Source organism: Stenotrophomonas sp. YJH_SMC_120 (assembly GCF_059368675.1).
This window is the reverse complement of record NZ_JCAFRY010000020.1, coordinates 1-55,106: the sequence shown is the minus strand read 5'-3', so window position 1 is coordinate 55,106 and position 55,106 is coordinate 1. Positions and strand designations below refer to the sequence as shown.

At 67.5% G+C, this 55,106-nt stretch carries 54 protein-coding genes (1 of these 54 running past the window's edge); 32 read left to right on the top strand and 22 right to left on the bottom strand.

Features of this window, described 5'->3' with window-relative positions:
• From aqpZ to AC5P60_RS18195, 3 genes are all read right to left on the bottom strand, one after another.
• A protein-coding gene (gene aqpZ / locus AC5P60_RS18205; protein WP_005414195.1) for an aquaporin Z crosses the window boundary here: on the bottom strand, positions 1 to 645 show its 5' portion. The gene continues 75 nt to the left of window position 1, outside the view; 645 of the gene's 720 nt are visible here — the first part of the coding sequence; its start codon is at positions 643 to 645; its stop codon lies beyond the left edge, outside the window.
• 121 nt (positions 646 to 766) lie between these two features.
• Complete coding sequence (locus AC5P60_RS18200; RefSeq protein WP_495201796.1) at positions 767 to 1,630, bottom strand: pirin family protein; 864 nt, start codon at positions 1,628 to 1,630, stop codon at positions 767 to 769.
• 624 nt (positions 1,631 to 2,254) lie between these two features.
• The gene (locus AC5P60_RS18195) at positions 2,255 to 4,318 is read right to left on the bottom strand and encodes a 3-hydroxyacyl-CoA dehydrogenase NAD-binding domain-containing protein (RefSeq protein ID WP_483693755.1); all 2,064 of its coding nucleotides are present in this window, start codon (positions 4,316 to 4,318) and stop codon (positions 2,255 to 2,257) included.
• A 235-nt stretch (positions 4,319 to 4,553) separates the two neighbouring features.
• Here AC5P60_RS18195 and rpoE point away from each other — a divergent pair, with 235 nt between their 5' ends.
• The 9 genes from rpoE (at position 4,554) to recO (ending at position 13,222) form a co-directional block, all read left to right on the top strand.
• The gene (gene rpoE / locus AC5P60_RS18190) at positions 4,554 to 5,174 is read left to right on the top strand and encodes an RNA polymerase sigma factor RpoE (protein ID WP_005414197.1); all 621 of its coding nucleotides are present in this window, start codon (positions 4,554 to 4,556) and stop codon (positions 5,172 to 5,174) included.
• Positions 5,171 to 6,052 carry a sigma-E factor negative regulatory protein gene (locus tag AC5P60_RS18185; RefSeq protein WP_049402273.1) on the top strand — a complete coding sequence of 294 codons (882 nt, stop codon included), beginning with the start codon at positions 5,171 to 5,173 and terminating at the stop codon, positions 6,050 to 6,052. The genes rpoE and AC5P60_RS18185 overlap by 4 nt, the downstream gene beginning before the upstream one ends.
• 74 nt (positions 6,053 to 6,126) lie before the next feature.
• Complete coding sequence (locus AC5P60_RS18180; RefSeq protein ID WP_033834355.1) at positions 6,127 to 7,662, top strand: DegQ family serine endoprotease; 1,536 nt, start codon at positions 6,127 to 6,129, stop codon at positions 7,660 to 7,662.
• A gap of 180 nt (positions 7,663 to 7,842) precedes the next feature.
• Positions 7,843 to 9,636 carry a translation elongation factor 4 gene (lepA, locus tag AC5P60_RS18175; protein ID WP_005410603.1) on the top strand — a complete coding sequence of 598 codons (1,794 nt, stop codon included), beginning with the start codon at positions 7,843 to 7,845 and terminating at the stop codon, positions 9,634 to 9,636.
• A gap of 54 nt (positions 9,637 to 9,690) precedes the next feature.
• Positions 9,691 to 10,485: a signal peptidase I gene (gene lepB / locus AC5P60_RS18170; RefSeq protein ID WP_005410602.1), complete on the top strand. Its 795-nt coding sequence runs from the start codon at positions 9,691 to 9,693 to the stop codon at positions 10,483 to 10,485.
• Between the two features lie 52 nt (positions 10,486 to 10,537).
• The gene (locus AC5P60_RS18165) at positions 10,538 to 10,921 is read left to right on the top strand and encodes a DUF4845 domain-containing protein (protein WP_005410601.1); all 384 of its coding nucleotides are present in this window, start codon (positions 10,538 to 10,540) and stop codon (positions 10,919 to 10,921) included.
• Entirely contained in the window at positions 10,911 to 11,591 is a 681-nt protein-coding gene (gene rnc / locus AC5P60_RS18160; protein WP_033834352.1) for a ribonuclease III, read from the top strand. The genes AC5P60_RS18165 and rnc overlap by 11 nt, the downstream gene beginning before the upstream one ends.
• Positions 11,588 to 12,484 carry a GTPase Era gene (gene era / locus AC5P60_RS18155; RefSeq protein ID WP_005410599.1) on the top strand — a complete coding sequence of 299 codons (897 nt, stop codon included), beginning with the start codon at positions 11,588 to 11,590 and terminating at the stop codon, positions 12,482 to 12,484. The genes rnc and era overlap by 4 nt, the downstream gene beginning before the upstream one ends.
• Positions 12,485 to 12,502: 18 nt before the next feature.
• Entirely contained in the window at positions 12,503 to 13,222 is a 720-nt protein-coding gene (gene recO, locus AC5P60_RS18150; RefSeq protein ID WP_005410598.1) for a DNA repair protein RecO, read from the top strand.
• A 530-nt stretch (positions 13,223 to 13,752) separates the two neighbouring features.
• Here the strand turns inward: recO and AC5P60_RS18145 are convergent.
• A complete protein-coding gene (locus AC5P60_RS18145) occupies positions 13,753 to 14,481 on the bottom strand; it encodes a response regulator (RefSeq protein ID WP_005410597.1) in 729 nt (242 codons plus the stop codon).
• Between the two features lie 127 nt (positions 14,482 to 14,608).
• On the opposite strand from AC5P60_RS18145, the gene rlmD reads away from it, so the two are divergent.
• The 9 genes from rlmD (at position 14,609) to AC5P60_RS18100 (ending at position 21,928) form a co-directional block, all read left to right on the top strand.
• Positions 14,609 to 15,943 (top strand): 23S rRNA (uracil(1939)-C(5))-methyltransferase RlmD, encoded by a 1,335-nt coding sequence (gene rlmD, locus AC5P60_RS18140; protein WP_005414201.1) that lies wholly within the window; start codon positions 14,609 to 14,611, stop codon positions 15,941 to 15,943.
• A 34-nt stretch (positions 15,944 to 15,977) separates the two neighbouring features.
• Positions 15,978 to 16,463: a CYTH domain-containing protein gene (locus AC5P60_RS18135; RefSeq protein WP_012480971.1), complete on the top strand. Its 486-nt coding sequence runs from the start codon at positions 15,978 to 15,980 to the stop codon at positions 16,461 to 16,463.
• A gap of 113 nt (positions 16,464 to 16,576) precedes the next feature.
• Complete coding sequence (locus AC5P60_RS18130) at positions 16,577 to 17,272, top strand: DsbA family oxidoreductase (protein ID WP_033834348.1); 696 nt, start codon at positions 16,577 to 16,579, stop codon at positions 17,270 to 17,272.
• 148 nt (positions 17,273 to 17,420) lie between these two features.
• On the top strand, positions 17,421 to 18,428 hold the full coding sequence (gene nagZ / locus AC5P60_RS18125; protein WP_005414204.1) for a beta-N-acetylhexosaminidase: 1,008 nt from the start codon (positions 17,421 to 17,423) through the stop codon (positions 18,426 to 18,428).
• Positions 18,428 to 18,982: a hypoxanthine-guanine phosphoribosyltransferase gene (locus tag AC5P60_RS18120; protein ID WP_005410592.1), complete on the top strand. Its 555-nt coding sequence runs from the start codon at positions 18,428 to 18,430 to the stop codon at positions 18,980 to 18,982. Before nagZ ends, AC5P60_RS18120 begins: the two co-directional genes overlap by 1 nt.
• An 82-nt stretch (positions 18,983 to 19,064) precedes the next feature.
• Positions 19,065 to 19,811, top strand: a complete 747-nt coding sequence (locus AC5P60_RS18115; protein WP_005410591.1) for an S-methyl-5'-thioinosine phosphorylase — start codon at positions 19,065 to 19,067, stop codon at positions 19,809 to 19,811.
• Positions 19,812 to 19,899: 88 nt separating this feature from the next.
• A complete protein-coding gene (locus tag AC5P60_RS18110) occupies positions 19,900 to 20,106 on the top strand; it encodes a cold-shock protein (RefSeq protein ID WP_005410590.1) in 207 nt (68 codons plus the stop codon).
• Positions 20,107 to 20,209: 103 nt separating this feature from the next.
• Positions 20,210 to 21,478 carry an FAD-dependent oxidoreductase gene (locus tag AC5P60_RS18105; RefSeq protein WP_187757333.1) on the top strand — a complete coding sequence of 423 codons (1,269 nt, stop codon included), beginning with the start codon at positions 20,210 to 20,212 and terminating at the stop codon, positions 21,476 to 21,478.
• 180 nt (positions 21,479 to 21,658) lie between these two features.
• On the top strand, positions 21,659 to 21,928 hold the full coding sequence (locus AC5P60_RS18100) for a hypothetical protein (RefSeq protein ID WP_024958257.1): 270 nt from the start codon (positions 21,659 to 21,661) through the stop codon (positions 21,926 to 21,928).
• A gap of 1 nt (position 21,929) precedes the next feature.
• Here the strand turns inward: AC5P60_RS18100 and pdeM are convergent, their stop codons facing one another.
• From pdeM to AC5P60_RS18080, 4 genes are read right to left on the bottom strand one after another with little or no spacing between them, the layout of a single operon-like run.
• Complete coding sequence (gene pdeM, locus AC5P60_RS18095) at positions 21,930 to 22,571, bottom strand: ligase-associated DNA damage response endonuclease PdeM (RefSeq protein WP_012480965.1); 642 nt, start codon at positions 22,569 to 22,571, stop codon at positions 21,930 to 21,932.
• A complete protein-coding gene (locus AC5P60_RS18090; protein ID WP_495201795.1) occupies positions 22,561 to 25,020 on the bottom strand; it encodes a ligase-associated DNA damage response DEXH box helicase in 2,460 nt (819 codons plus the stop codon). The genes pdeM and AC5P60_RS18090 overlap by 11 nt, the downstream gene beginning before the upstream one ends.
• Entirely contained in the window at positions 25,017 to 26,624 is a 1,608-nt protein-coding gene (locus AC5P60_RS18085) for an ATP-dependent DNA ligase (RefSeq protein ID WP_483693756.1), read from the bottom strand. The genes AC5P60_RS18090 and AC5P60_RS18085 overlap by 4 nt, the downstream gene beginning before the upstream one ends.
• On the bottom strand, positions 26,621 to 27,619 hold the full coding sequence (locus tag AC5P60_RS18080) for a ligase-associated DNA damage response exonuclease (RefSeq protein WP_005414211.1): 999 nt from the start codon (positions 27,617 to 27,619) through the stop codon (positions 26,621 to 26,623). The genes AC5P60_RS18085 and AC5P60_RS18080 overlap by 4 nt, the downstream gene beginning before the upstream one ends.
• A 113-nt stretch (positions 27,620 to 27,732) precedes the next feature.
• On the opposite strand from AC5P60_RS18080, the gene AC5P60_RS18075 reads away from it, so the two are divergent.
• A complete protein-coding gene (locus AC5P60_RS18075; protein ID WP_483693757.1) occupies positions 27,733 to 29,370 on the top strand; it encodes an acyl-CoA dehydrogenase family protein in 1,638 nt (545 codons plus the stop codon).
• 236 nt (positions 29,371 to 29,606) lie between these two features.
• Here AC5P60_RS18075 and AC5P60_RS18070 read toward each other — a convergent pair whose 3' ends face one another.
• The 3 genes from AC5P60_RS18070 to AC5P60_RS18060 form a co-directional block, all read right to left on the bottom strand.
• Positions 29,607 to 30,017, bottom strand: a complete 411-nt coding sequence (locus AC5P60_RS18070; protein ID WP_005410582.1) for a hypothetical protein — start codon at positions 30,015 to 30,017, stop codon at positions 29,607 to 29,609.
• 157 nt (positions 30,018 to 30,174) lie between these two features.
• Positions 30,175 to 30,516 (bottom strand): hypothetical protein, encoded by a 342-nt coding sequence (locus AC5P60_RS18065; protein WP_005410581.1) that lies wholly within the window; start codon positions 30,514 to 30,516, stop codon positions 30,175 to 30,177.
• Positions 30,517 to 30,640: 124 nt separating this feature from the next.
• A complete protein-coding gene (locus AC5P60_RS18060; protein ID WP_033834339.1) occupies positions 30,641 to 31,816 on the bottom strand; it encodes a thiolase family protein in 1,176 nt (391 codons plus the stop codon).
• Positions 31,817 to 31,999: 183 nt separating this feature from the next.
• Between AC5P60_RS18060 and AC5P60_RS18055 the strand changes: the two genes are divergently transcribed.
• Entirely contained in the window at positions 32,000 to 34,846 is a 2,847-nt protein-coding gene (locus AC5P60_RS18055) for a S8 family serine peptidase (RefSeq protein ID WP_483693758.1), read from the top strand.
• A 44-nt stretch (positions 34,847 to 34,890) separates the two neighbouring features.
• Here AC5P60_RS18055 and AC5P60_RS18050 read toward each other — a convergent pair whose 3' ends face one another.
• Positions 34,891 to 35,988, bottom strand: a complete 1,098-nt coding sequence (locus AC5P60_RS18050) for a Glu/Leu/Phe/Val dehydrogenase dimerization domain-containing protein (RefSeq protein ID WP_005410578.1) — start codon at positions 35,986 to 35,988, stop codon at positions 34,891 to 34,893.
• 278 nt (positions 35,989 to 36,266) lie between these two features.
• Between AC5P60_RS18050 and AC5P60_RS18045 the strand changes: the two genes are divergently transcribed.
• Complete coding sequence (locus AC5P60_RS18045; protein ID WP_483693759.1) at positions 36,267 to 37,343, top strand: HDOD domain-containing protein; 1,077 nt, start codon at positions 36,267 to 36,269, stop codon at positions 37,341 to 37,343.
• 3 nt (positions 37,344 to 37,346) lie between these two features.
• Here AC5P60_RS18045 and AC5P60_RS18040 read toward each other — a convergent pair whose 3' ends face one another.
• The 3 genes from AC5P60_RS18040 to AC5P60_RS18030 all read right to left on the bottom strand — a co-directional run bounded on the left by AC5P60_RS18040 (position 37,347) and on the right by AC5P60_RS18030 (position 40,316).
• Positions 37,347 to 38,939 (bottom strand): phospholipase D family protein, encoded by a 1,593-nt coding sequence (locus tag AC5P60_RS18040; protein ID WP_033834337.1) that lies wholly within the window; start codon positions 38,937 to 38,939, stop codon positions 37,347 to 37,349.
• A gap of 130 nt (positions 38,940 to 39,069) precedes the next feature.
• Positions 39,070 to 39,768: an RNA pseudouridine synthase gene (locus tag AC5P60_RS18035; RefSeq protein WP_033834386.1), complete on the bottom strand. Its 699-nt coding sequence runs from the start codon at positions 39,766 to 39,768 to the stop codon at positions 39,070 to 39,072.
• A 47-nt stretch (positions 39,769 to 39,815) separates the two neighbouring features.
• Positions 39,816 to 40,316 (bottom strand): M48 metallopeptidase family protein, encoded by a 501-nt coding sequence (locus tag AC5P60_RS18030; protein ID WP_033834335.1) that lies wholly within the window; start codon positions 40,314 to 40,316, stop codon positions 39,816 to 39,818.
• Positions 40,317 to 40,378: 62 nt separating this feature from the next.
• Between AC5P60_RS18030 and AC5P60_RS18025 the strand changes: the two genes are divergently transcribed.
• Both AC5P60_RS18025 and AC5P60_RS18020 read left to right on the top strand, forming a co-directional pair.
• Entirely contained in the window at positions 40,379 to 40,936 is a 558-nt protein-coding gene (locus tag AC5P60_RS18025) for a DUF2058 domain-containing protein (RefSeq protein WP_033834333.1), read from the top strand.
• A gap of 170 nt (positions 40,937 to 41,106) precedes the next feature.
• Positions 41,107 to 41,373, top strand: coding sequence for a DksA/TraR family C4-type zinc finger protein (locus AC5P60_RS18020; protein ID WP_005414219.1), 267 nt, complete (start codon positions 41,107 to 41,109; stop codon positions 41,371 to 41,373).
• A gap of 511 nt (positions 41,374 to 41,884) precedes the next feature.
• Here the strand turns inward: AC5P60_RS18020 and AC5P60_RS18015 are convergent.
• Positions 41,885 to 42,478, bottom strand: a complete 594-nt coding sequence (locus AC5P60_RS18015; protein WP_080353465.1) for a mechanosensitive ion channel family protein — start codon at positions 42,476 to 42,478, stop codon at positions 41,885 to 41,887.
• A 36-nt stretch (positions 42,479 to 42,514) separates the two neighbouring features.
• On the bottom strand, positions 42,515 to 42,694 hold the full coding sequence (locus tag AC5P60_RS18010) for a hypothetical protein (RefSeq protein WP_005410570.1): 180 nt from the start codon (positions 42,692 to 42,694) through the stop codon (positions 42,515 to 42,517).
• A 126-nt stretch (positions 42,695 to 42,820) separates the two neighbouring features.
• On the opposite strand from AC5P60_RS18010, the gene AC5P60_RS18005 reads away from it, so the two are divergent.
• From AC5P60_RS18005 to AC5P60_RS17995, 3 genes are read left to right on the top strand one after another with little or no spacing between them, the layout of a single operon-like run.
• Positions 42,821 to 43,399 carry an RNA polymerase sigma factor gene (locus tag AC5P60_RS18005; protein WP_033834331.1) on the top strand — a complete coding sequence of 193 codons (579 nt, stop codon included), beginning with the start codon at positions 42,821 to 42,823 and terminating at the stop codon, positions 43,397 to 43,399.
• On the top strand, positions 43,396 to 43,929 hold the full coding sequence (locus tag AC5P60_RS18000; RefSeq protein ID WP_005410568.1) for a hypothetical protein: 534 nt from the start codon (positions 43,396 to 43,398) through the stop codon (positions 43,927 to 43,929). Before AC5P60_RS18005 ends, AC5P60_RS18000 begins: the two co-directional genes overlap by 4 nt.
• 10 nt (positions 43,930 to 43,939) lie before the next feature.
• Complete coding sequence (locus AC5P60_RS17995; protein ID WP_033834330.1) at positions 43,940 to 44,821, top strand: DUF4097 family beta strand repeat-containing protein; 882 nt, start codon at positions 43,940 to 43,942, stop codon at positions 44,819 to 44,821.
• Positions 44,822 to 44,870: 49 nt separating this feature from the next.
• On the opposite strand, the gene AC5P60_RS17990 is transcribed toward AC5P60_RS17995, so the two are convergent.
• The 3 genes from AC5P60_RS17990 to AC5P60_RS17980 all read right to left on the bottom strand — a co-directional run bounded on the left by AC5P60_RS17990 (position 44,871) and on the right by AC5P60_RS17980 (position 46,949).
• On the bottom strand, positions 44,871 to 45,053 hold the full coding sequence (locus AC5P60_RS17990; RefSeq protein WP_005410566.1) for a hypothetical protein: 183 nt from the start codon (positions 45,051 to 45,053) through the stop codon (positions 44,871 to 44,873).
• Positions 45,054 to 45,064: 11 nt separating this feature from the next.
• Positions 45,065 to 45,358 (bottom strand): YkgJ family cysteine cluster protein, encoded by a 294-nt coding sequence (locus AC5P60_RS17985; RefSeq protein ID WP_053462562.1) that lies wholly within the window; start codon positions 45,356 to 45,358, stop codon positions 45,065 to 45,067.
• Positions 45,359 to 45,587: 229 nt separating this feature from the next.
• On the bottom strand, positions 45,588 to 46,949 hold the full coding sequence (locus AC5P60_RS17980; protein ID WP_033834328.1) for an Hsp70 family protein: 1,362 nt from the start codon (positions 46,947 to 46,949) through the stop codon (positions 45,588 to 45,590).
• A gap of 182 nt (positions 46,950 to 47,131) precedes the next feature.
• On the opposite strand from AC5P60_RS17980, the gene AC5P60_RS17975 reads away from it, so the two are divergent.
• Positions 47,132 to 47,467: a zinc ribbon domain-containing protein YjdM gene (locus tag AC5P60_RS17975; RefSeq protein WP_005414225.1), complete on the top strand. Its 336-nt coding sequence runs from the start codon at positions 47,132 to 47,134 to the stop codon at positions 47,465 to 47,467.
• Positions 47,468 to 47,473: 6 nt separating this feature from the next.
• On the opposite strand, the gene AC5P60_RS17970 is transcribed toward AC5P60_RS17975, so the two are convergent.
• Positions 47,474 to 48,625 (bottom strand): tetratricopeptide repeat protein, encoded by a 1,152-nt coding sequence (locus tag AC5P60_RS17970; RefSeq protein WP_483693760.1) that lies wholly within the window; start codon positions 48,623 to 48,625, stop codon positions 47,474 to 47,476.
• Between the two features lie 240 nt (positions 48,626 to 48,865).
• Between AC5P60_RS17970 and AC5P60_RS17965 the strand changes: the two genes are divergently transcribed.
• From AC5P60_RS17965 to AC5P60_RS17950, 4 genes are all read left to right on the top strand, one after another.
• Positions 48,866 to 49,468, top strand: coding sequence for an HD domain-containing protein (locus AC5P60_RS17965; RefSeq protein WP_495201794.1), 603 nt, complete (start codon positions 48,866 to 48,868; stop codon positions 49,466 to 49,468).
• Between the two features lie 49 nt (positions 49,469 to 49,517).
• Positions 49,518 to 49,691 carry an oxidoreductase-like domain-containing protein gene (locus AC5P60_RS17960; RefSeq protein ID WP_050550426.1) on the top strand — a complete coding sequence of 58 codons (174 nt, stop codon included), beginning with the start codon at positions 49,518 to 49,520 and terminating at the stop codon, positions 49,689 to 49,691.
• Positions 49,688 to 50,305: a DUF998 domain-containing protein gene (locus AC5P60_RS17955; RefSeq protein WP_407626578.1), complete on the top strand. Its 618-nt coding sequence runs from the start codon at positions 49,688 to 49,690 to the stop codon at positions 50,303 to 50,305. The genes AC5P60_RS17960 and AC5P60_RS17955 overlap by 4 nt, the downstream gene beginning before the upstream one ends.
• Positions 50,306 to 50,383: 78 nt before the next feature.
• A complete protein-coding gene (locus tag AC5P60_RS17950; RefSeq protein WP_032964433.1) occupies positions 50,384 to 51,730 on the top strand; it encodes a virulence factor family protein in 1,347 nt (448 codons plus the stop codon).
• A gap of 98 nt (positions 51,731 to 51,828) precedes the next feature.
• Here AC5P60_RS17950 and mprF read toward each other — a convergent pair whose 3' ends face one another.
• Positions 51,829 to 54,393 carry a bifunctional lysylphosphatidylglycerol flippase/synthetase MprF gene (gene mprF, locus AC5P60_RS17945; RefSeq protein WP_483693761.1) on the bottom strand — a complete coding sequence of 855 codons (2,565 nt, stop codon included), beginning with the start codon at positions 54,391 to 54,393 and terminating at the stop codon, positions 51,829 to 51,831.
• Positions 54,394 to 54,585: 192 nt separating this feature from the next.
• Here mprF and AC5P60_RS17940 point away from each other — a divergent pair, with 192 nt between their 5' ends.
• The gene (locus AC5P60_RS17940) at positions 54,586 to 54,933 is read left to right on the top strand and encodes a RidA family protein (RefSeq protein ID WP_483693762.1); all 348 of its coding nucleotides are present in this window, start codon (positions 54,586 to 54,588) and stop codon (positions 54,931 to 54,933) included.
• The last annotated feature ends 173 nt before the right edge of the window (positions 54,934 to 55,106 follow it).

The window sequence follows — 55,106 nt, the reverse complement described above, 5'->3', positions numbered from 1 at the left end:
CCACAGCTGGCTGACCGCCCCGCTGCCGGCGAAGAAGGCCACGGCGGTGGAGCGGGCCGGATTCACCGAGGTGTTGGTGACCGGGATGCTGATCAGATGGATCAGGGTCAGCGACAGGCCGATCGCCAGCGGCGCGAAGCCAGCCGGTGCCTTGCCGTGGGTGGCGCCCATGATCACGATCAGGAACACGGCGGTCAGCACCACTTCGCACAGGAAGGCCGCCGCCACGCTGTAACCGCCGGGCGACAGCGCACCATAGCCATTGCTGGCGAACGCACCGGCCTGGCTGCCGTCGATGGCGAAGCCGCTGGCCCCCGAGGCGATCTGCAGCAGGATGAAGCCGGCCAACAGGCCACCAGCCACCTGGGCGATGATGTACGGCACCAGGTCCTTGGTCGGGAAGCGGCCACCGGCCCACAGGCCGACGCTGACCGCCGGATTGAAGTGCGCGCCGGAGATATGGCCGAACGCATAGGCGCCGGTCACCACGGTCAGGCCGAAGGCGAGCGCCACGCCGAGGAACCCGATGCCCAGCGGATTGCTGTCACCGCCGAACTTGGCGGCCAGCACCGCACTGCCGCAGCCACCCAGAACCAGCCAGAACGTGCCGAGGAATTCGGCGGACAAGCGTTTACCCATGCTCATGTGTTGCACTCCTTTGACGGTCGAAAGTGTGATTTATGTCACATTTCAATGATCAGCGGGTGACTGTAGCGTCAGCGCCGGGGGCAGGCATACACCTTCGGATGTGTGCAACACGCGATGTTCAGTACTGCGGCAGCGGGATGAATTCCTTGTCGTCGCCTGGAATGGTCCCGAAGCGGCCGGCCTCCCAATCGTGCTTGGCCTGCTCGATGCGTTCCTTCGAGCTGGACACGAAGTTCCACCACAGGTGACGCGGGCCATCCAGCGGCTCGCCACCGAACAGCATCGCCTTCACCGGCGTCTTCGCGCGCAGGCGGCCACGTGCGCCGGCTTCGGGAATCACCAGATGCTGTGCAGGGATGTCCACGCCATCCAGCTGTGCATCGCCTTCGAGGATGTACAGCGCGCGCTCGCGGTGGCCGTCGTCGATATCGATTTCCGCATCCGGGTCGAGATCGATTGCCACGTTGAGGGTGTCGGCGAACACCTTCACCGGCGATTCCTCGCCATAGGCGCGGCCGGCGATGACGCGCAGCCAGGCACCGTTGCGGCGCTGCTCGGGCAGGGTGGCCGCGGCGTGGTGGTAGAACGCCGGCTCGATTTCCTCGTGCGATTTCGGCAGCGCTACCCAGGTCTGCATGCCATGGATCGGGTTGTCGTGATCGCGGTCCGGCTGCGGCGTGCGCTCGGAATGGGCGATGCCGCGGCCAGCGGTCATCCAGTTGACGTCTCCGGGGCGGATCACCTGGTCCGAACCGAGTGTGTCGCGATGGCCGATGGCGCCCGACCACAGGTAGGCGACGGTGGCCAGGCCGATATGCGGATGCGGGCGCACGTCGATGGCCGTGCCGGGATGCATGAGCGCCGGGCCCATCTGGTCGACGAACACGAACGAGCCGATGCTGCGCGCCTGCAGGGTGGGGACGGCGCGACGGACTTCGAGTCCGCCGATGTCGTGCACGCGCGGGGCGATGATGGTGGTCATGCGGGCGTTCTCGCTGGCAGGGATCAGGTGATCAGCATCGCATGCGGCTGTGACGGGCACATGCCCCGTATGGGTAACAGGGTGTTCCAGCCAACGGCGCAGCCCCTCGTGGCTGTGGGGTTGGTCGCGTAAAGCAAAAGCCGCGCTTGGCCGGGCGGGGTGGGTTCGCGGGGGACGCCGTGAATCCGTCCGTGGAGGCTTGGCCGCGGCATCCATGCCGCGGACACCCCCGCGAATCCACCCCGCCCGACCTCTGACAGTTTCCGTGTGCGTCCAGCCACGGAGAAGAAAAAAGAAAATCAAAGTCAAAATCAAACGCTGGTTGCTTCGCTCCTGGTGGCGGCCCAGGTAGCCACCCACCCGTTCGTAGTGATCCACACCGGAATCGAGATTCACCGACCGTCACCGGGAAACTGTCAGGGGTGGGGCGGTGTGGGCAGGCAGGACCGTTGGCGCCATGGATGGCGCCATCGAGCCCCCATGGATGGGTTTACGGCGTGTCCTGCCTGCCCACACCGCCCCGCCCAACAAACAGAAAAGCCAGAGCCGGCTGTTGCTCTGGCTCTGGCTCTGGCTTCGGCGGTTGCCTCTGCGGGCGCCGGGCCGCAGGCCCGGCCGATGAACTCAAATCACCGGTTCGCGCAGGGTGGGGTTGTCCCAGCCCGGGCGCGGGGCGAAACGGTCGCCGTGACGCTGCTGCAGTGCCTTCAGCCGCTCGACGATCGCATCGGCACCGACCGCACGGATGTGCTGGATCGGACCACCGCGGAACGGGGCAAAGCCGGTACCGAAGATCACGCCGGCATCCAGCAGGTCCGCATCGGCCACAACGCCTTCGTGCAGGCACGCCACCGCCTCGTTCAACAGCGGCAGGATCAGGCGGTCCTCCAGATCGGCCGGGGCCTGGTAATCGCTGGCCACGTCCGGCTTCTTCGGCTTGCCGTTTTCCCAGGTGTAGATGCCCTGGCCGTCCTTCTTGCCGCGCTTGTCCGGCTCCACCGTCTCCAAGGCCGCTGGAATCTGCAGGCCCAGGAACGGCGCCAGTTCGCGGCCGACGCCGGCGGCCACGTCCAGGCCGACGGTGTCGATCAGTTCGATCGGGCCCATCGGCATGCCGAACTTCACCGCGGCCCTGTCGATCATCGGGCCCGGAATGCCTTCGGCATACGCGGTGGCGGCTTCCAACATGTACGGGAACAGCACGCGGTTGACCAGGAAGCCCGGGCTGCCGGCCACCGGTACCGGGAACTTGCCCAGCGCCTTGCAGAACGCGGCCAGGCGGCGCTCGGTCTCCGGCGCCATGCCGTCGTGGTGAATGATCTCCACCAGTGGCATCTGCGCCACCGGGTTGAAGTAGTGCAGGCCAGCGAACTGCGCCGGGCGCTGGATGTGGTCGCGCAGTTCCACCAGCGGAATCGACGAGGTGTTGGTGGTCAGCAGCGCGTCCAGCTTCATCTTCGGTTCCAGCGTCTGGTACAGCGCACGCTTGGCTTCCGGGTTCTCGATGATCGCTTCGATCACCAGGTCGGCCTCGGCCACGCCGTTGCCTTCCAGGTCGGCACGCAGGCGCGCGGCCACGGCGGGGCGCTTGCTCTCGTCGCGCACCTTCTTGGCGAACAGCGCCTGCGCGCGCTCCATGGCGGGGTCGATGAAGCGCTGCTCGCGGTCCTGGAGGGTCACTTCAAAGCCCTTGTAGGCGGCCCAGGCGGCGATGTCACCGCCCATCACGCCGGCGCCGACCACGTGCACGTGGCGGATGCCGGAATCACCACCACCGAGGCCCTTCAGGCGTTCGGTCAGGAAGAAAATGCGGATCAGGTTGCGCGCGGTCGGGGTGCTGGCCAGCTTCACCACGGCGCGGCGTTCTGCATCCAGGCGTGCCTGGATCGGCTTGCCGCCACTGCGCTGCCAGGTGCTGATCAGCGCGTAGGGCGCCGGATACTGGTCCTTCTTGGCCTTGCGCGCGACCTGCTTGACCATCTGCGGTGCCAGCAGCGTGCGTGCCAGCCAGGTGTTGGTGGCCCAGGCCGTCGCGCGCTGCTTGAACGGGCGCGTTGTGCCGGACAACGCCAGCGCCACGGCGGTGTCGAGCACCACGGCCGGTGCCACCACCTTGTCGACCAGCCCGATGCCACGCGCGGCCGAGGCCGACAGCGTACGGCCGGTCAGCATCATGTCCATTGCCGCGGGAGCGCCGACCAGCTGCGGCAGGCGCGCGCTGCCGCCCCAGCCCGGGAAGATGCCCAGCTGGGTTTCCGGCAGGCCGATGCGGGTGCTGCTGTCATTGGAGGCCACGCGATAGCGGCAGGCCAGCGCCAGCTCGGTGCCGCCGCCCAGGCAATGGCCGTGGATGGCCGCCACGGTGGGGCAGGGCAGCTCGGCCAGCTTCTGGTAGGTAGCCTGGCCGCGGCGGATGGCATCGTTGACGGTGCCGCGACGGTCGAACTCCTGGAACTCCTTCAGGTCCGCCCCGGCAATGAAGCCGGCTTTCTTCAGCGACTGGATCACCACGCCCTTGGGCGGGTCCAGTGCAATGCGCTCAAGCAGGTCACCCAGCTCCAGCAGCACATCCTGCGACATGGCATTGACGCTGCTGTCCTGGCGATCCAGGGAGAGGACCACCACGCCGTCGTCGCGGATCTCGGGGTGCCAGTGGCTGAAGCGGAGACCATCGAAGCCTGAGAGCATGGACGTTCCATCCGGTTGTGTATGGAGAAGCGGCTATGATCCAGAGGTTGTTTCCCCCGCGTCAAATCCCAATAGCAGGGGAGTGGCGACCCCGGATCCATGGCCGTGGACCGGAACGCTAACGGAACGGTGGTTAAAAGCTGGTGCGGCGCCGGGTGATCGGCGACTGAACTTTTCCCGGGATTGGCAGTCTCATTGCCCGACGTCGGTTGGGCTGACAGGAGTGCGGCCCCTCATGGCCGAGGTTGATACACCACAGGAGCTGGATCTGGAACTGGTCCGGCGCGTGCAGCACGGCGAGAGCGCCGCGTTCGATGTCCTGGTGCGCAAGTACCAGCATCGCGTGGTGGCCCTTGTCGGCCGCTACATCGCCGACTGGAGTGAATGTCAGGACGTCGCCCAGGACACTTTCATCCGCGCCTATCGCGCGATCGGAAGTTTCCGTGGCGACGCCCAGTTCTCAACCTGGTTGCATCGAATCGCCGTGAATACCGCCAAAAACTACCTGGCTTCACACAATCGACGGCCACCGACCGATGACATCGACATCGGCGACGCCGAACAGTTCGACAGTGGTACGCGCCTGCGCGACACCGACACGCCCGAACGCGAGTTGATGCGCCAGGAGCTGGAACAGACGGTGATGAAGGCCGTCAACGCGCTGCCGGAAGAGCTCCGGTCGGCGATCACCCTGCGCGAGGTGGAAGGCCTGAGCTACGAGGAAATCGCGCAGAAGATGGGGTGCCCGATCGGCACCGTGCGTTCACGGATCTTCCGGGCGCGCGAGGCGATCGACACCGAACTCCGGCCGCTGTTGGACATCGGCAGCGCCACCCGTGAGAAGAGCCGCGTATGACCAGTAATCCGTTCAACGAATCGCAGAACCATCAATCGCCCGCCGGGCAGCGCCTGGACCAGCGCCATCGCGAGCAGCTGTCGGCCCTGGTCGATGGCGAGCTGGGCGCCGATGAAGCGCGCTTCCTGCTGCGGCGGATGGAGCATGACCCCGAACTGGCCGGCTGTCAGGAGCGCTGGCAGCTGCTGGGCGACGTGATGCGTGGGCAGGCGTCGGCACTGGCCCCGGCCGGGTTCAGTTCCGCCGTGGCTGCTGCCATCGCCGCCGAGCCTGCGCCGCAGGCCGAGCCGCGCCGTCAGGTGCGTCGCAGTGGCTGGCGGGCCTGGGGCGGTGGTGCCGCACTGGCCGCTTCAGTGGCAGCGGTGGCGCTGTTCATGGGCGGTGAGAAGCTGAAGGAAGCCACCCCGGGCGAGCCGTTGGCACCTCAGGTGATCGCCAGCCAGGCGGAGCTGCCGACCGTGCCGACCGATCCTGCCCCGGTTACCGAAGCCTCTGCAGACACGGCTGCGATGGCTGTGGCGGCGGCTCCCGCCCTGGCGATGGCCACTGCCGGTCGCCGCCAGGACACCCGCCGCGCCAGTGCCACCCGCAGCCAGCAGGCCGCGCGTGCCGCCCAGCGTGAGGACGTGCCGCAACGCGCGGTGGCTGCTGCGCAGGCGCCGCTGACCCCGACCATACCGGCCAATGGCAGCCGCAACATGCCGTTTGGCGAGGTCGGTGGGCTGCAGGCGCGACCGTGGCCGCGTTCCAGCCTGGCGCCTGCCGCCGGCGGCGCGCTCAATGCCAGCTTCCCGGCCCATACCGGTGGCGCCGCCTTCTACCCGTTCGAGCCGCGCCTGCAGGACGACCTGCCGGTGCCGCCGCGCCCGCGCGACTGAGCCGGGCGCTTTCACGCCCCGCCGTCAGCGGGGCCCGTATTCCTCTTTCCATCCGATCCGGAGGTTGCCGTCCGATGACTCCCCGACTCCGCACGCAGGCCATGGGCCTGTTGGCCCTGACCCTGCCGCTGGTGGCCTGCGCGCAGGCACCGGCTCCGGCCGCCCCGACCCAGGCTGCTCCAGCCACCGCGCCAAGGGCACCGGCACAGCCGCTGGTTACCGGCCTGCCCGATTTCACCAACCTTGTTGAACAGGTCGGGCCGGGTGTGGTCAACGTCGACACCACCATTGTCCGCACCAACCGCCAGGCTTCGCGGGGCCCGATGGGCGGTGACGACGACATGCCGGAGTTCTTCCGTCGCTTCTTCGGCCCGGACTTCCCGATGCCGGGGCAGGGCCCGGGCGGCCCGGACGGTGGCCCCAGCATCAAGGGCCGCGGCATGGGCTCGGGCTTCATCATTTCGCCCGATGGCTATGTGCTGACCAACTACCACGTGGTGGCCGATGCCAGCGACGTGAAGGTCAAGCTGGGCGACAGCCGTGAGTTCAACGCCAAGGTGGTGGGCAGCGACCAGCAGTACGACGTGGCGCTGCTGAAGATCGATGGCAAGAACCTGCCGACCGTGCGCGTGGGTGATTCCAATACGCTGAAGCCCGGCCAGTGGGTTGTCGCGATCGGCTCGCCGTTCGGTCTCGACCATTCGGTCACCGCCGGTATCGTCAGTGCACTGGGGCGTAGCACGGGTGGCGCCGACCAGCGCTACGTGCCGTTCATCCAGACCGACGTGGCGATCAACCAGGGCAACTCCGGCGGTCCGTTGCTGAACACCCGCGGCGAAGTGGTCGGCATCAACTCGCAGATCTTCTCCGCCTCCGGCGGCTACATGGGCATCAGCTTCGCGATCCCGATCGACCTGGCGATGAGCGCGGTCGAGCAGATCAAGAAGAGTGGCAAGGTCACCCGTGGCCAGCTGGGTGCGGTGGTCGAGCCGATCGATGCGCTGAAGGCGCAGGGCCTGGGCCTGCCCGACAGCCGTGGCGCGCTGGTCAACCAGATCGTCGCCGGCAGTGCCGCAGAGAAGGCCGGTGTGCAGATCGGCGACGTAGTGCGTTCGGTCAACGGCAGCCCGGTCAACAGCTGGTCCGACCTGCCGCCGCTGATCGGTGCGATGGCACCGGGCAGCCGGGTCACGCTGGGGGTGATCCGCGACGGCAAGCCGCGCGACCTCAGCGCCACGCTCACGGCGCTGAGCGAAGACGGTCAGGGCAATGCCCGTGCGGCGTCTGCCGCCAGGCCCGATGCGGCACCGCAGACCGGCGCCAATGCCCTGCTGGGCCTGGACGTGAGCGACCTGACCGCACCGCAGCGCAAGCAGTTCGGCCTGGATGGCAACGAAGGCGTGCGCATCACCGGAGTCAAGGGCCAGGCGGCGCGTGATGCCGGCCTGTCCCCGGGCATGGTGATCCTGCAGGTCGGCCGCACCCCGGTCGGCAGCGTGGAGAGCCTGAACCGGGCGCTGTCCAGCTACAAGAAGGACGACGTGGTGATGCTGCTGGTGCGCACCGGCAACGGCAACAGCGCCTTCGTGGCGGTCAAGGCCGGCCAGTAAGGCCTGCCGGGGCCGCTTCGGCGGCCCCTGTGTCTCCCCTGAAGCCCCGCCCTGGCGGGGCTTCGGCCTTTCCGGGCGGGGCCCGAGCAGTCCGCTTTCGCGGTGGGGCGCCGGGCATGCGATAATCGACCGTTACCCTGACGACGCCGCGCGCCGCCGCCACCTATGTCTTCTGATTCGATGCGGAACATCCGCAACTTCTCCATCATCGCCCATGTCGACCACGGCAAGTCCACGCTGGCCGACCGCATCATCCAGCTCTGTGGTGGCCTGCAGGCCCGCGAGATGGAAGCGCAGGTGCTCGACTCCAACCCGATCGAGCGCGAGCGCGGCATCACGATCAAGGCGCAGTCGGTGTCGTTGCCGTACCTGGCCAAGGACGGGCAGACCTACCATCTGAACTTCATCGACACCCCCGGCCACGTCGACTTCTCCTATGAAGTCAGCCGCTCGCTGGCCGCCTGCGAAGGCGCGCTGCTGGTGGTCGATGCGGCCCAGGGCGTGGAAGCGCAGTCGGTGGCCAACTGCTACACCGCGGTGGAGCAGGGCCTGGAAGTGGTGCCGGTGATCAACAAGATCGACCTGCCGACCGCCGACATCGAGCGCGCCAAGGCCGAGATCGAGGCCGTGATCGGCATCGACGCCTCCGATGCCGTGCCGGTCAGTGCCAAGACCGGCCTGAACGTGCAGGACGTGCTGGAAGCGATCGTGCATCGCATCCCGCCGCCGACACCGCGCGACACCGAGAAGCTGCAGGCGCTGATCATCGACTCCTGGTTCGACAACTACCTGGGCGTGGTCTCGCTGGTACGCGTGATGCAGGGCGAGATCAAGGCCGGTGACAAGCTGCAGGTGATGTCCACCGGCCGCAACCACCAGGTCGACAACGTCGGCGTGTTCACGCCGAAGCGGAAAGTGCTGCCAGCGCTGCGTGCCGGTGAAGTGGGCTGGGTCACCGCCAGCATCAAGGACGTGCACGGTGCGCCGGTCGGCGACACCCTGACCCTGGCCGGCGACCCGGCTCCGAAGCCGCTGCCGGGCTTCCAGGAAATGCAGCCGCGCGTGTTCGCCGGTCTGTTCCCGGTCGATGCCGAAGATTACCCGGACCTGCGCGAAGCGCTGGACAAGCTGCGCCTGAACGATGCCGCGCTGCGTTTCGAGCCGGAAAGCTCCGAGGCGATGGGCTTCGGCTTCCGCTGCGGCTTCCTGGGCATGCTGCACATGGAAATCGTGCAGGAACGCCTGGAGCGCGAGTACAACCTGGACCTGATCAGCACCGCGCCGACGGTGGTATATGAAGTCCTGAAGACCGATGGCTCGATCATCAACATGGACAACCCGGCCAAGCTGCCGCCGGTGAACCAGGTCGAGGAGATCCGCGAGCCGATCATCCGTGCCAACGTGCTCACTCCCGAGGAGTACATCGGCAACATCATCAAGCTGTGCGAAGAAAAGCGCGGCAGCCAGATCGGCATCAACTACCTGGGCAGCCAGGTGCAGATCAGCTATGAGCTGCCGATGGCCGAGGTGGTGCTGGACTTCTTCGACAAGCTGAAGTCGGTCAGCCGTGGCTACGCCTCGCTGGACTACCACTTCGTGCGCTTCGACGCCGGCCCGTTCGTGCGCGTGGACGTGCTGATCAACGGCGACAAGGTCGACGCACTGTCGCTGATCGTGCACCGCAGCCATGCCGACCGTCGTGGCCGCGAGCTGTGCGAGAAGATGAAGGACCTGATTCCGCGCCAGATGTTCGACGTCGCCATCCAGGCTGCGGTCGGCTCGCAGATCATCGCCCGTACCACGGTCAAGGCCATGCGCAAGAACGTGCTGGCCAAGTGCTATGGTGGCGACGTTTCGCGCAAGAAGAAGCTTCTGGAAAAGCAGAAGGAAGGCAAGAAGCGCATGAAGCAGGTCGGCCGCGTGGAGATCCCGCAGGAAGCGTTCCTGGCCGTGCTGCAGATGGACAACAAGTAATCCCGCACCGGCCCTGCGGGGCCGGTCGTCCGGTGACGTTGCAAAGGACCCTGAATGAAACTGTTTGAGATCCTCCTGGTCGTGCTGACCCTGGCCTCGGGCCTGATCCTGCTTGCGGACAAGCTGTACCTCGCCAAGCGTCGCGCCCAGCGCGCCGGCCTGCTCGATTCCGAGCCGGTGCTGGTGGATTACTCGCGTGCGTTCTTCCCGGTGCTGGCGATCGTGCTGATCGTGCGCAGCTTCATTGCCGAACCGTACAAGATCCCGTCCAGCTCGATGATGCCGAACCTGCTGATCGGCGATTTCATCCTGGTCAACAAGTTCTCCTACGGCCTGCGCCTGCCGATCAGCAACACCAGGATCGTGCCGTTCGGCGAGCCCTCGCGTGGCGACGTGGTGGTATTCCACTTCCCCGGCCACAGCGACAACGACCCGGCCAAGGGCGAGAACTTCATCAAGCGCGTGATCGGCGTGCCGGGTGACACCGTGGTCTTCGAAGGCGACGGCGTGATCCTCAATGGCGAGCCGCTGAAGTACGACAACAAGGGCATCTACGCCGGCCACAAGGGCCAGGGCGAAGGCGCCAACCTGCTGGTCGAGCACCTGCCGGGGCGCACCCACACCGTGCTGGAGACCGACTACCCGCGCGGCCAGGGCCAGTGGACGGTGCCGGCCGGCAAGTACCTGGTGATGGGCGACAACCGCGACAACAGCGACGACGGCCGTTTCTGGGGCCTGCTGCCGGAAGAGAACCTGCGCGGCAAGGCCTTCCTGATCTGGCTGAACTGCCAGGGTTGGTTCTGCAAGGATGGCTTCGAGCCGTCGCGGATCGGCTCGAGCATCAACTGATCGGGCATCAACTGAGTACCTTCACATCCAACGCGTATCTGGGGAGAACGCAATGAAGACGATGAACACGCAGCGCGGCATGACCCTGACCTCGTTCCTGACGGTCCTGATCGTGGTCGGTTTCTTCCTCTACATCGGCATGAAGCTGTTCCCGATGTACCAGGAGTACTACGCCGTGCGCTCGGCGATGAAGAGCCTGGCCAACGAGCCGGGCGTGGGCAGCATGGAGCCGTCGCGGATCCAGGACCTGTTCTTCAAGCGCCTGTACATCAACTACTCGGACAATGTGAAGCCGGCCAACGTGAAGTTCGACCGTCGCGACAATGGCTGGACCCTCAAGGTCAACTACGAAGTGCGTCGCCAGCTGATCGGCAACCTCGATGTGGTTGGCAAATTCGATTCTTCCCAGGACCTGACACGAAGCGGTGCCCAGTAAATTCATCCAACGTGGCGACCTGATCGGTCATGCCTTCAGCGACCCGGCCCTGCTCAAGCAGGCGCTGACGCATCGCAGTGCCGGTGCGCCGCACAACGAGCGCCTGGAGTTCCTCGGCGACAGCATCGTCAACATGATGGCGGCCGAGGCGTTGTACCGACGCTGGCCCAAGGCTGACGAAGGGGCGATGACCCGTGCCCGTGCCGAACTGGTGCGCGAAGGCGCGTTGGCGGCGATCGCGCGCACCCTGCAGTTGGGCGAGCGGCTGACCCTGGGCCCGGGCGAAATGAAGTCCGGCGGTCATCGCCGCGACTCGATCCTGGCCGACGCAGTGGAAGCCGTGGTGGCTGCGATCTACCTGGATGCCGGCTTCGAGGCCTGCCGGGCGGTGGTACTGCCCTGGTTCAGCGCTTCGATCGAGGCGCTGCCGGCCTCCGGCCGTCCCGAGAAGGACCCCAAGACCCGCCTGCAGGAATGGCTGCAGGCCCGACAGAAGGCGTTGCCGCAGTATGAACTGGTGTCAGAATCCGGTGACGACCATGCCAAGCACTTCCGGGTACGCTGCAACGTAGCCGACCCGGCCGCCAGCACCGAGGGCGAAGGCGCCTCGCGGCGGCTTGCCGAACAACAGGCGGCTGCGGCCGTCCTAGAACAACTGGATTCCAAGTGAGCGAACAAACTCCTCATCATTGCGGCAGCGTGGCCGTCATCGGCCGCCCGAACGTGGGCAAGTCGACCCTGACCAATGCCCTGGTCGGTGCGAAGGTCAGCATCGTTTCCAACCGTCCGCAGACCACGCGCCATCGCCTGCTGGGCATCGCCACCTACCCGGAAGGCCAGCTGGTGCTGGTTGATACCCCCGGCCTGCACAAGGTGCAGAAGCGGGCGATGAACCGGGTGATGAACCGTGCCGCGCGCGGCTCGCTGGAGGGCGTCGATGCCGGCCTGCTGGTGATCGAGGCCGGTCGCTGGGATGAAGAAGACAGCCTGGCCTTCAATGTGCTGCGCGATGCCGGCATTCCGGTGGTGCTGGTGGTCAACAAGATCGATCGCCTGAAGGAAAAGGGCGCGCTGCTGCCGTTCCTGCAGCAGGTGACCGAAGGCCGTGATTTCGCTGCCGTGCATCCGATCTCGGCGCAGAAGCGCAATGGCCTGGAAGCGTTGGTGCGCGACGTGCTGAAGCTGCTTCCGGAAGCGCCGCCGATGTTCGGCGAGGACGAGATCACCGACCGCAGCCAGCGTTTCCTGGCCGGCGAGCTGGTACGCGAACAGTTGATGCGCCAGCTCGGCGAAGAGCTGCCGTACGCCACCACCGTTGAGATCGAGCGCTTCACCGAGGACGGCAACCTGCTGCGCATCGGCGCGGTGATCTGGGTCGAGCGCGAAGGCCAGAAGGCCATCGTGATCGGCAAGGGCGGCGCCCGCCTCAAGGAGATCGGCGCCAAGTCCCGCCTGCAGATGGAGCGTCTGTTCGGGGCCAAGGTGTTCCTTGAGACCTGGGTGCGCGTGCGTGAAGGCTGGTCCGATGACGAGGCCGCGCTGAAGGCCTTCGGTTACGAGTAAGCCGTTGCGGTCGCTTCGATGATGATCGAGGACGACACCGGCTTCGTGCTGCATGCGCGGGCCTACCGCGAGACCAGCCTGCTGGTCGAGGTGTTGAGCGCGCAGCATGGCCGCGTCGGCCTGCTCGCGCGTGGTGTGTCAACCGCCAAGGGCCAGGTGCTGCGCGCTGCCCTGCAGCCATTGCAGTGGATCCGCTTCAGCGCCCAGCAGCGCGGTGAACTGGCCCAGTTGCGCGGCGCTGAAGCGCTGGATGCGGCCCCGCGCCTGGTCGGCCAGGCGATGCTGGCCGGCTTCTATCTGAGTGAACTGACCCTGCGCCTGGCACCTCGCCAGGATCCGTTGCCTGAGTTGTATCTGGCCTATGGCGAAGCGCGCGCACGGCTGGCGGTCGGTGCCGGCCTGGCCTGGACGCTGCGTCGTTTCGAGCGCGAGCTGCTGACCGCGCTGGGCCTGGGTTTCGAACTGGACAGTGCCAGCGACGGCCAGCCGATCGACCCGGCCGCGCGCTACGAGCTGGACCCACAGGAAGGCGCGCAGCGCCTGCTCAGTGAGCGCGGTGGGGAACGCCGGGCGGCGGCCACTGGCTCGGCGCTGCTGGCGTTGGCGGCCGACGAAGAGCCCGCTGCCGCCGACCTGGCCAGCCTGCGCCTGCCGATGCGGCGGGTGCTGGCCCATCACCTCGGGCCACGCGGCCTGAAGTCCTGGGAAATGCTCGAGCAGCTCGCGCCCCGCAGGTAGGGGGTGTTCGGCAGGGCTTGCAGCCCTGCACCTGCCGAATCAACGGCAACGTCAACGTCAAAAGCAAAAGCTGGTTATCCGTGGGTAGGCGGGGTGGGTCCGGTTGCGGGAGACGCCGTAAACCCGTCCTTGGGGGCTTGGCCGCGGCATCCATGCCGCGGACACTCCCGCAACCGGACCCACCCAGCCTTCGACAGATTCTTGCGAGCTGTTGGACATGCCGACGGGGTCAGATCCGTTTTCCGAAGGAAAACGGATCTGACCCCAGTTTGGATTTCGATATCTGACAGAGATTCATCCACGCATGGCGTGGATCTACTGGCCACCGGTCAACTGTCGAAGGCGGGGCACTATGGGTTTGCGGGGTGTGAGCGCCATGGATGGCGCGACCAAGGCTACATGGACGTACTTGCGCCGTCCCCGCATACCCACAGTGCCCCGCCATTCCACGGGATGCCCGCTGTTGCCGTTGCTTCGGCTGTTGCTCTGGCTTGAAGCAGGTGCAGGGCTGCAAGCCCTGCCGAACACCCTCAATGCAGCAGGGCCGCCACCGCGTCGCGGAACCCCGCCTGGGCCTGCCCGGACTCGGGCGCATGATGCAGCTGCCGCACCGCCCGTCCCAGCCGTGCCGCGCCGACAAACCCACAGCTCGCCTGCAACCGGTGCAGCTGGCTGCGCAGCTGTCGCTCGTCGTGCTGGTCCACGGCCTGCTCGACCGCATCGCGTACGCCCGGCAACTCGGCCAGGAACAGCTCGCGCAGCGCGATCAAGTGGTTGCGCTGGCCATTGAGCGCGGCCAGTGCCGCGGTCTCGTCCCAGTCCTGTACCTGCAGCTCGACCGCTGCCGGAGCCGGGGCAACGGAGATCCCCGCCGGGCTGTTCACCAGTGCCCGGCGCACGGCCTTCAGCAACTGGTCGCGGCCCAGCGGCTTGACCAGCGTGTCGCTGAAGCCAGCTTCGCGCAGGCGGGCATGGATGGAGGTGTCGCCATCGGCGGTATGCGCCAATGCCGGGGTATCGGGGTGTGAACGGCGCAGTTCACGCAGCAGCTGCGCGCCATTGCCGTCCGGCAGGTTGACGTCGATCAGCCACAGGTCATGCGCGCCGGGCTCGGCGCTGGCCAGCGCGCTGGCCAATGAATCTGCGGTGTCCACGTCCGCCGGTAACGTTTCCAACGCCGCTTTGAAAAAACCGCGGCTGATGATGTCGTCCTCGACAAGCAGGAAGCGGGGCCGGCTGGCCCGCGGGGTCATCTGCATCAGGGCTGCCTCCATGTCAGCTGCTGCAATCATCAAGCACGGCGGCGGCGGGCGCAAGCGGGTCCGGACCCTGCCAGTCAGGATCTGCGACAATGTGCCCCCATTTTTGCCCGCAGCCTGTTGCCACGTGGCCCGATCCCGCTCCCGCATCGACCGTACCCCGTTCCAGACCGAGATCCTCGACCTCAGCCATGATGGTCGCGGCGTCGCCCGCCGTGAAGGCGAGGGCGGCAAGGTCACCTTCGTCAGCGGCGCCCTGCCGGGCGAGGTGGTCATGGCCGAACAGACCGCCCGCAGCCGCCATTTCGACGAGGCGCGCACGGTGGAAGTGCTGCAGGCCTCGCCCCAGCGCGTGACCCCGAAGTGCCCGCATTTCGGTACCTGCGCCGGCTGCGTGCTGCAGCATCTGGACGAAGACCAGCAGATCGTCGCCAAGCAGCGCGTGCTGATGGACAACCTGGAGCGGATCGGCCATGTGAAGCCGGGCAAGGTGCTGGCGCCGCTGGTCGGCGAGAGCTGGGGTTATCGCCGCAAGGGCCGCTTCTCGGTGCGCCGGGTCGAGAAGAAGGACAAGACCCTGGTCGGTTTCCGTGAACAGGACCCGCGTTTCGTCGCCGATCTCAGCCAGTGCCTGACCGTGATCCCGGAGATCGGTACCAAGGTCGAGGCCTTGTCGACCTTCATCGAATCGCTCGATGGCAAGCGCGACATCCCGCAGATCGAGTTCATCGCCGGCGATCAGGCGGTGGTGCTGACCGTACGTCACCTGCAGCCGCTCAGCGATGCCGACCGCGCCGCCTGGGCCGCCTTTGGCCAGCAGCATGGTTTCGTGATCTACCTGCAATCCGGCGGCGTGGACACCGTGCAGCCGCTGGACGGGCAGGGGGTACCGCTGTCGTTCCGGTTGGCGCCTTGGGACGTGGAACTGGCGTTCCGCCCGCTGGACTTCATCCAGGTCAACGCCAAGCTCAACGAAAAGATGATCGCCCACGCTCTGGACCTGCTTGAGCCGGGCGAGGACGAACGCGTGCTTGACCTGTTCTGCGGCCTGGGCAACTTCACCCTGCCGCTGGCCCGCCGCGTGCGCGAAGTGGTGGGTGTGGAAGGCGATGCCGGCCTGGTCGCGCGTGCCCGTGAGAATGCCGTGCGCAACGGCCTGGCCAACGCCCAGTTCTTCAGCGCCGACCTGACCCAGGACCAGCGCAGCACGCCGTGGATGCGCCAGGGCTTCGACAAGCTGCTGCTGGACCCGCCGCGCTCGGGCGCCATCGAAGTGCTGCAGCAGCTGCCGCTGAAGCAGTTCAAGCGCATCGTCTATGTCAGCTGTCACCCGGGTTCGCTGGCACGCGATGCCGGTTATCTGGTCAATGAACAGGGCTTCACCCTGGTCAGCGCCGGTGCCATGGACATGTTCCCGCACACCGCGCACGTGGAAAGCATCGCGGTGTTCGAGAAGCGCTGAGCGGCTGTCATCACCCATGGCGCATAATCGCGCCATGGGCATTGAAATCGAACGCAAATTCCTGGTCATCAACGATGGCTGGCGATCCGCTGCGCACCGGGTGATCCCGATGGCGCAGGGCTACATCAACGACATGGGCGCGCTGGATCGCGGTACCCAGAACGCCTCGGTGCGCGTGCGTATCGAGGGCGACCATGCTGCGCTGAACCTGAAGTCGCGCACCATCGGCCACACCCGGCAGGAATTCGATTACCCGATTCCGGTGGAGGACGCGCGCGCGCTGCTGGCGCTGTGCGTGGGTGGCTTGATCGACAAGCGCCGCCATCTGGTCGAGCACGCCGGCCTGACCTGGGAAGTGGACGAGTTCCTCGGCGACAACGCCGGCCTGGTGGTGGCCGAGGTGGAACTGGACAGCGCCGACCAGGCCATCGAACTGCCGGACTGGGCCGGCGCGGAAGTCACCGACGACGCCCGCTACTACAACGTCGCGCTCGCCAGTCATCCCTATTCACAGTGGTGAAACCCTGAAAAGGGGACGGAGGGGATTAAGTCGTCTTTACCCCGCCTGTGCGGAAAGCGACTTAATCCCCTCCGTCCCCTTTTTTCGGCGGGGGCGGGCCCCATGTCGGGGGGATGAGAATCGACATCTACTCCGACGTGGTCTGTCCCTGGTGCTGGATCGGCAAGCATCGTTTCCAGCAGGGCGTGCAGTTGCTGGGCGCCGATGCGCCTGAACTCGATATCCACTGGCAGCCGTTCCAGCTGGACCCGGACGCGGACGCAACCCCGGTGCCGCTGCGTGAGGCCTATGTGCGCAAGTTCGGTGGCGTCGAGCGCACCGAGCAGATCCTCGGCCAGACCCAGACCACGGCGCGTGCGGAAGGCCTGCCGATGGACTTCAGCCGGGGCCAGGTGCGGGTGACCACGCTGCCGGCGCACCGGGTGCTGTGGCTGGCCGGCCAGCACGGCGTGCAGGACGCGGTCGGGGAGGCGCTGTTCCGCGCCCACTTCGAGCTTGGCCAGAACCTGGCGGACAGCGCGGTGTTGATCAAGGCCGGTGTGGCGGGCGGCCTGGACGGCGGCGAAATCGCGCAGATGCTGGCCTCCGACCGCGGCCTGGCCGAGGTCGAAGCCAAGCTGGCGGAGGCGCATGCGCTGGGCATCTCCTCGGTGCCGACCTTCGTCATCGATGGAAAGTGGGCCATTTCCGGGGCGCAGCCCCCCGAGGCCTTCGCCAACGCCCTGCGCCAGATTGCCGCCGAACAGGGCGCTCCGGCCACCCCGGCTGGCGACGACGAGGCCTGCGGCCCGGACGGCTGCAAGGTCTGAGCAGATCGGGGTCAGGGCCCCTGCGGGGATCCGACCCCCCGCAGGGGCTCTGACCGCACACTCCCCTTTTTCTGACCACTGCGCCTGTCGGCCGGTTCTGCGACAATGCGGCACTGCGCCATGCGGGCGCGCGTTGTGGAGATCGACCATGCTGCTGATCGGCGTTGCCGGCACCGAACTGACCGCCCAGGAACGTGACTGGCTGCAGCACGATGCCGTGGCCGGGGTGGTGCTGTTCAAGCGCAACTTCGCCTCCCGCCAGCAGGTGACCGATCTGAGCGCGGCGATCCGCGCCGCCGCGCCGCGCCCGCAGCTGATCTGCGTGGACCAGGAAGGCGGTCGCGTACAGCGTTTCCGCGAGGGTTACAGCGATCTGCCGCCACTGCAGGACATTGGTGCCCTGTATGCCACCGACCCGCAGCAGGCCTTGGCATTGGCCGAACGGCACGCCTGGCTGATGGCCAGCGAAGTACGCGCCAGCGGCCTGGACCTGAGCTTCGCGCCGGTGGTCGACCTTGGCCGTGGCAACCGTGCCATCGGCAACCGCGCCTTCAGTGAAGACCCGCAGGTGGTGGCCGCGTTCACCGCCGCCTACGTGCGTGGCATGCACTCGGTCGGCATGGCCGCCACGCTCAAGCATTTCCCCGGCCACGGCACCGTGCTGGAAGACACCCACGTCGATACTGCGATCGATCCGCGCGCGCTAGACGAGCTGCGCGCGCAGGACCTGGTGCCGTTCCAGGCCGGCATCGCTGCCGGTGCCGATGCGGTGATGATGGCGCACGTGATCTACCCGCAGATTGCGCCTGAACCGGCAGGTTACTCGCCGCGCTGGATCCAGGACATCCTGCGCGGCGAGCTCGGCTTCCGTGGCGTGGTGTTCTCCGACGACATCGGCATGGCCGCCTCGCACAGCGCCGGCGGCGTGCCGGCGCGCGTGCACGCCCATCTGGACGCCGGCTGCGACGTGGTGCTGGTCTGCCACCCGGAGCTGGTCGATGAAGCCCTGCACGCGGTGCAGGGGCGCTCCCTCAATACCGCTGCGCTGCTGGGCTTGATCGGCCGCGGCGCGCTTGGCTGGGATGGCCTGCTGGCCGATGCCCGCCATGGCGACACCCAAACCCGTCTGCTTGAAACCCTTGGAAGAACCGTCTGATGCCCAACCTCACCATTTCCCAGGCCCTGGCCCAGGCTGACCTGCTGGTCGACCGCCCCACCATCGACAAGGCCATCGCTGGTATCGCCGACGCCATCGCGCGCGACTACAAGGGCGAGGTGCCGCTGTTCCTGTCGATCATGCACGGCGCGCTGCCGTTCGCCGGCCAGCTGGCGCTGGAACTGGGCGCGCGCGGCCAGGACGTGCAGTTCGATTACCTGCACGCCACCCGTTACCGCGGTGAAACCACCGGCGGCGACCTGGTCTGGAAGCACAAGCCGGCCACCTCGCTGTTCGGCCGCCGCGTGCTGCTGGTCGACGACATCCTTGACGAGGGCTACACCCTGCAGGGCGTTCGCACCTGGTGCCTGGAACAGGGCGCAACCGACGTGCGCATCGCCGCGATGACGGTGAAGAAGCACGACCGCGCGCTGCCGGACGTGACCGCCGACTACGCCGGCATCGAACTGCCGGACCGCTACGTGTTCGGCTTCGGCATGGACGTCAACGAAACCCTGCGCTGCGTGCCGGCCATCTACGCGATGAAGGAATAACGGCGCAGCCGCCCGCGGCGCGTCTTCTTCTGCCGCCGGCATCCTCGGGTGCCGGCGTTCGTCTTTTCATGGAGTGCTTCGAATGCAACAGATCGCCCTGGCCGTGATCGGCGGTACCGGTGTCTACAACCTGGCCAAGCTTGACGACGTGCAGACCCACGAGGTCGACACCCGCTTCGGCCGCCCGTCCGGTCCGGTGCGCGTCGGCACGCTGCTCGGCCATCGCGTGGCGTTCCTGGCGCGCCATGGTGAAGGCCACTCGCTGCCGCCGCACAAGATCAACTACCGCGCCAACCTGGCCGCGCTGCAGCAGCTGGGCGCGCAGCGCGTGTTGGCGTTGAACACGGTCGGTGGCATCACCGAGAACTTCGGCCCGCGCGTGCTGGCCTGCCCGGACCAGATCATCGACTACACCTGGGGCCGCATCAGCACCATCTGTGAAGAAGAGGGCACCGATGTGGTCCACGTCGATTTCGGCCACCCGTACACGCCGATGCTGCGCAGCAAGATCCTGGCGGCGGCCAAAGTGACCGGCGTCACGGTCCATGACGGTGGCTGCTACGGCGCAACGCAGGGCCCGCGCCTGGAAACCATCGCTGAAATCGCCCGCATGCGCCGCGACGGCTGCGACCTGGTGGGCATGACCGGCATGCCGGAAGCCGCGCTGGCACGCGAACTGGGGCTGGATTACGCCTGCCTGGCGATCATCGCCAACTGGGCTGCCGGCTGTGGTGATGGCGAGGAGATTACGATGGCCGAAGTGCTGGCCAACGTACAGGCGGCCAGCAACGGACTTCCGGAACTGGTGGGCGAATTGGCGCGGGGGTGATTGTCTTCCCCGAGCAAGCTTTGCATACTCAGCTTGTGCGCGGGTTCAGCGTACACCACCCATTCATTGCATAAGGTCTCGCATCACCATGCCGAACGGTACCGTCAAGTGGTTCAACGACGCCAAGGGATTTGGCTTCATCTCGCCGGAGGATGGCAGCGCCGACGTGTTCGCGCACTTCTCCGCCATCAACTCCAAGGGCTTCCGCAGCCTGCAGGAAGGCCAGCGTGTCACCTATGACGTGACCCAGGGCCCGAAGGGTGCCCAGGCTTCGAACATCACGCCGGCCGAGTGATCCACTCGACAGTGCGTTGAAAACCCCGCTTCGGCGGGGTTTTTTTTTGCGTGGCGTGCCCGCGGCCGGTTCGCGGTCCACCCGCCTCGGGCACAATGTGGCCATGACGGAACGACTGCGTATCGCCGTAATCGGCTACGGCACCGCTGGACAGGCAGTGTCCATCCTCCTCACCCGTGACGGCCACGAGGTAGAGATATTCGAGCGCGTGCCAACGCCGGGACCGGTGGGTGCCGGTTTCCTGCTGCAGCCCAGCGGCCTGCAGGTGCTGTGGCAGATGGGCCTGCTGGATGCGGTGCGCGCGCATGCCGCGCCGGTGCACCGCCTGTATGGCGACACGCCATGCGAGCGCGCGGTGATGGACATGCGCTACGACGGTCTGGATGCGCGCCTGCATGGCCTGGGCATGCAGCGTGGGGCGTTGTTCTCGCTGTTGGACCAGGCGCGCGGGGGGGCAGGCAATCTGCATGCGGGCGTCACCATCGCCGCCGTGGATGCCGAGCAGGGCCGCCTGCGCGACAGCGAAGGGCGCCTGCATGGCCCGTTCGACCTGGTGGTGGCCGCCGATGGCGCGGCCTCTACGCTGCGCAGCACCATTGCCGGCGGTGCCGGGCTGGACCGCGTGTATCCGTGGGGAGCGCTGTGGTGCCTGTTGCCGGCCGAAGACTGGCCGCATGTGCAGGAGCTGCGGCAGCGCTACGTGGCCGCGCGCAAGATGATCGGCCTGTTGCCGGTCGGCACGCGCCCCGGCGATGACACGCCGCGCCTGAGTTTCTTCTGGAGCCTGCCACGCACCGACTTCGAGCGCTGGCAGGCCGATGGCATGACGCCCTGGCTGGACGAGCTGCATGCGCTGTGGCCGCAGGCCAGTGCGCGCTTCGCCCACCTGCGCGATGCCGGCCAGCTGGCGCGCGCGGTCTATCGCGATGCAGTGATGACGCGCTGGCACCAGGGCCGCATGGTGCTGGCAGGTGATGCGGCGCACGCGATGAGCCCGCAGCTGGGGCAGGGGGTGAACATGGCGCTGCTCGATGCGCTGGCGCTGCGCGATGCGGTGCGCGCGCATGGCGGTGGTGCCGAAGCGTTGCAGGCCTACCAGGCGCAACGCAGGGCCCACGTGGCGGTCTACCAGCGCTGGAGTCGCTGGCTGACGCCGCTTTTCCAGTCCGATCGCGATGCCTGGGCGAAGACGCGCGACGTGCTGCTGGGCCCGATGGGGCGCCTGCCCGGAGGCCGTGGCCACATGCTGCGCGTGCTCAGCGGCACGCAGCAGGGGTGGTTCGGTTCGCTCACGCTGGATCCGGCCTTTATCGACGCATTGGCGACGACGATGGAGATACCTCGCAGCAACGCGATCACGGCCGGCGCGTGAAGCGTGCCGTCACGTGAATTAACGGTTGCCTCACCGCGGATGTGCGAGAAGTAGGTTGCACGCGACTGCGCGTCGCCCGTTTTCCTTTCCGTGATCAACATCGCGCGTGGCCCGGGCAGCGCTGCTGTTGCGGCCTGTTGCGGCCCGGACGTGCCGCTTGATGTTGAACAGGAGGACGCCATGTTGTTCGCGGTCGAAGAGCTGGAATCGGAAATCTGCAAGCTGCGTGGACTGCTGCAGATGCTGCACGAGGACCAGCCCGACGTACTGGAGGATGTATTCGAGTTCCATGTCGGCAGCCTGGTCAGCCATGCGTCGCCGGAACACCACGCACGCATCCGTACCTGCGCGCAGGAGATGCTGGCGGCAATCCAGGCCTTGCCGCGGCGGCGTGAGAATGACACCCCTGATTTCCAGTTGATGCCGCAGCTGGGCATTGGCCCGGCCTGAGTCAGGCGACCGGCAGTTCCACCAGGCCGCTTTCCACGCAGGCGATCATCTGTTCGCCGCGGGCGGGGGCAGGCACGATGCCTGCAGTGAATGCGGAGAAGGCCGGCAGGACCGTCATCCGGTCACGCAGCCAGAACGCGGGGAAGCGCCGTCGCAGTGGCCTCAAGGCAACCTGCGGGTGCAGATGCCCGGCGATCACATGCAGCGCCGCATCGGGCATCGGCTCATGCCGAAGCAGGAACGGCCGCAGTCGTACTTCATCGTGGATCTGGACCTGCAACTGCGCATGCGGCAGCTGGCGGTCGTGATTACCGCGCAGGACATGCACGTCCAGCGAAGCATTGCGTTCACGCCATCCCAGCCATTGCTGGTACCACGCAGCGCGATGCGCCGGCCCATGCAGGATGTCGCCCAGGATCCACAGCTCGCGACAGGCATGCAGGTCCAGAAGCCGCTGCAAGCGTTGCAGGTCTTCGCCGGTGCCGCCGCTGGGCAACGCGATGCCGGCGCGACGGAACACATCGGCCTTGCCCAGGTGGAGGTCTGCGATCAGCAGTGCCTGCCGCGCGGGCCAGTACAGCGCACGCGCGCCCACCAGGACCACGGACTCACCAGCAAGCAGCAGCGGCAATTCATCGGTGATGGCGGCGCTCCAGTTGCTGGGCCGCGCGCTGCACGCGCATACGCCAGTCTTCATTGCTGAACTGACCGCGCAGGCGTTCGGCCCACAATGGAAAGCCCAGCGGCGTGAGTGATGACGGTCGCTGCAGCGACAGCTGCTGCGTGCCGATCCGCTCCAGTACCTGCTGCACCCCCGGCAGGTCGAGGCTGTCGTACAGCACTTCATGTTCCGCCAGCGCCAGCAGCAGGTGTTCCGGATCGTGCTCGCGCAGCACGTCGTACAGCAGGCCTGCGGACGCCTGCAGCTGGCGCAGTGACCGTGGCATGCCACCGGGCAGGCTGGGCACCAGCAGGCCTGCTACGCGTGCGATGCCCCGGAACTGACGTCGCGCCAGCTCGCCCAGGTTCACTGCCTCGCGCAGATCGGCCAGCAAGCGGTCATTGCCGAACAATGCACGCCATTGCGCCTCATCCAGATCGATCGGCTGCGCCGGCGCCAATACCAGGCCATGATCGTTCACCGCATAGCCAATGCTGTTGCGTTGCTGGCGGGTGCAGCGCAGCGCCAACAGCGCGGCCAGTGCCTCGTGTACGTGGCGGCCGGCAAAGGGGTAGACGAACATGAACTGGCCTTCGCGGCGCCGCACCTCTTCCACCAGCAGGTGCTCTGGGCCGGGAAGCGCCGACAGCTGCTGCTGCAGTGCCAGCAACGGTGACAACCAGCGGGATTCGGCACTGTCGTCGGCGCCGGACAGCACCCACTCCAGCTCACGGCCGAGTGGCATCGACAGCGGCAACTGGCCTCCCTGCCAGCGCGGCACCACACCATCGCCGCGCCCTCGTGCCAGCCGCACGAAAGCGGTCATGTCGCGCAGCTGCACCAGTTCCAGCAGGCGCCCGGCGAACTGGAAACGGTCGCCGCGACGCAGGCGGCTGGCGAACTGCTCCTCCACTGCACCAAGCCCGCCACCGCGCAGGAACTGCACGCGCACGCTGCCATCGCTGCTGATGGTGCCGATCGACAGGCGGTGCCGCAGCGCCTGGCGGCGATCGTGCATGCGGTAGCTGCCATCGGCATCGCGCACGACCTTGTGGAAATCGGGGTACTGCGCCAGCGCCTGCCCACCCTGCACGATGAAGTCCAGCACGGCCCGCCATTGTTCATCGCCCAGCGTGGCGAAGGCATGGGTGCGACGCACCTGCGCCAGCAGCGCATCACTGTCAAAGCCGCCAGCGAGGGCGCGGCTGACCGCATGCTGTGCCAGCACGTCCAGTGACAACGTCGGCGGTCGACGCGCTTCGACCACGCCTTCGTGCAGTGCGCGGCGCACCGCTGCATATTCGGCCAGTTCCAGTGCGTGGCTGGGTATGCAGACGATGGCCCCCCCGGCGCCGGGACGATGGCGTGCGCGCCCGGCGCGCTGGCGCAGCCGCGCCACGCCCTTGGGGCTGCCCAGCTGCAGTACCTGTTCAACCTCCGGGAAATCCACGCCGAGGTCGAGGCTGGAGGTCGCCACCACGCAGCGCAACGCGCCTGCGCGCAGGCCGTCTTCCACCTGCTGGCGCAGTGCTGGATCCAGCGAGCCATGATGCAGTGCCAGCGTGTCCGCGTCTTCCGGCCATACCGCCGCCAGCGCCTGGTGCCACAGCTCGGCCTGCGCGCGGGTGTTGGTGAACAGCAGGCTGCTGCGTACGGCCATCAGCGCGTCCAGCACGCGCGGCAGCTGCGCCAGGCCGAGATGCCCCGCCCAAGGGAAACGTTCACCGGGTTCCGGCAGCAGGCTGCGCACGCTGATCGCGCGCGGACGAACGCCCTGTACGATCGGTGCATCCTGTTGGCCAGGCAGCAGCACGTCGCGGGCCTGCGGCAGGTTGCCCAGCGTGGCCGACAGTCCCCAGAGCTGCAGGGAAGGAGCGGCGTCGCGCAGCACCGCCAGGTTCAGCTGCAGCAGGACGCCGCGCTTGTTGCCCAGCAGTTCATGCCATTCGTCCACCACCACGCAGCGCAGCTGGCGCATGCGTGGCAGTGTGTCGGGATAGCTCAGCAGCAGTGCCAGCGATTCCGGCGTGGTCACCAGTACGTCGACGCGGCCTTCGCGGGCCTGCCGGCGCTCGCGGTTGCTGGCATCGCCGCTGCGCAGGCCGACCCGCCAGCCCAAGCCCAGCCCGTCGACCACTGCCTGCAGCGCACGTGCGGTATCACTGGCCAATGCCCGCAGCGGCGTCACCCACAGCACCTGCAGCGGCCGCACCGCGCTGGCCCGGCGCGGTGCCGACGGTGGATCGAGCATCGCCTGCAGCAGCGGGCCGCCGAACATGGCCAGCGTCTTGCCGCTGCCGGTGGGGGTGTGCAGCAGCCCGGAGTCGCCCGCCAGATAGTGCCGCCACATCGCGCGCTGGAACGGCAGTGAGCGCCAGCCGCGCGCAGCGAACCAGTCTTCCAGCCTACGCAACGCCTCGCGGCGGTTCATCGCGCCAGCGCCTGCAGCGTGGCCAGCTGGTCGGCTTCCGTGGCGGGCTTGTCGTGGCGCCAGCGCAGGATGCGGGGAAAGCGCACGGCGATGCCGGATTTGTGCCGGCTGCTGCGGTTGACTGCCTCGAAGCCCAGTTCAAACACCTGTTCGGCACGCACGCTGCGCACCGGGCCAAACCGTTCACGGGTGTTGGCGCGGATCCAGCGATCGAGGGCCAGGATTTCCTTGTCATCCAGGCCCGAATAGGCCTTGGCCACCGGCACCAGCGTATCGCCGTCCCAGACGCCGAAGGTGTAATCGGTGTACAGCGTGCTGCGCCGTCCATGGCCGGCCTGTGCATACAGCAGCACGGCATCGATGGTCAGGGGGGCGACCTTCCATTTCCACCAGTCGCCGCGCCGTCGCCCTGACTGGTAGGCGGACGTCCGGCGTTTCAGCATCAACCCTTCCACGCCCCGCTCACGGGCGGCCTCCCGCAACGTGGCCGCCTGCAGCCAGTCTCCAGCGGGTACGTCGGGCGACAGCTGGATGCGTGTATCGCCGAGGGCACCGATGACCTCGGCCAACTGTGCACGCCGTTGCTGCAGTGGCAGCCCGCGCAGATCCTCGCCATCGCGTTCAAGCAGGTCGTAGGCAAGCACGCGCACCGGGGTGTTGCGCAAGGTCGCTGCACCGGGCTTGCGACGCTGGATGCGGGTCTGCAGCGCGGTGAAGGCGCGTGGCAGGTCGTCGCTCTCGTCCCAGGCCAGCAGTTCTCCGTCCAGCACGCAGCCGTCGGGCAGCGCCATCGCGGCCTGTTCAATTTCCGGGAAGCGGCCATCCAGCCGTTCTTCGCCACGTGACCACAGCGCCACTTCACCGCGTCGGCGCAGCAGCTGCAGACGGATTCCATCCCACTTCCACTCCAGCAGCCAGTCTTCGACCGGACCCAGCCGTTCGCCCGGTTCGCCCTCCAGCGGTGAGGCCAGGAAGAACGGGTACGGCTGCTGCCGGTCCAGTGGCAGTTCATCCGGCGACAGCAGCTGCCCCAGCAACGCGGGAGAGGGCACCCACTCGCCGAGCATGCGCTGGGCGATGCGCGCGATGTCCAGGCCGGACCATTCTGCCAGCGCCTGCTGCACCAGCCGTTGCGAGACACCCACGCGCAGCGCGCCGGTGAGCAGCTTGTTGAACACCAGGCGCTCGCCGCTGCACAGCTGCTGCCAGCCGGCGACGACCGCCGCATGGCGCACCACTTCGGGCTGGTTGGCCACCGCCAGCAGATGCTGTTCGATCCAGTCCGACAACGGCCGGTCGGCGGCGGGATGCAAGGGGTCATCCAGCAGCAGTGTCAGTGTTTCGGCCAGATCGCCGACCTGAGCGTAGCTGTCTTCCACCAGCCAGGCGGGCAGTCCGGATTCCTCGGCAATCCAGCTGCGCAGCTCACCACTGGCGGCGATCCTGCGGCGTGCGCCGCCGACCTTGCCGCCGCTGAGCAGGTACAGCGCCCACGCCGCATCGTGCGCCGCTGCGTGGCGGAAGTAGTCGACCAGTGCGGCGCGCTTGTCCTGCGTCGCAGTACTGCGGTCCAGGCGCTGGTAGAGCGCGGCGAACGCCTTCATTCCTCGCTCCCGAAGTCGGTGCGAAAGGCTTCAGCCGCCACGCCGCGCTCGCGCAGGAACGGAATCAATGCATCGGTATTGCCATGGGTGGCGATGACCCGCTGCGCGCCGGTCTGTTCGATGGTCTGCAGCAGCGCGGGCCAATCAGCGTGATCGGAAATGACGAAGCCCCGGTCGACGTTGCGGCGCCGCCGGTTGCCGCGCAGCTGCATCCACCCCGAGGCGAACCCCAGTTGATGCGGTCCGAAGCGGCGCATCCACGGCGTGCCTGCGGCCGAGGGTGGGGCCAGGATCAACTGGCCGGCGGCATCGGGTTGACGCCCCTGTTCGGCGACGGTGAGCGTCTCCAGCATCGGGATGTTGGCCTGCCGGTAGACCGACACGCCATTGGCGATGGCGCCGTGCAGCCACGCGGGGCGGTCGTCCAGTGGCAACAACTCGGCCAGCACCCGCTGCGCCTTGCCGAGTGCATAGCACAGCAGGATCGCCGCTTCGCCACGTTGTTCGCATTCGCGGCGCCACGCCACGATCTCTGCGGCGACCGCCGGGGTGTCCGGCCAGCGATAGATCGGCAGCGCGAACGTCGCTTCGGTAATGAACGTATCGCAGGGCACCACTTCGAAGGGCGTGCAGGTCGGGTCGGGTTGGCGCTTGTAGTCGCCGGACGCCACCCATACCCGTTCACCATCGTCGATGCGCACCTGCGACGAACCGAGCACATGACCGGCCGGATGCAGTGATACCTGCACCCGGCCCAAGCGGAACGGCACCCCCTCGGCGTGCGCCTGCACGCCAACATCGCCCAGCCGCCAGCGCAGGATCGGCAGGCTTCCTTCGCTGCAGTGGTATTCGCCCATGCCCGGGCGCGCGTGGTCGCCGTGGCCATGGGTGATGACCGCGCGCGGCACCGGGCGCCAGGGATCGATGTGGAAATCTCCCGCGGCGCAGTACAGCCCCTCCGGACGCAGCACCACCAGATCGTCATTGCCTTCCATGCGGCCACTGTGGCCTGCGCTTCGTGCAGGCGGTGAGAACCGGCCTGAACACGGGCTTGGCGGGGCATGCGGCACAATCGGGCCGCATACCTCTTGCCGCCAGGATGGACCGGATGAGTGGACCCAGCTTCAGCAGCAACGCGCCGTTTGAAACCCATGTGGTGCTGAACCAGCCGCCACCGTTCGCGGGCCGCCAGCTGTGGACCGACGATGTGGCGTTGGCGGAGGCGGTGCATCGCGAGGGTGCCGGTGCCTTAGCGCCACGCCTGGCCGTGTACGGGGCCTTGGCCGGCGACGAGTTGTACCGGCTCGGCTTCGATGCCAACCGTGATCGCCCGCGGCTGCGTACGCACGATGCGCAGGGCCACCGTATTGATACGGTCGAGTTCCACCCTGCGTACCACCAGCTGATGTCCGCAGCGAAGCAGCATGGCGTGGCGTGTTTGTCCTGGCACGAGCCGCAGCCCGGCGCACACGTCGCGCGTGCGGCGCTGAGCTACCTGCACCACCAGGCCGAAGCCGGCACCAGTTGCCCCTTGACCATGACCCATGCGGCGGTGGCAGTGCTGCAGTCGCAGCCGCACCTGGCCGAATGGGCGCGCAAGGCCGCCGCGCCGGTCTATGACCCGCGCGACGTGCCGGTGGCGGACAAGACCGGCATCACGCTGGGCATGGGCATGACCGAGAAGCAGGGCGGCTCGGATGTACGTGCGAACAGCACGCGCGCCGAGCCGATCGATGGCGAACGTTACCGCCTGGTCGGCCACAAGTGGTTCTTTTCCGCGCCGATGTGCGATGGCTTCCTGGTGCTGGCGCAGGCACCGGGCGGGCTGACCTGCCTGCTGATGCCGCGCCGGCTGGCCGACGGCGACCGCAATGCATTCAGGCTGATGCGGCTGAAGGACAAGCTGGGTGACTGGTCCAATGCGTCCAGCGAAGTCGAGTTCTGTGGCGCGCAGGCGTGGCGCGTGGGCGAAGAAGGGCGTGGCGTGGCGACCATCATCGGCATGGTGATGATGACCCGTCTGGACTGCATGCTGGGTGCGGCGGCGGAGATGCGCATGGCGCTGGCGCAGGCGCTGCATCATGCACGCCATCGGCGCACCTTCGGCAAGCTGCTGGTGGAGCACTCGCTGATGACCAACGTGCTGGCTGATCTGGCGCTGGAGTCGGAAGCGGCCACGGTGTTGGCGATGCGCATCGCACGCGCGGTGGATCGTGCCGGTGTGGATGCCAATGAAGCGGCGATGGCGCGGTTGGGGACGGCGCTGGGCAAGTACTGGCTGTGCAAGCGTGCGCCGGCCTTCGTCAATGAAGCGCAGGAATGCCTGGGCGGTGCCGGCTACGTGGAGGAGTCGATGCTGCCCCGCCTGTACCGGCAGGCACCGTTGAATTCGATCTGGGAGGGCAGCGGCAACATCCAGTGCCTGGATGTGCTGCGTGCGCTGGCGCGTGAACCGGAGGCGATGGCGGCGTTGCGCGGTGAGCTGGCGTCGGTGGCCGACCGTGATGCGCGCTATGCAGCGGCATTGCAGCGTTGGGCAGCGGCGCCGCCACCGGAGGAAGCGCAGGCGCGGCTGTTCTGCGAGCGCACTGCGCTGCTGCTGCAGGCGGCGCTGCTGCTGCGTGCGCGCAGTCCGATGGCGGAGGCGTTCGTGCGTAGCCGGCTGGAAGCGGAGCATGGGCTGGCGTTCGGGACGCTGCCGGCGGGGCTGGAGCTGACGGCGATGCTGGCGCGCGCGCTGCCGTAGGGGCGGCCCACGCCGGCTCTCGACACCTACGCTGACAGATTTTCATCAGATAAGGCTCGGGCGCGCCATCCATGGCGCTTACGCCCCTGCGCAACCTACCCGCGCGTCCTTGGACACTTTCCGTGGGCGCACACCACGGAATCAACAGAAGAAGCAGGGAGCGAAAAGCAGAAAAGCCGCGGCAGTGCCGCGGCTTTTCCTGTGGAACCGAGCCGGTGCTCGGCTGCCGGTAAGGCTTAGTGCTTGGCTTCTTCCTTGGCGGCGTTGGCCTTGGCGTCATTAGCGACATCGCGGGCCTTGTCGGCGACCTTCTGCGCGGCGTCGGCGGTGGCGTCGCTGGCGTGCGCGGCGGCGTCGGTTGCGGCGTCCTTGGCCTTGTCGGCGGCGTTGGCAGTGGCGTCTGCGGCCTTGTCCAGCGCCTGCTGGGTATCGGCGGCGGCCTGCTCGGAAGCGGCGGCGGTCTTGTCGGCGGCTTCGCGGGTGGCGGCAGCAGCCTTGTCGACGGCGTCGCGGGCGGCAGCGCCGGCGCTGTCGGCCGCCTGCTGCGCGTCCTGCTTGGCCTGTTCGGCTTCCGGGCCCTTGCAGGCGGCCAGGGCCAGCAGCAGGGAGGCGGCCAGCAGGGTGGTGGTGATCGGACGAATCTTCATGGCGGTCTCCGGCACTGCAATGGATGGGGACGCCAGCCTATTCATGCCGTTGTGAAGACCGGGTCGCGATGCAGGGGCTTGATCGCCGGCATCCACGCAAAGAAAAAGCCGCTGGCGAACCAGCGGCTTTTCCAGAACGGCGTGAAGAAAGAAGTTATTACTTCTTGGCTTCTTCAGCAGCGTCCTTGGCCTTCTCAGCGGTGCCTTCAGCAGCCTTGGCAGCGTCAGCAGCAGCGCCGGCAGCAGCGTCGGTGGCAGCACCGGCGGTCTGGGCAGCGGCGTCGGTGGCGGCGTCAGCAGCGGTGGCGGCGGTGTCAGCGGCCTGCTGGGCAGCGTCGGCGGTCTGGGCGCCAGCAGCGGCGGCCTGGTCGGCAGCAGCCTGGGCTTCGGTGGCGGCTTCGTTGGCCGAAGCAGCGGCGTCCTGGGCAGCTTCCTGCTTCGAGCAGGCGGCCAGGGCCAGAGCCAGGGACATCGCGACCAGCAGCTTGTTGATGCTCATTGTGTAAATCCTCGTCGTTAGAATTAGGCAACGCGCATGCTGCGCGCCGACAACATGATGACAAGCCAAGATTGGGTGTCAAGCGATCCCGCATTCATTTTTGCGAAATCATCGTTAAATCTTTTTAAATCAATTCGATGGCGATTGCCGTTGCTTCGCCGCCGCCGATGCAGAGGGTGGCAATGCCGCGCTTGCCACCACGCGTGCGCAGAGCGTTGACCAGGGTCACCACAAGACGTGCGCCGGAGGCACCGATGGGGTGACCCAGTGCGCAGGCGCCGCCATTCACGTTGAGCTTGTCGTGAGGGATGCCCAGTTCGCGCATCGGGGCCATCGCCACCACAGCAAAGGCTTCGTTGATTTCGAACAGATCGACCTGGTCCAGCGACCAGCCGGTCTTGCCCAGCAGCTTGTGCAGCGCGCCGATCGGGGCGGTGGTGAACCACTCCGGTTCCTGCGAGTGGGTGGCGTGGCCGACGATGCGGGCCAGCGGGGTGATGCCACGTGCGGCCGCGTCTTCCTCGGTCAGCAGGACCACCGCGGCGGCGCCGTCGGAGATGCTGGAGGAACTGGCGGCGGTCACGCTGCCGTCCTTCTTGAAGGCCGGGCGCAGGGTCGGGATCTTGGCGATGTCCGAGCGCCCCGGCTGCTCGTCGGTGGCGACCTCGACGTCACCCTTGCGGGTGGCTACCTTCACCGCGACGATTTCATCGGCAAACGCACCATTGGCCTGGGCAGCCTGCGCGCGCTTGACCGACTCGATCGCATAGGCGTCCTGCTCTTCGCGGCTGAACTGGTACTTGTCCACCGCGCACTCGGCGAATTCGCCCATGGCCTTGCCGTCGTAGGCGTTGACCAGGCCATCGTGGGCCATGTGGTCGACCGCCTGGAAGTTGCCGAAACGGTTGCCGGTACGGGAGTTCGGCAGCATGTGCGGGGCGTTGGACATCGATTCCATGCCGCCGGCGACCACGATGCTGGCCGAGCCGGCCTTGATCAGGTCATGGCCGAGCATGATGGTCTTCATGCCCGAGCCGCACACCTTGTTCAGCGTGGTGGCACCGGCCGACAGCGGAATGCCGGCGGCGATCGCGGCCTGGCGGGCGGGCGCCTGGCCGAGGTTGGCCGGCAGCACGCAGCCCATCAGGACTTCGGAAACGTCGCTGGCCGGGACACCCGATTGTTCCAGCGCGGCGGCGATGGCTGCCGCGCCGAGGGTCGGGGTCGGTACGCCGTTGAACTGGCCGAGGAAGGAGCCGATGGCGGTGCGCTTGGCGGCCGCGATGACGATGTTGGACATGGCAATCTCGTTGATGCGTAAGCAATGTTCGGAAAGGAGACCGGAGGCCGTTGGATGCGCCCCGGTTTCCCGGCAGACTGCGTGGGGGTCGGCCCAAGTATAGAGGGTCGGGGAGGGCTGCCGCTGTGCGGCGCCGAACGCCTGCCGGGATGAAGGCAGGCCAACGTTCACGGGAAGGAATCGATGGAGCGAACGATGATGGTGAGGTCTGTGCTGGCAACCGCGCTGGCGATGGCGCTGACGGCCTGTGGTGGAGGCGGCGGAGGCGGCAGCAACGTGCGCGTCGACCCACCCCCGACCACGCCGCCCCCTCCAACCACGCCTCCGCCGACGACACCACCGCCGGCCAAGCCGCAGGAGCCGGCCTTTGATGCGCATCTTTCAGTCACCAACGCGCGTGCCGCACAGGCCGCCGGCCTGACCGGGCAGGGCGTGCGCATCGGCATCGTCGATTCGGGCGTGCAGCGCAACGCGGTGGCCTTGAATGGTCGCGTGCTGGCCAACTTCAATTACATCGATCCCGCCAGGAACAACCTGGCGGTTGATGACGTGGTCGGGCATGGCACCGCCGTGGCCAGCCTCGCCGCCGGCGCAGCAGTGGGGACCTGGCCGGGCGGTATCGCGCCAGGCGCCCAGATCGTCTCGGCAAGAATCATTTCCGACAAGCCGCCGACCGATGACGGCAGTGGCCAGGGCAATGCCTTCAGTGGGCCGCTGGGCGTGGCCCAGGTCCACCAGGACCTGATCAGCTACAACGTGAAGGTGATGAACAACTCGTGGGGCGGCCTGTACTGGACCGACCTGCCGACCACCGCGCAGGTAGCCGCCGAATACCGGCCGTTCGTGATCAACCACGGTGGCCTGGTGGTGTTCGCCGCCGGCAATGACGGCCGCAGCGAGCCGAGCAGCCTGGCCGCGCTGCCCAGCCAGAAGGGCGTGGCAGGCACGCTTCCGGCGGCCGATCTGGAGCGCGGCTGGCTGGTGGCCACGGCGGTGGACCCGTTTACGCCTGGCGCGCTGGCCAGCTATTCGAATGCCTGCGGCCAGGCGGCCCGCTACTGCCTGGTAGCGCCGGGCAGCGCGGTCTACCCGGATGCCAACGGTGGCAGCTACTACTGGAACTACGGCACCTCGTTCGCCGCGCCGCTGGTCTCCGGTGCGGCGGCGCTGGTCTGGCAGCGCTTCCCCTACTTCAGCAACGATCTGGTGAGGCAGACCCTGCTGGGCACTGCCAAGGACATCGGTGCGCCCGGCGTGGATCCGGTGTTCGGCTATGGCCTGCTCGACATCGGTCGCGCGATCAACGGTCCCGGCCGCTTCGACTGGGGCGATGTGGTTGCCAACGTTGATGCCGGCTCGACCAACTCGATGTGGAGCAACGACATCACCGGCAGCGGTGGCCTGGTCAAGCAGGGCGGAGGCAAGCTGGTACTGGCCGGCAACAACAGCTATTCCGGCGCCACCCGCATCGAGCGCGGCATCCTGACGCTGCAGAACGGTGGCGTGATCCGTTCCAATGTGACGATCCTCGCCCAGCCCGACCCGGACTCCACCGGTCTGCAGTTCAACGGTGGCACGCCGCGGGTGATCGGCAATGTGGTCAACGGCGGCAGCGTGTTCCTCACCACCGGCAACACCACCGGCACCATCGAGGGCAACTACACCCAGCAGCCCGGCGCGCAGCTGATGATCGCGCTCGGTGCCAACGCACTTCAGGTCATCGGCAACGCAACGATCAATGGCGGTGTGCGTGTGCACGGCTTCGTCTCCGGCTATGTGCCGCAGAACGGAACGCGCCAGGACCTCATCCACGCCGCGGGTGGCCTGAACGGCACCTTCAGTAGCCAAGCCACTTCCACCGGTCTGCAGGGGCTGACCCTGGTGGCACCCACGTATGGCTACGACAGCAACAACGCCTGGTTGAACGTGAACCAGGTCAGCGTCACCGCCGCAGCCAGTGGCCTGAGCGCCTCCGCACAGGCCGCAGCGCAGCGCCTGGAAGGCGCATTCGCAGTGCTCGACGGCAACACCGGCCTGCAGGGATCGCCCTTCGGTGCGGCAGCCGGTGCGCTGCAGTGGGCCGGAGGCGGCCAGCAGGGCCTGGCCGACAGCCTGCAGAGCCTGTCCGGCCAGGCGCATGCCCGCGCCGAGGCCGCCACCTTCGACAGCATCGACATGTCGCGGCGTGCGATTGCCGAGCGCTTCGATCGTGTACAGGCCACCCCGCGCCTGCGCGGGAGCTGGCAGAGCGCGCTGGGTGAGGTGGGGCAGGGCAGCTTCGCCGGCAACGCCGCCGACAGCCGGGGCTGGATGGCCGGCCAGGATCTGCCGCTGGGCGGCAACGGCCTGATGGGCGTCGCCTTCGGTGAGACCCGCAGCAATGGAGGCAGCAGCTTCGACGGTGATCGCGGGCGCGACCGCCAGGCGCAGGCACAGTTGTACGCTGGCTGGAGCCTGGGGCGCGGCTATGCGCTGGCCCAGTTCGGCAGTGGCCAGTTCACCCGCGCGCTGGATCGCCAGCTGCTGCTGGGTGCGGGTGCCTACGGTGTCTCGGCGCGTTACGGCGGGCGTTTCAGCAGCGCCAGCGTGGAAGGCGGATATCGCCTGGGCCGCGCAGGCGCTTCGGTGACGCCCTACCTCGGTGCCAGCACCACGCGTGTCGATACCGATGCGTTCAATGAGCTGGGCGGTTTCGGCTTCGGCCTGCGGGGTGATGCCACCCGCGCGCAGCGCAGCCAGATGCTGGCCGGCATCCGCGGCGAGCGGGGCTGGGGGCGTTGGAACCTGCGCGGACACGCCGAGTGGCAGCAGCGGCTGGACGGCGGTGACGCCGATTGGCAGGCCAGTTTTGTCGGCGTGGATGCCTGGGCGCCGCTGGCAGGCTGGGATGCGCCGCGCGGCAGTGCGCTGATCGGCGTGGCGCTGGAATCGTGGTGGGGCCGCAATGGCCGCTTGAGCCTGGGCTTCGACCAGCGTATCGGTGGCGAGGGCGCGCGGCAGGCTGCGTTGCGCTACAGCACCGGGTTCTAGCAATCGGTCGCGCCGGGAAGGCTCCCGGCGCGACGTCTGCAGCCTCAGCCGCCGCGCAGGTTGCCCAGGCGCGGAGTGCTGCGGCCCAGCGGCATCTTCAGCTTGCCGATCGACAGGATGCGGCTTTCCGCAATGCGATCGGCGGCCCGCTGCGGCGCGATGTTCTCGCGCTGCGACAGTTCGAAGATGCGGGTGAGGTTGTGGTAGATGCTGCGGATCAGGCGCATCGCGCGTTCGCGGTTGTAGCCGTCGATCTCCAGCGACACGTTCATCACACCGCCGGCGTTGACGGCGTAGTCCGGGGCGTAGAGGATCCCGCGCGCATGCAGTTCGTCGCCGATCTCCAGGCTCGACAGCTGGTTGTTGGCCGTGCCGCAGATGATCTTGGCCTTGATCCGCGGCAGCGTGTCGGCGTTGATCGCGCCTTCCAGCGCACACGGTGCGAACACATCGGCGTTCACTTCGTGGATCTCGTCCGGCTTGACCGCCTCGGCGCCGAAATCGCTGACTGCACGATCAACCAGCGCACTGTCCAGGTCGGTGACATACAGCTTGGCGCCGCGGTCACGCAGCAGTTTCACCAGTTCCATGCCGATGTGGCCCAGGCCCTGCACCGCGATGCTGGTCTTGCCTACTTCCTCATGGCCGAACTTGAAGCGCATCGACGCCATCAGTGCCTGCAGTGCGCCGTAGGCCGTGAAAGGCGCCGGATCGCCGGAGCCACCATGGACCTGGTGCACGCCGGTCACGAACTGGCTCTCCAGGTAGATGTTCTCCATGTCGTTGACGTCGGTGCCAACGTCCTCGGCGGTGATGTAGCGGCCGCCCAGCGAATCGACGTAGCGGCCGAAGGCGCGGAACAGTACCTCGGTCTTGTCCGTCTTCGGGTCGCCGATGATCACCGCCTTGCCGCCGCCCACGTTGAGCCCGGCCAGCGCATTCTTGTAGGTCATCGTCCGGCTCAGCCGCAGCACATCGGCCAGCGCCTCGTCGGTGCTGGCGTAAGGGCGCATGCGCACGCCGCCCAGGGCCGGGCCCAGGGTGGTGTTGTGGATGGCGATGATCGCCTTCAGGCCGGCATCGTGGTTGTGGCAGAACACCACTTGTTCGTGGCCGGTGGTGGCGAGGGTTTCGAATAGCATGGCGTCTCCGATGGCGCGAACAGCGGCGAACTGCAGCGAACGGCCAGTGAACGGTAGGGTCCCAAAACAAAAAAAGCGACGTCGTCAGTGCAGGGGGACGGGTCGCGCGGCGCCATTCTAGTCCATTCCCCCGGTCGCTGCCGTCGACATCGGCGCCCTTCCGGTTAAAGAAGATGAAAGTGCGGCCGATGCTGCGACGACGGCGGGTGGCCGGATTCGCGTGAAGAGGCAGGGCGGTCAGTGACGGCAAGGGCACCACAACGACAGGGCAGGCGGCGATGACGCCGGCCTGGTGGCGATCGCTGCGCGGCTGGCTGGCGCGCTCGACCGGGGCGGCTCCGTTGCGCCTGGCGGCCGTATCGCGACAGGCGGTCGCTGCTGCCGCAGCCAGCCTTCAGGGCGAGGCCCTGCAGGCCGGTGAGATCGCCGCCCACCTGCAGCGCGGCCTGCATGCACTTGCCCTGTACCCACGGCTGGCCGGCGAGCCTGCCCCCGTGCAGGATCCGGCACTGGGCGAAGCGGTGGCGCGCGCGCTGCAGGACCGTGACTGGGCCGCCCGGCACCTGCCACGGCGCCCGCAACTGCTGCCGCAGCTGATCCAGACCGTCAACGACGATGCCGCCTCGGCACGGCTGATGGCGGCGATCATCGGCCAGGACCCGGTGCTGACCGGAAATCTGCTGCGCATCGCCAACAGCCCGGCCTACAAGGTGCATGAGCGGCCGGTGGAAAGCCTGCAGCGTGCGGTGACCCTGGTCGGTACCGAGGGCGTGCGCCAGATCATCAGCGCAGTGCTGGTGCAGCCGGTGATGCAGGTGCAATGCGGCATGTTTCCGCAGTTCAGCACGATCATCTGGGAGCACGCACTGCTGGCTTCGCGTGCGGCCGCCGATCATGCGCGCACGGTCACCTTCGGTGATGCCTTCGCTGCGCAGTGGCTGGGCCTGGTGCAGGGGCTGGGGTCAGCGCTGGTGATGCGCCAGCTGCTGCAGGAAGCGCAGGCACGCGACGAAACCGTGGAGCCGGCGCTGGCCCTGCAACTGCTCCAGCAATGGTCGTTGCCGCTGGCACAACGCGTGGCTGCAGCCTGGGAGCTGCCCGAGCCCGTGCACCAGGCACTGGCGCCGGAGGCCGATGGCCCACTCGCCGACAGCCTGCGTCTGGCCAGCGCTGCGGCGGCAGCCAGCCTGCTGTGCCGGCATGGACATGCCAGCCAGAGCCGCATGCTGGCCCTGCTCGAACAGTTGCCTTCAGCGCCGCCGCATGCCCTGCGTTGGATCTGGCGGCGCCTGCATGGACGCAGCGTGGAAACACGTGATGAGGCCGGACAGGAAGAGGCGGGTCCAACGCCCTGAGCGCTACAGCTGCGATTCGACCGGCAGCCAGCTGATCACCCGCGACAACCAGCGTTTGCGCGCCGTTGCCCCCGGCTCCGCCTCCACCCAGTGCGGTGGCGGTTCGCGCTCCAGCCAGCGCAACCGGCGACGGTCATCCAGCGCCAGCCACCAGCTGTGCCTGGGATCAGCCAGGCGCAGGTACTCGTCCCGCAGCTGTGCGCCCAGCACCGGATCGTCGAACAGCACGCCCATCTCGGTGTTCAGATAGGCCGAGCGCGGGTCGAGGTTGAACGAACCGACAAAACCGCGGCGGTCATCGACCAGGAACGCCTTGGTATGCAGGCTGGCGCCGCTGCTGCCGAACACGCCGGCATCGCCGGACTGCCCTTGTGCCTTCAGTTCGTAAAGGTGGACGCCGGCTTCGAGCAACGGCACGCGGTAGCCCATGTAGCCACCATGTACGGCGGCGACGTCATTAGCGGCCAGTGAGTTGGTGACCACGCCGACCTGCACGCCCCGCCCGGACATGGCCGAAAAGCCATCCAGGCCCTCGTTGCCGGGAACGAAGTAGGGCGAGATCAACAGGGCCTTGTGCCTGGCGGCCTGCAGCTCGCTGATCAGGGTCGACACCAGCCAGGCAGCGCGATCGTCCTTGCGGTGCTTCATCGGCGGGTCGGACACGATGCGCACTGCACCGCTCCAGCGCAGCGGCTCGGGGCTCGGGCGTTGCCGCTTGCGCGATTCGGCCACGCGCGCCAGGTACGGCCGGGCCACGTCCCGCTGCGCCTCGTGGTCCGATTCGCGCACCAGCAGGCGCAGTTGTGCGTCGGTATGGAAGGCAAGCGCGGATACCGGAATGGCGGTTTCGCTGTTCCAGTAGTCGTCGAAGATGCGGTTGGCCTGCTCCACGGCGGGGCCGGCGACCAGCAGGTCCAGATCCTGGAAGTTCACATCGGTGCGCGCGCTGAAATACTCCTCGCCGATGTTGCGGCCACCGACGATCGCGACGCGGCCATCGGCGATCCAGCTCTTGTTGTGCATGCGGTGGTTCACGCTGAAGAAGCGCTGCACCATCTCCACCATGCGCAGGATGCCGGTCCGGTTGCGGAACGGGTTGTACAGGCGGATCTCGATGTTCGGATGCGCATCGAGCGCCATCATCAGCGCGTCCTTGTCCTTGGCATTCATGTCATCAAGCAGGATGCGCACGCGCACGCCGCGCTCGGCGGCGTCATACAGCGCCTTGGCCATCAGGTGGCCGATCAGGTCGTCGTGCCAGATGTAGTACTGCAGGTCCAGGCTGCGGCCTGCGTGCGTGGTGATCATCGCGCGTGCGGCGAAGGCATCCATGCCATCACTGAGGAAGGCCACGCCGGACTGGCCGGGATGGGCCTCCTGCAATGGCACGATCTGCTGGTCGATGCGGGTCTGCGCCGACTGCAGTGGCAGCACATGCGAAGGCGTGCCCCGTGCCTGCGGCGTGAGGTGGTCGGCCAGCAGCAGGCCGGACAGCACCAGCAGCACCAGCGCAGCGAGAATGATTGCAGCGATGCGCAGCAGGCGTCGCCACAGCGGCTTGGGCAGGCTCATGCCCCGATGGTAGAGCCACGCCATGCGTGAAGGAATGCCTGCAGGATCGACAGGGGGTCAGAGCCCTTGCCTTCGGCACGGGATCCCGCCCCGAGGGGGCGTCACCGATGGGGTCGGATCCCATTCCACAGGAAAGGGCTCTGACCCGCACACCTCAGAACCGCTCGTGGCTGCCCAGGTAGCGCCATTGCCCCGGCGGCAGCGGCCCCAGCGCCACGCGTCCGATACGCAGGCGGCGCACCCCGGTCACCTGCAGCCCGGCGGCTGTCACCGCTGCACGCAGGCCCTTGGCGGTAAGCCCCTTGCCGGCAAAGCGCAGGCGTTGTTCGCTCTGCCAGCTGACCTTGCCGCCGCCGGCCTCCTGCTGCAGACGCGCCATCAGCCATGGCCCACGCTCCGGGCCGCCTTCGGCCACTTCGATCAGGTATTCCTGCTCGGTGCGGCCCAGATTGCGCTGCAGATGGGCCAGCGTGGCCGGATCCTGGCTGACCACCACCAGGCCGCTGTCGCTGGCCGGAAGCGAGGCGGCCAGCTGCAGGCCATGGAAGTGACGCTGCAGAGGACGGATGTCGCTGGCATCGAGTTCGCTGTGGCTGTCACTGCTGACCAGCGCACACAGGGTCTCAGCGGCAACGCCGGCCGGCTTGTTCAACAGCATGCTGACCCGCTCGGCCTTTTCATCGCTGGCCTGCGCGGCTACGACGATCACCGCGCTGTCATCGACCGGGCGCTGCGGCTGCTCCACCACGTCGCCGTTGACCGTGACCCAGCCGCCTTCGATGTAGCGCCGCGCTTCGCCGCGCGGGATGCCGAGCAGGGCGGACAGGCGTTTGTCGAGACGGATCGGTTCCATGGCGGCAAGGTCGGGCAGGGGGCGCGCAGTGTAGCTGCTGCGGCCGGTCAACGCTGGCCGCGGTTGGCCAGCTCGGTCAGGTACAGGCGGGTATCGAACTCCAGCTGCAGGTAATCCGGCTCCATGTGCTGGCACAGCTGGTAGAAAGCCTTGTTGTGGTCGGATTCCTTCAGGTGGGCCAGCTCATGTACCACGATCATGCGCAGGAACGCTGCTGGTGCCTGGCGGAACACGGTGGCGATGCGGATCTCGCGGCTGGCCTTGAGGCGGCCGCCGTGCACGCGGGAAATGGCGGTATGAGTGCCCAGCGCGTGCTTGATCACTTCCAGCGTGTTGTCGTAGCAGACCTTGTTGAGCGGCACCGACTTGCGCAGGTAGCGGTCCTTCAGCTCCTGGGTGTAGTCGTACAGCTGGCGGTCGCTGCGTACCTCGTGCGGGTCGGGATAGCGCTGCTGCAGCCAGGGGCCGAGCTTGCCTTGCGCCAGCAGTTCGCTGACCTGGGCGACCAAGGGTTCGGGATAGCCGGTGAGGTACTTCAGGACTGCCATGCAGGGGCGGCGGGGCGTCGGTAGAATGGGGCATCCAAGATTACACGCGGTACGCACCGACCATGGCAAAGCCCAACGCGCTGCAGGAACAATTGCTCAAGGCCGGCCTGGCCAAGAAGTCGCAGGCCAGCGCCGCCGCGCGCGAGCAGGCCAAGGCCCGGCAGGGCAAGGCCGAATCGACCTCGGCCGACGTCCAGCGCGAGGCTGAACGGGCCCGCGCCGAGAAGGTCGAGCGCGACCGCGCGCTGGCCGCCGAGCGCAATGCGCAGGCCAGGCAGGCTGAACAGAAGGCGCAGGCGAAGCAGATCATCGCGGCCCATGCCGTGCCCCACAAGGGCGATGACGAGTACCGCTTCAGCGATGGCACGGCGATCCGCACCCTGCTGATCGACCCCAAGCTGCGCAAGGCGCTGTCGGTCGGCGTGCTGGTCATCGTTGCCCACGGCGACGGTTACGCGCTGCTGCCACGTGCTGCTGCCGAGAAGGTGCGTGAGCGCGCCCCGGAAGCGATCATCGTCGACCACGGCCAGCCGGGCTCGACCGCGGAGATCTCCACCGGCAACGCCGAGGACGACGCCTACTACGCGCAGTTCCAGGTGCCCGACGACCTGGTCTGGTAAGCAAAAAGGGGACGGAGGGGATTAAGTCGCGATCGACCTGATTGAAGCCCTCCACGTTCTGCTCAGATTGCTGAAGATCAGCCGGGCATGGCTCTGCTCAACACAGGTCTGCTCCTTTGTGCGCGGGTGTATCGTCCCCATATCAGGCGACACACCTGCGGAGGATGGCCATGGCCACCGGTTGGGCGGGAGACGGCGCGGTCCAGGACCAGATCGACGCCACCGTCGACGATGCGATTGCCCGCGCGCGGCGCCAGCTGCGGCAGGGCCCTGGTCTGGAACACTGTGAGGAATGCGACGCACCGATTCCGTTGGCGCGGCGCCAGGCCGTGCCTGGGGTACGGCTGTGCGTGGCGTGCCAGCAGGCGCATGACGACGAAGAGCAGGCGCATGCCGGGTACAACCGGCGTGGCAGCAAGGACAGCCAGCTGAGGTAAGGGGTGTTTTATTGCAGGGCTGCGCCCTGCACCTGCAGAAGCAACGTCAACATCAAAGGCTGGCATTCCGTGGGTTGGCAGGGCGGTGTCGGAGTGCGGGGACGCCGTGAACCCGTCCATGGGGCCTTGGCCGCGGCATCCATGCCGCGGACACCCCGCACTCCGACACCGCCCCGCCTCTGACAGATTTCCGCGATCTGTTGGAACCCGCTGCTGATGCCGACCGTTGGTCGGCACGGGGTCGGATTCAATTTTGACTATCGATATCTGACAGATGTGCCGACCAACGGTCGGCACCCACCAACAGCGCGCGGAATCTGTCAGAGGTGGGGCGGTGTGGGTGGGCAGGACCGTTGGCGCCATGGATGGCGCCATCGAGCCCCCATGGACGGGTTTACGGCGTGTCCTGACCACCCACACCGCCCCGCCATCCCACGGAATGCCGCTCTTGATCTTGCTTCGGCTTCGGCCTCTGCAGGTGCAGGGCGCAGCCCTGCAAAGGCCCCCCCCCTCAGCCGTCGCCCTGGATGCCGCCGGGGGCCTGCGCCGGGTCGCGCCAGCGCCGCACCGTGCGCTGGAAGAACAGGTTGTTCGGCAGCTGCAGCACCGTGCCCTCGTGGCCGTCGCCGGTCTCCTGCAGCGTGGTGTAGATCAGGTTCACGTCGATCACCCGGCCCTTCAGGCCCGGTTTCTCGCCGTTCTCCAGCACCTCGATGTAGTCATGCAGGCGGAACGGGCGCGTGGTGAAGATCAGCAGCGTGCAGAAGATGTTGGAGAGCACGCTCCAGGCCGCGAAGAAGGCCACCGCACCCACCGCCGCGAAGCCGGTGAACGCGGTCCACAGTACCGACGGCGATGCGCCGAGCAGGCTGAGGATGTACAGCACTGCGCTGAAATAGACCACGAAACTGGTGATCCGGCGCGCGCCCATCACCATTTCCGGTGGCAGCGTGTAGTGCTCGGCGAAGCGGCGGATCAAGCGCCGTGCCAGCACCCGCAGCAGCCACGCGGCCAGCAGGGTGAGCAGGATCTTCACGGCGATACCCGCGTCGTGGAGCCAAGGGTAGGTCCAGGTCGGCAGGTGATCCTTCAGGGACAACATCATGGGGGCGACGACGGGTGGCAATAACGGCCCTCGATGTTACCCGGCGCGTGCGGGGGATTCGACCGCCGGGGTCCAGGCCAGGCAGACCAGCTCCTGGCGGTGCTGCTGCAGGCAGGCGCGGCCGTTGTCGGGGCGCAGCTGCAGTGACAGGCCCAGCGCCTGCAGCAGGACGCAGGCAGCGATCACCAGCAGGGCGGCGCAGGAAGGGCTGGACATGGCAGGACTCCCGGACGGCAGATTCGCGAAGGACCTTCCATGGATGCAGCAGCCGTCGAAAAGGTTGCATGGCATCGGCCGTCGATCGGCTCTAAACCTTTTCCCGGGTCGCCGCATCCAAGCGATATGCTCGACACCACCATGCCCGCGCCGCCCGCCGCCAACGACGCCGTCGACGAACCCGCTCTGGTACGGGCGGCGGCCGCCGGCGACACCGCTGCCTACGAACTGCTGTACCGGCGTCACGCGCCGCGTGTATTCGCTGTCCTGTGGCGGTTGTGTGGCGGCCAGCAGGCACGTGCCGAGGATGCGCTGCAGGAGGCCTTCCTGCAGGCCTGGAAAGCCCTGCCAGGGTTCCGTTTCGAGAGCAGCCTGTCCACCTGGCTGCATCGGCTGGGGGTCAACGCCGCACTGATGGAACTGCGTGGTCGCGCCGCAGGGCAGGATCACGACAGTCTGGAGGATGTCGATGGCGGCCTGCTGGAACTGGCGGTGCATGACCGTTGCGCGGGTACCGAGCGTGACCTGGAGCGCGCATTGTCGACACTGCCACCACGGGCGCGTGCGGTACTGGTGCTGCACGATATCGAAGGCTGGAAACACCAGGAAATCGCCGAGCAGCTGCAGATGGCTGTCGGCAGTTCCAAGGCACAGCTGCATCGTGCGCGCGGCCTGTTGCGCGCACGGCTGGGAGACATGACATGAGTACACACGAACACGATTCCGATCACGACCTGCTGGCCCGGCTGCGCGCGCTGCCGAACGAGCGCGATGTGCCCGCCGATGGCTGGGCACGCCTGTCCGCCCGGCTGCCGCCGCGTGAATCGCAGGCAGCGCCCGCGCCAACGGACAACGTGGTGGTCCTGCCGGTGCGTTCGCGGCGCCGCTGGTGGTTGCCGGCCGGCGCTGCCCTGGCTGCCAGCTTGGCACTGTATGCGGTGGCGCCGTGGCGGCATGCGCAGCCGGATACGCCGGCGCCGTCCGCCCTGCAGCTGCAGGCCGCGGCGATGACCGAGCAGTATCAGCAGGCCGTCGCTTCGCTGCCCGATGGACGGGCGCCGGAATGGCAGCCGGCCCTGCACGAACTGGATGAAAGCGCGGCGCAGATCCGTGCCGCCCTGGCGCAGGACCCGCGTGCGCCGCACCTGCTTGGCCAGCTCAAGCGCACCTATGCGCTGCGGCTGGAACTGACCCGGCAGGCGGCCTATGCCGCCGAGTCCGGCTTGACGACCTGAGGAGACCCCCATGACCCGAACCCTGATTTCCTGCTGTGTCGCGCTGCTGCTGACCCCTGCCGTGGCACTGGCCGACATCCGCATCGACGAGCGCCACACCTTGGCTGCGGGCGGTCGCATCGAGCTGAGCAACGTGGCCGGCAAGGTGACCGTGCGTGGCTGGGACCGCAATGACGTGCAGCTCACCGGCACGCTCAGCGACGGCCTGCAGTTGCGCCAGGAAAAAAGCGCCAACCGTGTGCGCTGGGAGATCGAATATCCGCGCCGCAGCAACAGCGGTGGTGCAACGCTGGTGTTGAACGTGCCGCGATCGGTGGAGCTGCTGCTGAGCACGGTCAGCGCCAGCCAGGACATCAGTGGTATCGACGTGCGACGGCTGCAGGCCGACACGGTCAGCGGCAGCCTGAGCGCGGCTGGCCGCAGTGGCGACAGCAAGCTCAACACGGTCAGTGGCAGTGTCAGCGCACGCCTGCAGACACCGAAGCTGGATGTGAACACCGTCAGTGGCCGCATCGAGGCCGGCGGTGGCGTGTCCGGTGATATCGGTGCGCAGACGGTGTCCGGACGGGTCCAGGTCGACGCCGGGCGCGTGCAGCGACTGGCGGTGGAAACCGTTTCGGGCAGCATCGATCTGGCAGCAGCCGGGTTGGCGCCCGGCGGCCGCATCAATGTCGAATCGGTCAGTGCCTCGGTCACGCTGAGCCTGCCACGCACGGTGTCGGCACAGCTGTCGGTGAACAGCTTCAGCGGCTCGATCAACAGCGACGCCGGTCAGGTGGAGCGGCCGCGCTACGGGCCGGGCAGCCATCTCGATACGCGTCTGGGGGGCGGCGATGGAGACATCCGCATCCAGTCGCATTCGGGCAGTGTGCGGGTACGCCTGGATCGCTGAGCACGGTCCGGCAGGCCGCGGCGGCAGCGCCGCCGCGGTCGGTACTGGGTCAGCTGGCTTTCTTCAGCGCCCAGGTGGTGCCGAGGACTTCGATCTTGCCACCGGCCTTGCGGAACGCTGCCAGGTCCGAAGCGATCGAATCGCTGCTGACCACGGTGCTGGCGGCCGCGCCCTTGCGTTCGCTGCGGATGCTGTTGCTGGCCTTCGCGGGGGTCTTTGCCTTGCGGGGCATGGTTGCTCCTGTCAGGTGGAAGGGGAGGAAAGCGCCCAGGCATCGGCCTGGCGCAGGTAGTCCTGCCGCTCGCGGCGGCAGTCATCGCCGCCCATCGAAAACTGGCGGCAGATCGCCGGGCGCTGCGAATAGATCGTGCAGCGCAGGTGATAGGGATCGATCGCCGCGCACCAGCCTTCCTCGTTGCGCGCCATCACGGCACGGCCGTGGGTGTCGCGTGACAGGAACTGGCCAGGCACGTGGTCGCCGGGCTGCAGCAGCACGGGCAGCCGGCAACAGACCGCGTCACAACGGCGGCAGTCGATGGGTGCAGGTGCTGCGTCAGGTTGTAAGGCCACAGGGGCCTGGCGGGTGCCCAAAGCGGGTCTCGATGGCGGCTCAGGTGCTGCGCGGACCATGAACGAGCCAGGAAGGCATGGCCGCTAGGCCCGCAGGGCGGGCCAGGCTGCACCGTGGACACACACCGGCGTGGCCGGTGGAAGGTGCAGCGGGGTTCTAGCCGACCAAGAGTAACTTAGACCGCGTAACGTTTTGTTAATCCTGGCAGGCTGCCGCCAACGCCAGGCCCTGGACCACGCCCAGCGAGGGCTCGCCGTGGACCATGCGGGCCCCCGGGAAGGCCTCGGCCACGGCCTGGCGCAGGTAGCCGGCACGGGACATGCCGCCGGTCAGGAACACCGCATCCGGGTCGCCCCCGATGTCGCTGCGGACCTGGGCCAGCAGTTCCCGGATCTGCTCCAGGTAGCCGTGGGCGGCGGCGGCCAGGCCATCGGCGCTGCTGTCGGCATGCAGGTCGCGGGCGATGTAGTCCAGCGTGCTGCGGTGCTCGCTGGCGGCGCTGAGGGCGATCTTGGCGCGTTCGACATCGCGGTACAGGCGGGCGGTATTGCCGGTGTCCTGCAGGGCCTGCAGGCGCCCGCCCCACGGCTCGTCGACGTGATCGTATTTGTGCTGGCGGAAGTCGCGCTGGCGCGTCATGTCCTGCACGGTGGCTGCTTCCACATAGTGGTGGGCGGGCACGCGGGTGATGCCGCGGCCGAACAGCGGCATGTAGCTGGACAGGCTCAGCGCCAGATCAATGTCGGTACCCCCGCGGGCGATACCCCACGCGCGGTGGATACGCGGGGCGTCGTCGCCGCCGACTTCGGCATGCGCGATATCGGTGGTACCGCCGCCGATGTCGACGATCACCGCCTGGTGCCGCTCGCGGCTTTCGGCGTGGTAGTGCATGGCCGCCGCGGCGGGTTCTTCGAGGAAATCGATCTGGTCGAAGCCGGCCTGGGTGGCGGCCTCGCGCAGGATATCCAGTGCCTGGTCATTGCCGGCCGCGCCGATCGAGCTGCGGAACTGCACCGGGCGGCCGAGCAGAGCGGCACGCAGCGGCTGGCCAAGCTGGGCGCTGGCGGTCAGGCGGATGTGTTCGAGGATGTGCGCGGCGATGCCGGTGATGGTCTGCTTCGCGCGTGGGTGCAGGTTGTAGCCCAGCATCGACTTCGGGCTCTGCACCAGGTTGCCTTCGTGTTCCTCGAAATAGGCTTCCAGCGCGTCGTCGCCGTAGACCGCGTTCTGCAGCAGATCGCTGGCGCTGCGTTCCTTGCCGGCGCGGGCCTCCATCCATTCACGGCGCAGGGCGCGCAGGGCTTCACGGCGCAGCGCCTGCGGGGTGCGTTCCTGGCCGGCGGCACGGGCTGCACGCGCGGCGCTATCGATCATCTGCTGCAGCTGGTGTTCCTGGCCGTCGTCGAGCTGGAAGTCGTCCGGGTCGGGCACCACGCCGGGGAAGTACACGCTGGTGCGGAACTGTTCGGCGTCACCGAAACGGATCGGCAGCAGTTTCCCCTCATGCACGATGGCGGCGGCGGAGTTGCTGGTACCGAAGTCGATGCCGAGGCGCATGGGGAGTTCCGGGGGCGGTCAGGGGCCGCGCACTCTGCTGCAGTTCGTCGCCGACTGCAAGTTCCAGCGTCACGGCTGCTCCAGCCGCGGTCATGGCGGCGGCCGGGCACCTGCCAGGGAGCCGGGGCCCCGGACCGGGCGGTTACAATGGCGGCTGTTGATTCACTTTGAGGTACTTGCCGATGTCGTCTGTTCCCGCCTGCCCGCAGTGCACCCTGGAAAACACCTATGCCGATGGCGCGCTGTGGATCTGCGCCGATTGCGGTTTCGAATGGACCGCCGAGGAAAGTGCCGGTTCGACCCTGGTCGTGCGTGACAGCAACGGCAATACCCTGCAGGCCGGCGACACCGTCACCGTGATCAAGGACCTGAAGGTGAAGGGGTCTTCGATCCCGCTGAAGCAGGGCACCGTGATCCGCAACATCCGCCTGGTCGAAGATGATGCCGAGCACATCGAAGGCAACTCGGACAAGATCAAGGGCCTGGTCCTGAAGACCTGCTTCCTCAAGAAGGCCTGATCGGTCTCAGCGCCTGGCCTGCTGCTGCGCGCGCCAGCGGGCCAGGCTGTCGAGCTTGGCCTGGTAGCGTGCCTGCTCCGGTGCACCACCCAGGAGCTGCGCGCGGGTCAGTTCACGGTCGGCGCGTTCAAGCTGCCCGGACACGAAATACACGCGCGCCAGCCCGAAGTGGAACTGGTGCGCGGTGTCATACAGGCGCACGGCCTGCCGGTAATAGCGGATGGCTTCGGCCAGCTTTCCGGCCTGCTCGGCCTGTGTGCCCAGCATGTACTGCGCAAACGGGTCCTCACGCTGCACCGATTTCAAGCGTCGCTCCAGGGCCTTGGCCTGCGCATCCAGCCCAAGCTGCCGATACAGCGCGCTGGCATTGGTCAGCGCCGCATCCTGGCGACCGTCCAGGCGCAGGGCGCGGTCCAGTGCCTGCCGCGCCGCATCGGTGTTGCCCTCACGGTTGTCGAGCACACCCAGGTTGTTCCAGACCGAGGGGAATGCGCGATCCTGCACGACCGAGGCATCGAAGAACGCGCGGGCGCCGACGAGGTCTCCTTCGGCCATGCGTTCGGCACCTCGATTGTTGTAGAAATGGGCCAGTGCGCGCGCGCGGCTGACCGGCTGCGGGCCGTGGCGGTCGTAGAGTACGTTGCGATCGAGGTCGACCGTGGCGTAACGCCCCGCGATCTCCACGCCCGCGTTGACGTGGCCCACACTGTAGACCACGCCGGCGTCCTGGTCCTGGTACCAGGACACGACCTGGCCGACTTCCTGGACGCGGGCCTGGATGCCAGCCTCGCGCGCCAGTGCCACGAACATCAGCGTGAAGGCGAGGCAGTTGGCGCGGCGCTGCTGCCAGACTTCGTCCACGGTGTAGGTCGCGTTCGCGTCGTACTGCAGGTCCAGCCCCTGGCGGCCGAAGATCATTTCCACCAGTGCCTGCAGCCGCTGCTCGCGCGATGAACTGCGGTCGATCACCTGCGCCTGCAGCATCGCGCGCATTGCGGGAGGAATCGCGAAGACCTGTTCCGGTGAGGGGACCTCCACCGGGCGGACGCTTCCGATGGGCGGGAGTGCATCGGTGCGCGGGTGGTCCTGTGCGCAGAGCGGCGCGGCCATCAAAGCGGCCAGGACCACGACGAAGATGCGGGCGGCAGGGCGGTACATGACAGTTCCCGGCAGCGGCGGGCGCTCCCGCCTGCAGCGAGTGTAGACCCGGCGGCGCGGCGCTGCAGTGACCGTTGGTCGGCGCGTGGCCGGTACGGCGTTTCATCCACAACCGATGTGGACCAGCGCTCGACAAAGCTGTGGACAACCGCGTCCAGGCCTCACCGGGCAAGCGTTGTGAGTATGTGGTGAAAAAACCATCAGCTTGCCGCGGGGCTGCGCAGGCGGGATGATCCGGGTATGGATTTCTCTCCGCTGACGCTGGCTCCTGCGCAGTGGCAGGCGCTGCAGGACAGCTACGCAACGCCGCCCCGCGCCTACCACCACTTCGGACACGTACGCGCGGTGCTGCAGCACTGCCAGGATGTGGCTGACGGCCCGGGCTGGCAGAGGCCCGCCGAGGTGTACCTGGCCGTGCTCTACCACGACGCGATCTATGTGGCGGGCCGCAAGGACAACGAAGCGCGTTCGGTGGCGCTGGCCCTGCAGGCAATCGCACGGGCCCCGGAACTGGCCGGCGTCGACGCCGCGCGGGTCGAGCAGTTGATCCTGCTGACAGCCCGCCATGGCGATCTGGGCCCGGACGACGTTGATGCCGAGGCCGCGCTGTTCCTGGACTGCGACATGGCGATCCTGGCCGCGCCCGAGCCGGTGTTCGCCGCCTACGATCGTGGCGTGGCCGAAGAGTACAAAGGGGTCGTGCCGGGCTTCCTGTACCGCGCCGGGCGTCGCCGTTTCCTGCAGGGGCTGCTGCGGGCGCCGCGCATCTTCCTCAGTGACTTCTTCCACCAGCGCCTGGATGCGGCGGCTAGGGAAAACCTGCGTCGACAGCTGGCCCGCTGAGCTGGACCGGTACACTTGGGCCTGCTCTCACCGATTGTCGCTTCCCACTGTGTCCGTCCCTGATCCCGATCCCCGCCCGCTGCCACCGGAAGAGCCCGGTCCCAACGAATGCTGCGGCAGTGGTTGCCCGCTGTGCGTGCTGGATCTGTACGCCGATGAGCTGCAGCGCTATCGCAAGGCGCTGGCCGAGTGGAAGACGCGGCATCCGGAGGCAACGCCATGAGCCGTGCGCGTCCGGCGGCGGTGCTGGCACTGGTGGCGCTGCTGCTGTTCGTGGCCACCGCGCTGTGGACCCAGGTCGCGCGCAGTGATCTGGACTGGGTGCGGGCAACCTTGAGCCTGTACCTGCACGGGCCGTGGGGCCTGGCATTGCGCGCTGCCTACTGCCTGCTGGCGCTGGCCATTGCGGCGCTTGGCATTGCGCTGTATCGCGGCAGCATCGGGCCGCGCCGCAGTGCGGCGGCGCCGCTGTTGTTCACTGTCTCTGCACTGGGGCTGGCGACGGTCGCCATCGGTGACAGCTGGCTGCCTGAAGCGACCCCGCTGCTGGCACCGTTCATCCATGGACTGGCAGCCAACACCGCGTTCCTGTGTGCCAGCGTCGGCATGCTGCTGCAGGCCTGGTATCTGCGCCGCGAACCGGGTTGGCAGTCCGCCGCAGGCCTGCTCTGGGGCTGGGCATGGCTGGCCTTCGTGCTGCTGTGGCTGCATGTGCTGTGGCGTGGTGGACCACCGCGTGGGCTGGGGCAGAAAGTCGTGATCGCGGTGATCGTTGGCTGGCTGCTGTATCTGGCGATGGCCCTGTACCGGCGCAGCCGTCGGGCCGCAGCCCACTGAATCCCCAACGGCCTGCGCCGGTACGTGCCGTGTACGCGGCGGCGGCGTATCGTGTGCGCATTCCATCGGGGATGCGACATGAAGCGTGCAGGGCTGGGCAGGGCAATGGGTGTGGTTCTGGCGTTGGCAGCGCTGCCGGCAATGGCGGCGGCCAACGTGCAGCAGTTCAGCCACGGGCGGTTCGAGCAGATTCCGGTGCACATGCCGGCTGGCACGCCGCAGCGTGTGGTGATCTGGTTCCATGAACCCACCGCCGGTGGTGATACCAGCCGCCTTCCGATCGAGGCCCTGCGTGCCGATGGCGCGATGGTCGCTGCCGTGGACATCGCGCATCTGCGCAGCGTGCTCAAGCGCGAGGGGAATCCGACCTGTTCGTTCGGTTCCGGCGACGTCGAGAACTTCTCGCGCTGGTTGCAGGCCTCCCTGCACCTGCCTGGCTACCACCTGCCGCTGGTCGGTGGTGATGGTGAAGGCGCCGAGATGGCCTACACGCTGGCCGCACAGGCCGACACCCAGGTGTTCGCCGGCCTGCTGACCACCGGCTTCTGCCCGGATCACAGCCACGAGCGCATGGTCTGCGGCGATGGCGTGAAGCACAACAAGCTGCAGCCTGCCGAGTTGAATTCCCCGTGGCTGAGCGCCGCCGGCGACCATGGCTGCAAGGTTGGCGAGGCCAGCCGCTTCGTGCAGCAGGTGGCGATGGCACGCGAGTTCAAGCGCACCGCGCGCGGCGATGCTTCACCCGGCCTGGTGGCGGCGGCGCGGGTGATCGGCGCGCAGGCCGGCGTCAGCCTGGCACCGCCACCAGCCGCGCTGAAGGGCCTGCCGATAGTGGAAGTACCCGCTGCCGGTAATGGCGACACGCTGGCCGTGTTCGTTTCCGGCGATGGCGGCTGGGCCGGCCTGGACAAGGACGTGGCATCGTCGCTCAACGAACATGGCGTGGCCGTGGTCGGCATCGACTCACTGCGCTACTTCTGGAGCGAACGCACGCCGAAGGGATTTGCCACTGACCTGCAGAAGATCATCGATCACTACCGCCAGCAGTGGCATCGCGACAAGGTGATGCTGATCGGTTTCTCGCAGGGTGCCGACGTGCTGCCGGCCACCATCAACCAGCTTGATGCCGGCACCCGTGAGGCGCTGGACCGTATCGTGCTGCTGTCGGTGGGCAGGAAGGCTGACTTCGAATTCCATGTCAGCAACTGGCTGGGCGGTGGCGGCGATGGTCTGCCGATCGCGCCGGAAGTGGCGAAGCTGCCGGCGGCCAAGACCCTCTGCGTGTATGGCGACAAGGATGACGACGCGCTGTGCCCCGGCCTGCCGGCCAACGACGGCGTGCAGAAGGTGAAGCTGCCGGGCGACCATCACTTCAATGGTGATTACGACCGATTGGCCGAAGTGATCCTCAAGGGCGGGGCGTAGCGCCGGGCCACGCCCGAACGCTGTCGCCGCCGTGTCGACCAAGGTCGACACCTACCGGGTGGTTTGCAGCGCCGGGCCATGCCCGGCGGCTCAGGGCTTCAGTTACGCCGCGGGTCCAGAGAGATCAGACGCGTGGCATCCAGCAACGCGGCCGGCAGGTGCATGCCGCCGGGTGCTGCCAGATAGCGCGGTCGCCACTGCGGGTCGAACTTCGACTTGAAGCGGCGCAGGCCACTGAAGCCATAGAAGCGTTCGCCATGCCGCGCCAGCAGGCCGGCCAGTCGGTTCCAGCGCCCAGCAAGGCGATGCTGGGCCAGCCCGGACAGCGGCGCCATGCCCAGCGAGAAGCGCGCATAGCCCTGAGCGCGGCCCCACAGGAACAGCTCGATGAACAGGAAGTCCATCGTGCCCTTCGGTGCCTCGTTGACGTGGCGCATGAGGTCCACCGACAGCTCGGCGCCGGCCGGTGCCTGCCACAGGTTGGCGAATGCCACGATCTGGCCCTCGGCTTCGACCAGTGCCACCGGGAAGCGCGCCAGGTAATCCGGATCGTAGCTGCCCAGCGAGAAACCCTTCTCGTCGCCGGCCTTGTCTTCCAGCCACGCGTTGGAGATCGCGTGCAGACGGGGAAGCAGGCTGGGAATCTCTTCCACCGGTGCCACGCGGAACGAAAGGCCCCCGCGCTTGCCACGGTTCCAGGCCTGGCGCAGATCGGCGCGTTCGCGGCCTTCCAGGCCGAAGTCGTGCAAGGGCACGATCGCTTCCTCGCCCAGCTTGACCAGGCCCAGGCCCAGGTCGAGATAGGTCTGCCAGTAGGTCTCGCCCACCTGGTAGAACACCGGGCGCAGGCCGAGCCGGTCAGCTTCCTCGCGGAAGCGCCATATCAGCGCGCGCGCCACATCAGGCGGGCCGACCGGATCGCCCATCGCGATCAGCGAACCGCCGTAGCGCTGCATCATCACGAAGCCCTGTTTCGCATCATCGCGCAGCACCGCCTTGTCGGCGGTCAGTACCAGGCAGGCCTGGGTATCGGTGGCACCGGCCAGTACCGGCGCCAATGATTGCAGCGTGGCCTCGTCGGCGGCTGGCAGCGGGCTGCGCGTACTGTGCAGCAGCCGCGCCAGGCCGAACATCACCAGCGCGATCGCCACCACCAGCAGCGCACGCAGCGCACGCGGTGCGTTGCCGGATATCGCAAACTGCCACCACAGCTCGTTCTGGTACTCGATATGGCTGTAGGTGAAGAACAACAGCCAGGTGACCGCCACCAGTACCAGGCCGAGGTTGCGCAGCCATGGCCACGACCATGCTTCATCGAGCAGCGCGCCCTGGCGGTAGAACTCGCGGCGTGCGGCCCACAGCGCCATCGCCACCAGCAGGGCGGAGACCGCGATCAACGGTTGGCCACCGCGCAGCCACAGTGGCAACGGGGTGATCACGCACACGGCCATCGCCAGCATCCATGCGGCATGGCTGCGCCGGGCCAGGCCCTGGCCGATCAGCAGCAGGGCGACGCCGCTGAGGCTCCCGATCAGATGGGACGTTTCCAGGATCGGCAGTGATGCGTTGACCAGGTGACGGCGCGGCGTGGGCAACGTGCCGTCGATGACCAGCGCAGCACCGATGCTGAACACCCCCAGCGCGATGATCTGCGGCAACCATGGGCGCAGCGCGTTCCAGCCGGCACGGGTTGCCCCGGCACTGGCCTGCAGCGGCTGGCGTAGCGCGGGTGCAAGCGCGAGCAGGGTGGCCAGCAGCAGGGGCAGCACGTAGTAGGTGACGCGGTAGATCAACGCCGCCGCCAGCACCGCAGCCGGTGCCACCTGTGGCAGCAGCTTTAGCAGGCTCCATTCGAACACGCCAAGGCCGGCGGGCACGGTCGAAACCAGGCCGGCCAGCACCGCGACCAGGTACAGGCCCACGAAGCCAGGCAGGCCGGTCGGCGTCGAGTCCGGAAGCAGCACATAGAACGCGGCACTGGCCAGCACCAGCTCGATCACGCTGAGCACGGTCACCCCGATCATCGTGCGCCGGTCGGGCAGCCACAGCGCATGGCCGAACACGCTGAACTGGCGTCCATCGCGGCCGACCAGCAGCAGGGTGGCCGCATAGGCCAGCAGCGCGACGATGCCGACCACGCGCACCGCATCCGGGTCCAGCGGCAGGGCAAGCGCCGCTGCCGCCGGTTCCATGCACAGCGCCACGCTGATCAGCAGCCACGCACCGAACACGAAGCCGAGCGTGCTCATCAGCACGACCTGGCCGATCTGCGCCAGGTCGAGGCCGGCGGTACGGTAGCCGCGCAGGCGCACCGCACCGCCGGTGAGCGCGGCAAAGCCCACGGTCTGGCCGAGCGTGTGTGCCAGGAACGCGGTGATGCCGATGCGCGCCGGATGCACGCGGATGCCGCTGCGGCGCAGGCCGATGGCATCAAAGCCGATCAGGCAGGCATAGCTGGCCAGGCCCAGCACGACAGTAAGCGCGATCTGCGTGCCACTGAGCTGGTGGAAGGCATGGCGGATGGCGCGGTAGCCGTTCTCATCGAACTCGTTGGCCAGGCCGTGCAGCGCCAGCGCAAGGATCAGCAGCGGGATGACGATGGTGAGGACCCGCTTCCATGCCGGGGTGGAGGGAGCGGTGGCGGGGTCGGTGGTTTCGGTCATCGGCGCAAGGGTGCGTCAGGGAGGGCGAGGGCGGTGTCAATGCAGCCGTGGCGCATCGTGCGCCTGTCGCTGGCATTTGACCAGCGTCGCTGTCGGAAGCCGGTAGTGACCGTGTGTGGAAGGCTGCCCTGCACCCATCGTTGACCGGTTTGGAGGACAATGCAGGCCTGATCACCCGCAGGAGCCACGCCCATGATGGAGCGTTACGACGTCGGACCGCGCATGTCCGAAATGACCGTGTACAACAAGGTCGCCTACCTCTCCGGCCAGATTCCGGAAGACACCAGCCAGGACATCATCGGGCAGACCCGGCAGGTGCTGGCCGAGATCGACAAGCTGCTGGCGCTGGTGGCCAGTGATCGCCAGCACGTGCTGCGCGCCGAAGTGTTCCTGGCCGACATGGCCGACTTCGATGGCATGAACAAGGCATGGGATGAGTGGGTCGTGGAAGGTGCGACCCCGGCGCGCGCCACGGTCGAGGCCAAGCTGGCCCACGCCGACTGGAAGGTCGAGATCGTGGTGACGGCGGCAGTGCCTTAACGGCAAGGTCACCTCCCAGCAGTGGAGGAGGGGGTAGAGTCGACTGTTAGTTGTGATCTCTCTGTACGTTGTTCATCCGGGACATCTTTGGAAAATGGTGGTTACCACACCTCTCCAGACCCCAAAGAGCCCGGATGAACCACTATAAAAATGCCCGTTTGACCGTCCATAGT

Bases quoted from the DNA above. Each gene is read 5' to 3' on its own strand.
- AC5P60_RS18135 (WP_012480971.1), top strand. From the start codon at position 15,978: ATGGGCATTGAAATCGAACGCAAATTCCTGGTCATCAACGATGGCTGG.
- lepA (WP_005410603.1), top strand. From the start codon at position 7,843: ATGCGGAACATCCGCAACTTCTCCATCATCGCCCATGTCGACCACGGC.
- nagZ (WP_005414204.1), top strand. From the start codon at position 17,421: ATGCTGCTGATCGGCGTTGCCGGCACCGAACTGACCGCCCAGGAACGT.
- AC5P60_RS18050 (WP_005410578.1), bottom strand. From the start codon at position 35,988: ATGCTATTCGAAACCCTCGCCACCACCGGCCACGAACAAGTGGTGTTC.
- AC5P60_RS18130 (WP_033834348.1), top strand. From the start codon at position 16,577: ATGAGAATCGACATCTACTCCGACGTGGTCTGTCCCTGGTGCTGGATC.
- AC5P60_RS18025 (WP_033834333.1), top strand. From the start codon at position 40,379: ATGGCAAAGCCCAACGCGCTGCAGGAACAATTGCTCAAGGCCGGCCTG.
- AC5P60_RS18105 (WP_187757333.1), top strand. From the start codon at position 20,210: ATGACGGAACGACTGCGTATCGCCGTAATCGGCTACGGCACCGCTGGA.
- AC5P60_RS18055 (WP_483693758.1), top strand. From the start codon at position 32,000: ATGGAGCGAACGATGATGGTGAGGTCTGTGCTGGCAACCGCGCTGGCG.
- AC5P60_RS17995 (WP_033834330.1), top strand. From the start codon at position 43,940: ATGACCCGAACCCTGATTTCCTGCTGTGTCGCGCTGCTGCTGACCCCT.
- AC5P60_RS17950 (WP_032964433.1), top strand. From the start codon at position 50,384: ATGAAGCGTGCAGGGCTGGGCAGGGCAATGGGTGTGGTTCTGGCGTTG.
- AC5P60_RS18030 (WP_033834335.1), bottom strand. From the start codon at position 40,316: ATGGCAGTCCTGAAGTACCTCACCGGCTATCCCGAACCCTTGGTCGCC.
- AC5P60_RS18065 (WP_005410581.1), bottom strand. From the start codon at position 30,516: ATGAGCATCAACAAGCTGCTGGTCGCGATGTCCCTGGCTCTGGCCCTG.
- AC5P60_RS18200 (WP_495201796.1), bottom strand. From the start codon at position 1,630: ATGACCACCATCATCGCCCCGCGCGTGCACGACATCGGCGGACTCGAA.
- AC5P60_RS18020 (WP_005414219.1), top strand. From the start codon at position 41,107: ATGGCCACCGGTTGGGCGGGAGACGGCGCGGTCCAGGACCAGATCGAC.
- AC5P60_RS18185 (WP_049402273.1), top strand. From the start codon at position 5,171: ATGACCAGTAATCCGTTCAACGAATCGCAGAACCATCAATCGCCCGCC.
- AC5P60_RS18005 (WP_033834331.1), top strand. From the start codon at position 42,821: ATGCTCGACACCACCATGCCCGCGCCGCCCGCCGCCAACGACGCCGTC.
- AC5P60_RS18035 (WP_033834386.1), bottom strand. From the start codon at position 39,768: ATGGAACCGATCCGTCTCGACAAACGCCTGTCCGCCCTGCTCGGCATC.
- AC5P60_RS18120 (WP_005410592.1), top strand. From the start codon at position 18,428: ATGCCCAACCTCACCATTTCCCAGGCCCTGGCCCAGGCTGACCTGCTG.
- AC5P60_RS18180 (WP_033834355.1), top strand. From the start codon at position 6,127: ATGACTCCCCGACTCCGCACGCAGGCCATGGGCCTGTTGGCCCTGACC.
- lepB (WP_005410602.1), top strand. From the start codon at position 9,691: ATGAAACTGTTTGAGATCCTCCTGGTCGTGCTGACCCTGGCCTCGGGC.
- recO (WP_005410598.1), top strand. From the start codon at position 12,503: ATGATGATCGAGGACGACACCGGCTTCGTGCTGCATGCGCGGGCCTAC.
- AC5P60_RS17975 (WP_005414225.1), top strand. From the start codon at position 47,132: ATGTCGTCTGTTCCCGCCTGCCCGCAGTGCACCCTGGAAAACACCTAT.
- AC5P60_RS18000 (WP_005410568.1), top strand. From the start codon at position 43,396: ATGAGTACACACGAACACGATTCCGATCACGACCTGCTGGCCCGGCTG.
- AC5P60_RS18010 (WP_005410570.1), bottom strand. From the start codon at position 42,694: ATGTCCAGCCCTTCCTGCGCCGCCCTGCTGGTGATCGCTGCCTGCGTC.
- AC5P60_RS18165 (WP_005410601.1), top strand. From the start codon at position 10,538: ATGAAGACGATGAACACGCAGCGCGGCATGACCCTGACCTCGTTCCTG.
- AC5P60_RS18195 (WP_483693755.1), bottom strand. From the start codon at position 4,318: ATGCTCTCAGGCTTCGATGGTCTCCGCTTCAGCCACTGGCACCCCGAG.
- AC5P60_RS18045 (WP_483693759.1), top strand. From the start codon at position 36,267: ATGACGCCGGCCTGGTGGCGATCGCTGCGCGGCTGGCTGGCGCGCTCG.
- AC5P60_RS18110 (WP_005410590.1), top strand. From the start codon at position 19,900: ATGCCGAACGGTACCGTCAAGTGGTTCAACGACGCCAAGGGATTTGGC.
- AC5P60_RS17955 (WP_407626578.1), top strand. From the start codon at position 49,688: ATGAGCCGTGCGCGTCCGGCGGCGGTGCTGGCACTGGTGGCGCTGCTG.
- AC5P60_RS18100 (WP_024958257.1), top strand. From the start codon at position 21,659: ATGTTGTTCGCGGTCGAAGAGCTGGAATCGGAAATCTGCAAGCTGCGT.
- AC5P60_RS18145 (WP_005410597.1), bottom strand. From the start codon at position 14,481: ATGCAGATGACCCCGCGGGCCAGCCGGCCCCGCTTCCTGCTTGTCGAG.
- AC5P60_RS18075 (WP_483693757.1), top strand. From the start codon at position 27,733: ATGAGTGGACCCAGCTTCAGCAGCAACGCGCCGTTTGAAACCCATGTG.
- AC5P60_RS17990 (WP_005410566.1), bottom strand. From the start codon at position 45,053: ATGCCCCGCAAGGCAAAGACCCCCGCGAAGGCCAGCAACAGCATCCGC.
- AC5P60_RS18070 (WP_005410582.1), bottom strand. From the start codon at position 30,017: ATGAAGATTCGTCCGATCACCACCACCCTGCTGGCCGCCTCCCTGCTG.
- AC5P60_RS17970 (WP_483693760.1), bottom strand. From the start codon at position 48,625: ATGTACCGCCCTGCCGCCCGCATCTTCGTCGTGGTCCTGGCCGCTTTG.
- AC5P60_RS17940 (WP_483693762.1), top strand. From the start codon at position 54,586: ATGATGGAGCGTTACGACGTCGGACCGCGCATGTCCGAAATGACCGTG.
- AC5P60_RS18040 (WP_033834337.1), bottom strand. From the start codon at position 38,939: ATGGCGTGGCTCTACCATCGGGGCATGAGCCTGCCCAAGCCGCTGTGG.
- AC5P60_RS18115 (WP_005410591.1), top strand. From the start codon at position 19,065: ATGCAACAGATCGCCCTGGCCGTGATCGGCGGTACCGGTGTCTACAAC.
- AC5P60_RS18080 (WP_005414211.1), bottom strand. From the start codon at position 27,619: ATGGAAGGCAATGACGATCTGGTGGTGCTGCGTCCGGAGGGGCTGTAC.
- AC5P60_RS17980 (WP_033834328.1), bottom strand. From the start codon at position 46,949: ATGCGCCTCGGCATCGACTTCGGTACCAGCAACTCCGCCGCCGCCATC.
- AC5P60_RS18085 (WP_483693756.1), bottom strand. From the start codon at position 26,624: ATGAAGGCGTTCGCCGCGCTCTACCAGCGCCTGGACCGCAGTACTGCG.
- AC5P60_RS18060 (WP_033834339.1), bottom strand. From the start codon at position 31,816: ATGTCCAACATCGTCATCGCGGCCGCCAAGCGCACCGCCATCGGCTCC.
- AC5P60_RS17965 (WP_495201794.1), top strand. From the start codon at position 48,866: ATGGATTTCTCTCCGCTGACGCTGGCTCCTGCGCAGTGGCAGGCGCTG.
- AC5P60_RS18015 (WP_080353465.1), bottom strand. From the start codon at position 42,478: ATGATGTTGTCCCTGAAGGATCACCTGCCGACCTGGACCTACCCTTGG.
- AC5P60_RS18090 (WP_495201795.1), bottom strand. From the start codon at position 25,020: ATGAACCGCCGCGAGGCGTTGCGTAGGCTGGAAGACTGGTTCGCTGCG.
- rpoE (WP_005414197.1), top strand. From the start codon at position 4,554: ATGGCCGAGGTTGATACACCACAGGAGCTGGATCTGGAACTGGTCCGG.
- mprF (WP_483693761.1), bottom strand. From the start codon at position 54,393: ATGACCGAAACCACCGACCCCGCCACCGCTCCCTCCACCCCGGCATGG.